The organism is Moraxella bovis, from assembly GCF_025985205.1.
Taxonomy (GTDB): Bacteria; Pseudomonadota; Gammaproteobacteria; order Pseudomonadales; family Moraxellaceae; genus Moraxella; species Moraxella bovis.
Genome location: NZ_CP087840.1, coordinates 2,647,672 through 2,705,342, shown reverse-complemented (window position 1 = coordinate 2,705,342; position 57,671 = coordinate 2,647,672). Strand labels below are relative to the sequence as shown.

Annotated in this window: 55 protein-coding genes, 1 pseudogene, 1 CRISPR repeat array and 1 riboswitch (2 of these 58 only partly in view); of the genes and pseudogenes, 37 read left to right on the top strand and 19 right to left on the bottom strand. The window is 44.3% G+C overall.

Annotation, left to right across the window (positions count from 1 at the left end):
• Nucleotides 1–64: the beginning of a bifunctional DNA-formamidopyrimidine glycosylase/DNA-(apurinic or apyrimidinic site) lyase gene (mutM, locus tag LP107_RS13820; protein WP_078274234.1), read on the bottom strand. 776 nt of this gene lie to the left of the window's left edge; only the first 64 of its 840 coding nucleotides appear in the window; the start codon lies at nucleotides 62–64; its stop codon lies off the left edge, out of view.
• Between the two features lie 254 nt (nucleotides 65–318).
• Here mutM and LP107_RS13815 point away from each other — a divergent pair, with 254 nt between their 5' ends.
• The 6 genes from LP107_RS13815 (at nucleotide 319) to def (ending at nucleotide 5,025) form a co-directional block, all read left to right on the top strand.
• Nucleotides 319–465 (top strand): hypothetical protein, encoded by a 147-nt coding sequence (locus LP107_RS13815; protein ID WP_158079655.1) that lies wholly within the window; start codon nucleotides 319–321, stop codon nucleotides 463–465.
• A gap of 5 nt (nucleotides 466–470) precedes the next feature.
• A complete protein-coding gene (locus tag LP107_RS13810) occupies nucleotides 471–740 on the top strand; it encodes a hypothetical protein (protein WP_147287300.1) in 270 nt (89 codons plus the stop codon).
• 149 nt (nucleotides 741–889) lie between these two features.
• Nucleotides 890–1,348, top strand: a complete 459-nt coding sequence (locus LP107_RS13805; RefSeq protein WP_115368856.1) for a hypothetical protein — start codon at nucleotides 890–892, stop codon at nucleotides 1,346–1,348.
• A 102-nt stretch (nucleotides 1,349–1,450) separates the two neighbouring features.
• A complete protein-coding gene (ettA, locus tag LP107_RS13800; RefSeq protein ID WP_078274237.1) occupies nucleotides 1,451–3,112 on the top strand; it encodes an energy-dependent translational throttle protein EttA in 1,662 nt (553 codons plus the stop codon).
• Between the two features lie 69 nt (nucleotides 3,113–3,181).
• Entirely contained in the window at nucleotides 3,182–4,333 is a 1,152-nt protein-coding gene (locus tag LP107_RS13795) for a hypothetical protein (RefSeq protein WP_078274238.1), read from the top strand.
• Between the two features lie 179 nt (nucleotides 4,334–4,512).
• Nucleotides 4,513–5,025, top strand: a complete 513-nt coding sequence (def, locus tag LP107_RS13790) for a peptide deformylase (protein WP_078274260.1) — start codon at nucleotides 4,513–4,515, stop codon at nucleotides 5,023–5,025.
• Nucleotides 5,026–5,107: 82 nt separating this feature from the next.
• Here def and ompR read toward each other — a convergent pair whose 3' ends face one another.
• On the bottom strand, nucleotides 5,108–5,854 hold the full coding sequence (gene ompR / locus LP107_RS13785; RefSeq protein ID WP_078274239.1) for an osmolarity response regulator transcription factor OmpR: 747 nt from the start codon (nucleotides 5,852–5,854) through the stop codon (nucleotides 5,108–5,110).
• Nucleotides 5,855–6,191: 337 nt separating this feature from the next.
• On the opposite strand from ompR, the gene LP107_RS13780 reads away from it, so the two are divergent.
• The 8 genes from LP107_RS13780 (at nucleotide 6,192) to LP107_RS13745 (ending at nucleotide 12,591) form a co-directional block, all read left to right on the top strand.
• On the top strand, nucleotides 6,192–6,467 hold the full coding sequence (locus tag LP107_RS13780) for a GNAT family N-acetyltransferase (RefSeq protein WP_078274240.1): 276 nt from the start codon (nucleotides 6,192–6,194) through the stop codon (nucleotides 6,465–6,467).
• Nucleotides 6,468–6,589: 122 nt separating this feature from the next.
• On the top strand, nucleotides 6,590–6,892 hold the full coding sequence (locus LP107_RS13775; protein WP_078274241.1) for a 4a-hydroxytetrahydrobiopterin dehydratase: 303 nt from the start codon (nucleotides 6,590–6,592) through the stop codon (nucleotides 6,890–6,892).
• Nucleotides 6,893–7,225: 333 nt separating this feature from the next.
• A complete protein-coding gene (locus tag LP107_RS13770) occupies nucleotides 7,226–8,335 on the top strand; it encodes an AOC03_06830 family ribosome hibernation factor (protein WP_078274242.1) in 1,110 nt (369 codons plus the stop codon).
• Between the two features lie 132 nt (nucleotides 8,336–8,467).
• Nucleotides 8,468–9,544: an endolytic transglycosylase MltG gene (mltG, locus tag LP107_RS13765; RefSeq protein WP_078274243.1), complete on the top strand. Its 1,077-nt coding sequence runs from the start codon at nucleotides 8,468–8,470 to the stop codon at nucleotides 9,542–9,544.
• Between the two features lie 2 nt (nucleotides 9,545–9,546).
• The gene (gene tmk / locus LP107_RS13760) at nucleotides 9,547–10,182 is read left to right on the top strand and encodes a dTMP kinase (RefSeq protein ID WP_078274244.1); all 636 of its coding nucleotides are present in this window, start codon (nucleotides 9,547–9,549) and stop codon (nucleotides 10,180–10,182) included.
• A gap of 76 nt (nucleotides 10,183–10,258) precedes the next feature.
• On the top strand, nucleotides 10,259–10,690 hold the full coding sequence (locus tag LP107_RS13755; RefSeq protein WP_078274245.1) for a hypothetical protein: 432 nt from the start codon (nucleotides 10,259–10,261) through the stop codon (nucleotides 10,688–10,690).
• 12 nt (nucleotides 10,691–10,702) lie between these two features.
• Complete coding sequence (locus LP107_RS13750) at nucleotides 10,703–11,077, top strand: hypothetical protein (RefSeq protein WP_143821687.1); 375 nt, start codon at nucleotides 10,703–10,705, stop codon at nucleotides 11,075–11,077.
• Between the two features lie 131 nt (nucleotides 11,078–11,208).
• Nucleotides 11,209–12,591, top strand: coding sequence for a Do family serine endopeptidase (locus LP107_RS13745; RefSeq protein WP_078274247.1), 1,383 nt, complete (start codon nucleotides 11,209–11,211; stop codon nucleotides 12,589–12,591).
• A gap of 39 nt (nucleotides 12,592–12,630) precedes the next feature.
• Here LP107_RS13745 and LP107_RS13740 read toward each other — a convergent pair whose 3' ends face one another.
• From LP107_RS13740 to LP107_RS13730, 3 genes are all read right to left on the bottom strand, one after another.
• Nucleotides 12,631–12,969, bottom strand: a complete 339-nt coding sequence (locus tag LP107_RS13740; RefSeq protein WP_078274248.1) for a hypothetical protein — start codon at nucleotides 12,967–12,969, stop codon at nucleotides 12,631–12,633.
• The gene (locus tag LP107_RS13735) at nucleotides 12,944–13,075 is read right to left on the bottom strand and encodes a hypothetical protein (protein ID WP_264676058.1); all 132 of its coding nucleotides are present in this window, start codon (nucleotides 13,073–13,075) and stop codon (nucleotides 12,944–12,946) included. The genes LP107_RS13740 and LP107_RS13735 overlap by 26 nt, the downstream gene beginning before the upstream one ends.
• Before the next feature lie 334 nt (nucleotides 13,076–13,409).
• Nucleotides 13,410–13,748 carry a hypothetical protein gene (locus LP107_RS13730; protein WP_078274249.1) on the bottom strand — a complete coding sequence of 113 codons (339 nt, stop codon included), beginning with the start codon at nucleotides 13,746–13,748 and terminating at the stop codon, nucleotides 13,410–13,412.
• Between the two features lie 646 nt (nucleotides 13,749–14,394).
• Between LP107_RS13730 and dapA the strand changes: the two genes are divergently transcribed.
• The 17 genes from dapA to dapE all read left to right on the top strand — a co-directional run bounded on the left by dapA (nucleotide 14,395) and on the right by dapE (nucleotide 36,660).
• Nucleotides 14,395–15,297 carry a 4-hydroxy-tetrahydrodipicolinate synthase gene (dapA, locus tag LP107_RS13725; RefSeq protein ID WP_078274250.1) on the top strand — a complete coding sequence of 301 codons (903 nt, stop codon included), beginning with the start codon at nucleotides 14,395–14,397 and terminating at the stop codon, nucleotides 15,295–15,297.
• Between the two features lie 23 nt (nucleotides 15,298–15,320).
• A complete protein-coding gene (locus LP107_RS13720) occupies nucleotides 15,321–15,605 on the top strand; it encodes a hypothetical protein (RefSeq protein ID WP_078274251.1) in 285 nt (94 codons plus the stop codon).
• A gap of 94 nt (nucleotides 15,606–15,699) precedes the next feature.
• The gene (gene purC / locus LP107_RS13715; RefSeq protein ID WP_078274252.1) at nucleotides 15,700–16,413 is read left to right on the top strand and encodes a phosphoribosylaminoimidazolesuccinocarboxamide synthase; all 714 of its coding nucleotides are present in this window, start codon (nucleotides 15,700–15,702) and stop codon (nucleotides 16,411–16,413) included.
• 369 nt (nucleotides 16,414–16,782) lie between these two features.
• Complete coding sequence (gene cas1f, locus LP107_RS13710) at nucleotides 16,783–17,733, top strand: type I-F CRISPR-associated endonuclease Cas1f (RefSeq protein ID WP_078274253.1); 951 nt, start codon at nucleotides 16,783–16,785, stop codon at nucleotides 17,731–17,733.
• Between the two features lie 13 nt (nucleotides 17,734–17,746).
• On the top strand, nucleotides 17,747–21,055 hold the full coding sequence (cas3f, locus tag LP107_RS13705) for a type I-F CRISPR-associated helicase Cas3f (RefSeq protein WP_078274254.1): 3,309 nt from the start codon (nucleotides 17,747–17,749) through the stop codon (nucleotides 21,053–21,055).
• 298 nt (nucleotides 21,056–21,353) lie between these two features.
• The gene (csy1, locus tag LP107_RS13700) at nucleotides 21,354–22,751 is read left to right on the top strand and encodes a type I-F CRISPR-associated protein Csy1 (RefSeq protein ID WP_078274255.1); all 1,398 of its coding nucleotides are present in this window, start codon (nucleotides 21,354–21,356) and stop codon (nucleotides 22,749–22,751) included.
• Nucleotides 22,748–23,683, top strand: coding sequence for a type I-F CRISPR-associated protein Csy2 (gene csy2 / locus LP107_RS13695; RefSeq protein ID WP_078274256.1), 936 nt, complete (start codon nucleotides 22,748–22,750; stop codon nucleotides 23,681–23,683). The genes csy1 and csy2 overlap by 4 nt, the downstream gene beginning before the upstream one ends.
• Before the next feature lie 42 nt (nucleotides 23,684–23,725).
• On the top strand, nucleotides 23,726–24,718 hold the full coding sequence (csy3, locus tag LP107_RS13690) for a type I-F CRISPR-associated protein Csy3 (protein ID WP_078274257.1): 993 nt from the start codon (nucleotides 23,726–23,728) through the stop codon (nucleotides 24,716–24,718).
• Between the two features lie 2 nt (nucleotides 24,719–24,720).
• Nucleotides 24,721–25,320, top strand: coding sequence for a type I-F CRISPR-associated endoribonuclease Cas6/Csy4 (gene cas6f, locus LP107_RS13685; RefSeq protein ID WP_228157729.1), 600 nt, complete (start codon nucleotides 24,721–24,723; stop codon nucleotides 25,318–25,320).
• Between the two features lie 177 nt (nucleotides 25,321–25,497).
• Nucleotides 25,498–27,318: direct repeats of the CRISPR family, unit length 28 nt; unit sequence ATTCCACATCGCATAGATGACTTAGAAA.
• A gap of 233 nt (nucleotides 27,319–27,551) precedes the next feature.
• Complete coding sequence (locus LP107_RS13680; protein ID WP_264676059.1) at nucleotides 27,552–28,526, top strand: IS30 family transposase; 975 nt, start codon at nucleotides 27,552–27,554, stop codon at nucleotides 28,524–28,526.
• Nucleotides 28,527–28,745: 219 nt separating this feature from the next.
• Nucleotides 28,746–29,396: a histidine phosphatase family protein gene (locus LP107_RS13675; RefSeq protein WP_078274903.1), complete on the top strand. Its 651-nt coding sequence runs from the start codon at nucleotides 28,746–28,748 to the stop codon at nucleotides 29,394–29,396.
• Between the two features lie 549 nt (nucleotides 29,397–29,945).
• On the top strand, nucleotides 29,946–32,381 hold the full coding sequence (gene gyrB / locus LP107_RS13670) for a DNA topoisomerase (ATP-hydrolyzing) subunit B (protein WP_078274901.1): 2,436 nt from the start codon (nucleotides 29,946–29,948) through the stop codon (nucleotides 32,379–32,381).
• 118 nt (nucleotides 32,382–32,499) lie between these two features.
• Nucleotides 32,500–33,060, top strand: coding sequence for a hypothetical protein (locus tag LP107_RS13665; protein WP_078274900.1), 561 nt, complete (start codon nucleotides 32,500–32,502; stop codon nucleotides 33,058–33,060).
• 100 nt (nucleotides 33,061–33,160) lie between these two features.
• Nucleotides 33,161–33,898, top strand: a complete 738-nt coding sequence (locus LP107_RS13660) for an IS1096 element passenger TnpR family protein (RefSeq protein WP_078274899.1) — start codon at nucleotides 33,161–33,163, stop codon at nucleotides 33,896–33,898.
• A gap of 40 nt (nucleotides 33,899–33,938) precedes the next feature.
• Nucleotides 33,939–34,544 carry a 2OG-Fe(II) oxygenase gene (locus LP107_RS13655; protein WP_078274898.1) on the top strand — a complete coding sequence of 202 codons (606 nt, stop codon included), beginning with the start codon at nucleotides 33,939–33,941 and terminating at the stop codon, nucleotides 34,542–34,544.
• A 31-nt stretch (nucleotides 34,545–34,575) separates the two neighbouring features.
• Nucleotides 34,576–35,445, top strand: coding sequence for a DMT family transporter (locus LP107_RS13650; RefSeq protein ID WP_078274897.1), 870 nt, complete (start codon nucleotides 34,576–34,578; stop codon nucleotides 35,443–35,445).
• A 36-nt stretch (nucleotides 35,446–35,481) separates the two neighbouring features.
• Complete coding sequence (gene dapE, locus LP107_RS13645; protein WP_078274896.1) at nucleotides 35,482–36,660, top strand: succinyl-diaminopimelate desuccinylase; 1,179 nt, start codon at nucleotides 35,482–35,484, stop codon at nucleotides 36,658–36,660.
• A gap of 71 nt (nucleotides 36,661–36,731) precedes the next feature.
• Here dapE and LP107_RS13640 read toward each other — a convergent pair whose 3' ends face one another.
• Entirely contained in the window at nucleotides 36,732–38,414 is a 1,683-nt protein-coding gene (locus LP107_RS13640) for a peptide ABC transporter substrate-binding protein (protein ID WP_078274895.1), read from the bottom strand.
• Nucleotides 38,415–38,547: 133 nt separating this feature from the next.
• Nucleotides 38,548–38,859 carry a YqfO family protein gene (locus LP107_RS13635; protein ID WP_078274894.1) on the bottom strand — a complete coding sequence of 104 codons (312 nt, stop codon included), beginning with the start codon at nucleotides 38,857–38,859 and terminating at the stop codon, nucleotides 38,548–38,550.
• 505 nt (nucleotides 38,860–39,364) lie between these two features.
• Here LP107_RS13635 and LP107_RS13630 point away from each other — a divergent pair.
• Nucleotides 39,365–40,384: an IS110 family transposase gene (locus LP107_RS13630; protein ID WP_228157728.1), complete on the top strand. Its 1,020-nt coding sequence runs from the start codon at nucleotides 39,365–39,367 to the stop codon at nucleotides 40,382–40,384.
• A 62-nt stretch (nucleotides 40,385–40,446) separates the two neighbouring features.
• On the opposite strand, the gene LP107_RS13625 is transcribed toward LP107_RS13630, so the two are convergent.
• Nucleotides 40,447–40,593, bottom strand: a complete 147-nt coding sequence (locus LP107_RS13625) for an MBL fold metallo-hydrolase (RefSeq protein WP_208624058.1) — start codon at nucleotides 40,591–40,593, stop codon at nucleotides 40,447–40,449.
• A 9-nt stretch (nucleotides 40,594–40,602) separates the two neighbouring features.
• Nucleotides 40,603–40,827 carry an MBL fold metallo-hydrolase gene (locus tag LP107_RS13620; RefSeq protein WP_208624057.1) on the bottom strand — a complete coding sequence of 75 codons (225 nt, stop codon included), beginning with the start codon at nucleotides 40,825–40,827 and terminating at the stop codon, nucleotides 40,603–40,605.
• Between the two features lie 144 nt (nucleotides 40,828–40,971).
• Here LP107_RS13620 and LP107_RS13615 point away from each other — a divergent pair, with 144 nt between their 5' ends.
• Genes LP107_RS13615 through LP107_RS13605 form a run of 3 tightly spaced genes read left to right on the top strand, consistent with a single transcriptional unit; the run spans nucleotide 40,972 to nucleotide 41,968 of the window.
• On the top strand, nucleotides 40,972–41,256 hold the full coding sequence (locus LP107_RS13615; protein ID WP_078274892.1) for a GIY-YIG nuclease family protein: 285 nt from the start codon (nucleotides 40,972–40,974) through the stop codon (nucleotides 41,254–41,256).
• Nucleotides 41,253–41,813, top strand: a complete 561-nt coding sequence (locus LP107_RS13610; RefSeq protein ID WP_078274891.1) for a hypothetical protein — start codon at nucleotides 41,253–41,255, stop codon at nucleotides 41,811–41,813. The genes LP107_RS13615 and LP107_RS13610 overlap by 4 nt, the downstream gene beginning before the upstream one ends.
• Nucleotides 41,814–41,827: 14 nt before the next feature.
• Nucleotides 41,828–41,968, top strand: coding sequence for a hypothetical protein (locus tag LP107_RS13605; protein ID WP_208624056.1), 141 nt, complete (start codon nucleotides 41,828–41,830; stop codon nucleotides 41,966–41,968).
• Nucleotides 41,969–41,972: 4 nt separating this feature from the next.
• On the opposite strand, the gene LP107_RS14530 is transcribed toward LP107_RS13605, so the two are convergent.
• From LP107_RS14530 to parC, 8 genes and pseudogenes are all read right to left on the bottom strand, one after another.
• The gene (locus LP107_RS14530; protein WP_420029492.1) at nucleotides 41,973–42,536 is read right to left on the bottom strand and encodes a helix-turn-helix domain-containing protein; all 564 of its coding nucleotides are present in this window, start codon (nucleotides 42,534–42,536) and stop codon (nucleotides 41,973–41,975) included.
• Nucleotides 42,537–42,641: 105 nt separating this feature from the next.
• Complete coding sequence (locus tag LP107_RS13595; protein ID WP_078274889.1) at nucleotides 42,642–43,091, bottom strand: thioredoxin domain-containing protein; 450 nt, start codon at nucleotides 43,089–43,091, stop codon at nucleotides 42,642–42,644.
• A 238-nt stretch (nucleotides 43,092–43,329) separates the two neighbouring features.
• Complete coding sequence (locus LP107_RS13590; protein ID WP_078274888.1) at nucleotides 43,330–46,155, bottom strand: lactoferrin/transferrin family TonB-dependent receptor; 2,826 nt, start codon at nucleotides 46,153–46,155, stop codon at nucleotides 43,330–43,332.
• Nucleotides 46,156–46,263: 108 nt separating this feature from the next.
• Entirely contained in the window at nucleotides 46,264–48,108 is a 1,845-nt protein-coding gene (locus LP107_RS13585; RefSeq protein WP_158079695.1) for a transferrin-binding protein-like solute binding protein, read from the bottom strand.
• Nucleotides 48,109–48,440: 332 nt separating this feature from the next.
• Nucleotides 48,441–48,779, bottom strand: a complete 339-nt coding sequence (locus LP107_RS13580) for a YqiA/YcfP family alpha/beta fold hydrolase (protein ID WP_264676060.1) — start codon at nucleotides 48,777–48,779, stop codon at nucleotides 48,441–48,443.
• 108 nt (nucleotides 48,780–48,887) lie between these two features.
• A riboswitch (TPP riboswitch) is annotated at nucleotides 48,888–48,996 on the top strand.
• Nucleotides 48,997–49,253: 257 nt separating this feature from the next.
• Nucleotides 49,254–50,429, bottom strand: a complete 1,176-nt coding sequence (locus tag LP107_RS13575) for an RNA-guided endonuclease InsQ/TnpB family protein (protein WP_078273673.1) — start codon at nucleotides 50,427–50,429, stop codon at nucleotides 49,254–49,256.
• Nucleotides 50,426–51,038: pseudogene (locus LP107_RS13570) on the bottom strand (IS607 family transposase). The gene LP107_RS13575 and the pseudogene LP107_RS13570 overlap by 4 nt, the downstream one beginning before the upstream one ends.
• 54 nt (nucleotides 51,039–51,092) lie before the next feature.
• Entirely contained in the window at nucleotides 51,093–53,327 is a 2,235-nt protein-coding gene (gene parC, locus LP107_RS13565; protein WP_112742747.1) for a DNA topoisomerase IV subunit A, read from the bottom strand.
• Nucleotides 53,328–53,475: 148 nt separating this feature from the next.
• On the opposite strand from parC, the gene LP107_RS13560 reads away from it, so the two are divergent.
• Nucleotides 53,476–53,802: a TraR/DksA family transcriptional regulator gene (locus LP107_RS13560; protein ID WP_112742746.1), complete on the top strand. Its 327-nt coding sequence runs from the start codon at nucleotides 53,476–53,478 to the stop codon at nucleotides 53,800–53,802.
• A gap of 64 nt (nucleotides 53,803–53,866) precedes the next feature.
• Here the strand turns inward: LP107_RS13560 and LP107_RS13555 are convergent, their stop codons facing one another.
• Nucleotides 53,867–56,233: a RelA/SpoT family protein gene (locus LP107_RS13555; RefSeq protein ID WP_112742745.1), complete on the bottom strand. Its 2,367-nt coding sequence runs from the start codon at nucleotides 56,231–56,233 to the stop codon at nucleotides 53,867–53,869.
• Between the two features lie 703 nt (nucleotides 56,234–56,936).
• The gene (locus tag LP107_RS13550; RefSeq protein WP_156892333.1) at nucleotides 56,937–57,095 is read right to left on the bottom strand and encodes a hypothetical protein; all 159 of its coding nucleotides are present in this window, start codon (nucleotides 57,093–57,095) and stop codon (nucleotides 56,937–56,939) included.
• 94 nt (nucleotides 57,096–57,189) lie between these two features.
• On the opposite strand from LP107_RS13550, the gene LP107_RS13545 reads away from it, so the two are divergent.
• On the top strand, nucleotides 57,190–57,671 hold the 5' portion of the coding sequence (locus tag LP107_RS13545) for a DEAD/DEAH box helicase (protein WP_228157727.1). The gene runs 1,180 nt beyond the window's last position; the window shows 482 of its 1,662 coding nt (coding positions 1–482); it begins with the start codon at nucleotides 57,190–57,192; its stop codon lies beyond the right edge, outside the window.

The following is a 57,671-nucleotide window of genomic DNA, read 5'->3' as shown; positions in this document are numbered from 1 at the left end:
CACGCTGACCGATGAGTGGGGCAAGGCTGGCTTTGGTGGTTTCAACTTCGGGTAATTCGGGCATGATTGTGATTCTAATAAGTCGGACAAGAGAAATAAATGGCTATTTTATCATAGTTTAGGTTTGTTGCAGGCTGTATTTGCCATAAGGCCATGCGGTCATAATGGTATTTGCTTTTGTGGCTAGGTTTGTTATTATAGCTAATTTTGAGAAAGAATGCCATTGATTGGGTTTGTGATGTTTTGTGTGGTTATTAAAGCATTTGTTTGTATTTATCAAATGGTAAAAAATGATAAAGATATTTTAAAAGGAAAAATATGACAAAGTATCCAACCCTAAAAATCATCATCGCTTATGCCTTATTTACAGGCTTATTAAGTGGTCTTCTAACCTTGCCATTTGTTAGCCTTTTTATGACAAGTCGTAATGGTTGGGGTTATTTGGCTATTTATTTTTATTGGTAGTTTTGGTGAGTTTAGTACCTACCTTGTTAAGCGGTATTGTGATTAGCTATTTTAAAATCATCATCAAAAGACCATTTGACTATTTGAAGCCTTTTGGTGTTGCATTTTTGGTATTTTTTATTTTGGGGTTGGTGTTTATTGGCGTTTTGGCACTTATGGAAATTGATTCAAGATTGTTGAAATCTGAAAGTGCTATCTATTTTATCATGCTAATAGATTTCCTGCAAAACCCCAAATTAAAGAAAACCGTTCGTGGTGAGCTTGTCGAACCATAATGGTTTTTCCGCTACCCTTCGACTTAGCTCAGGGCGAACGGAAAACTAGTTTTGCAGGAAGTTTAATATTTTGTATTGCATTGATAGGCGGAGTGTCACCAGCCGTTTTAGCTAAATTTATTTTGCCAAAATCTTAACAGGATAATTTTATGAATAACGATAATGAAAATAAATACCCAACTTTAAAAGTTATTTTAAGTTATACTTTAATGGGTTCATTAGGTGGCACATTGCCTATTATACCAGTATTGATTTATGCTATTGTTGCTGGCGATGATGTAGAGATGATTTTGTTTCTTTATGCAGTTATTTTAATGGTCGGAACAGCAATAGGATTTATCCCTGCATTGATAACTGGCTGTATGCTATCTTATTTTAAAGTAAGAATTTTAAAAGTTAAAGATTATTTAAAAGTCTTTTTCTTTGGTCTTTTAACTACTTTTTCTTTTTTGTTAATTATTCTAGCAACTGATTTTATGGCTGATGTTAATGCTCTGGTTGAGAGCATTGATGATTTTTTTAGTTCCATTTTCTTGTCTTTTTGGATTGCAATTATTGGCGGAATATCATCAACCATTTTAGCCAAATTTCTCCTACCCAAATCCTAAAACAAAACACCTTGCCCAAACCTGTAATTCGTGCGATAATGGCAAGTTAAATTCCCCCTTTTTTCAGTTTCCAATTTTTTGTTTTAAGTCAAAAGGATAGCTATGGCTCAATATATTTATACAATGAACAAAGTGTCCAAAATTATCCCGCCTAAGCGAGAGATTTTAAAGGACATTTCATTGTCATTTTTCCCAGGTGCCAAAATTGGCGTATTGGGGCTAAACGGTGCAGGCAAATCCACCTTGCTACGCATTATGGCAGGCGTGGACACCGAATACAATGGTGAAGCTCGCCCCCAAGCAGGCATTAAAGTTGGCTATTTACCCCAAGAACCCCAGCTAGACCCTGCCAAAGATGTGCGTGGCAATGTGGAAGACGGCGTACGAGAAGCCCTAGATGCCCTTGAACGCCTAAACCAAATCTACGCCGAATATGCCGAGCCTGATGCTGACTTTGACAAACTTGCCGTAGAACAAGGCAAAATGGAAGACATCATTCAAGCGTGGGACGCTCACAACCTAAATACCCAGCTTGAAAAAGCAGCGGACGCCCTGCGCCTACCGCCTTGGGACGCTGATGTTTCTAAGCTGTCTGGCGGTGAAAAACGCCGTGTTGCCTTGTGTAGGCTTTTACTTTCTAAGCCTGATATGCTACTTTTAGATGAGCCGACTAACCATTTGGACGCAGAGTCTGTGGCGTGGCTTGAACGCTTTTTAAAAGATTATTCTGGTACGATTGTGGCGATTACCCACGACCGCTACTTCCTTGATAATGTGGCTGAGTGGATTTTGGAGCTTGACCGTGGCTATGGTTATCCTTATGAAGGCAATTATACCGAATGGCTTGAGCAAAAAAATAAACGCCTAGAACAAGAGCAAAAGCAAGAAGAAGCCTTTGCCAAAGCCTTAAAACAAGAGCTTGAATGGGTGCGTAAAAACCAAAAAGGTCAACAAGCCAAATCTAAATCTCGCCTAGAACGCTTTGAAGAGATGAACTCTCGTGAATTTCAACAACGTAACGAAACAGCAGAAATTTATATCCCACCAGGGCCACGCTTAGGTAATAAAGTCATTGAGGTCAAGAACATCTCCAAATCCTTTGACGGTCGTTTGCTGTATGAAAACTTATCCTTTACCGTGCCACCAATGGCGATTGTGGGGATTGTTGGGCCGAATGGTGCAGGTAAAACCACCTTGTTTAATATGATTACCGGCAAAGACAAGCCCGATACTGGCACGGTAGAAGTGGGCGAGAGCGTGAAAGTCGCCTATGTGGGGCAGGTGCGTGATAATCTGGACGACAACAAAACCGTGTGGGAAGAGGTTTCTGATGGCTTGGATATGATTACCGTGGGCGAGTACACCACGCCAAGCCGTGCTTATATTGGGCGTTTTAACTTTAAAGGTCAAGACCAGCAAAAACTGGTGGGCAATCTGTCAGGCGGTGAACGCAATCGCTTGCAACTTGCCAAAACCTTAAAACAAGGGGCGAATGTCATCTTGCTTGACGAACCGTCCAACGACCTTGATGTGGAAACCTTGCGTGCCTTAGAAGATGCGGTGCAAGTGTTCCCTGGTACGGTAATGGTTGTCTCACACGACCGCTGGTTCTTGGATAGAATTTGTACGCACATTTTGTCATTTGAAAATGAAGAGCCTGAATTTTTTGACGGCAATTATTCAGAATATGAAAAATGGCGTAAAGAAAAACTCGGTGCCGACGCAACACCTAAGAGAATGAAATATAAGAAGATTGGGAGCTGATTTAGCTTTCAATGCTTTCAATGATAAAACAGCGACTTAAATGAGTCGCTGTTTTTGATAGGATAAAAAATGACAGAATATAAAAAGAATGATAAGGGCATCTGGTTGCCTACCAATCTAAACAAGCGACAAAGCAACCCAAGTAAAATACCTAATATTACCAAAACTATATCTAATTTTACAAGTCATATACCAAAAATTACAGCTTTATTTACTGTAATCGGTATCATTATTGGCAATTTGAATATTTATAACTATTTAAAACATATAAATTTTGACTTTTTATTTTCTGATATTATTGGAAATTCATCATCCGCTATCGCTATATTATTGATACATTTGCTATTTTTATTCCTACTTACTTTTGGATTTTTCTCTCCTTTTTTGATAAATATATTTGCCAAAGTCGTAAGTTTTGATAAAAATTTAGAAATAAATTATGAAAAACTTTATGGTGTTTGTCTATTAAATTCAATTTTTTATATAATTATAACAGTATTTTATTTAAAACTTAATTTTCAATTTGAATATTATGCATTTATGATATTCTTATCATCTTTTATTTTTCGCTTTGATAGATTTAATTTTATAACCCCAAAAGATAAAAGTCTATTTATTGCTATTTTTGTAGCAAACATTACTGTATTTCCATCTTTTATTTATTTTTCTTTCGTTTATTTCTCAATCCTACCAACAGTTGAAGATAATTTTATAACTTGGACTTTTTTCCTTGTAGGCACTTTATTGTTTTTATTTAATTTTTTAGTTTCTTATATATCAAAAACCAATACAAAATATTCTGAAATATTAGTAATTTCTTCGTTAATATTTATCGTAATATATAATTTTTTCTTATCTTCATTTCAAGATTATAGCATATCTTTACATAAACCAAAATTTATAGAAAAACCAAAAAACTCATCTTGGTATATCATCCATAATGGCAATACAAATTCAGAAAAAATTAACGGTTTATCTAAAACAGAAATTCAAAACCTAAAACTTGAATTTAAACCCCTAGATAAAGATGTCAAAGATATTGAAAGCCCCAACGCCCTATACGGCTATATGGCATGGAATTTGGGTAATACCAAAGTATTTTGCCCTGTATCAGTAGATTTTTTTGATGATAAGGGTAATAACAAAGAAAAATCCGCCAAATGTCTAGTGATTGACGGTAAATATTTGCAACCTGTTAGTGAGCATTATTTGGCTAAATGATGTTGTGTGAAAAATCCATAAAAACACATAAATTTAAAGTTTGGTGGCGGTTTTTTTTATCTTTTTTTCAGGCCATTTTGACCAACAACAAAGACCGTCAAACCACGATAATCCCAAATCCATTTTACCAAAGCCCAATTTTCCGATATAATACCCCAAAACCAACGACAAGAGACATTATGGCACTATTACCCATTTTACATTATCCTGACCCACGTTTGCGTACTGTGGCAAGCGAGGTTGGCGAGATTACTGATGAGATTAAGACCTTAATCAGCGACATGTTTGAGACCATGTATGATGCCAAGGGCATTGGGCTGGCAGCGACACAGGTGGACAGGCACGTGCAAGTGGTAACCATGGATCTCGCCAAAGAGGGCGAAGAGCCACAGCCCAAGGTGTACATTAACCCCAAAGTTACGCCACTGACCGATGAGCTTGTCCCTTATAAAGAGGGCTGTTTGTCCATTCCTGAGGTGTATGATGACATTAGTCGCCCTGCTCGTGTGCAGATTGATGCCTTAGATGCTGACGGTAAGCCATTTAGCGTTGAGGCGGATGGGCTGTTGGCAGTATGCATTCAGCATGAGCTTGACCACCTAAAAGGCATTGTATTTGTGGATTATCTATCCCGCCTAAAACAAGACCGTGCCAGAGAAAAGGTGCGTAAAGTGGTCGCCAAAAAAGGCTGATTCACAAGCGTTTATACAGATAGTCTAAGATGGATATCCAGTAAAAAACCAAACAACAAAGCGTTGTTTGGTTTTTGTGTTATCAGCTCTCTGCCCCATCAGGGACAAAGACATAACCCACACCCCACACCGTTTGGATATAGCGAGCCTGAGAGGGGTTGTCTTCGATGAGTCGTCTTAGGCGTGAGACCTGAACATCAATCGAACGCTCCATCGCTCCCCATTCACGCCCACGGGCTAGGTTCATGAGTTTGTCACGGGTCAGTGGCTCTCTGGGGTGCTGAACGAGTGCTTTTAGAACGCTAAACTCGCCCGTGGTTAGGGTGACGACATTGCCGTCTTTTTTTAGGGTGCGAGTGGACAAATCAAGCGTCCACAAACCAAACTCAACCACTTCCATCTGCTGAGATGGGGCTCCGGGCAGCTCTCGGTTATGACGGCGAAGCACCGCCTTGATACGAGCCAGTAGCTCTTTGGGGTTAAAGGGTTTGGGCAGATAGTCATCCGCCCCTGCTTCAAGCCCTGCGATGCGGTCGGTGTCCGAGCCTTTGGCGGTCAGCATGATGATGGGAATGTCGGCATTATCGGCACGCAGGCGTTTGCAAATGGCGATGCCGTCTTCGTCGGGCAACATCAAGTCAAGCACGATGAGCGAGAACATCTCACGTTGCATAAGTTTATCCATCTGCTTGCCATCATGGCATGCACGCACGGTAAAGCCATCATCTTCTAAAAATCGCTGTAATAAGGCACGCAGTCTGGCGTCATCATCAACGACTAAGATACGATGACTGGCGTTTGGGTTTGGATTGATATTGTCTTCGGTCATGTGTCACCCCTGATAATTATAGGCTATTAGTTTACAACATTACACAAAAAATTGTAACTGTTTTTGTTATTATAAATAATATTTTAAGGTTAAATCATATCGAATGATTAAAAATCTAAAAACTGAAGAATTATCATACCATGATAACTGCCAAAAGTCGGTAATATTTTGGTAAATGGGTTTGGTAAAATGATTCTGATTTGTCAATGCACCTTATGTGGCATGCCATGTACAGCGATAAGCGTATAAACGGGCTTTTATCCCAATAAAATTTGTGTTAGCATAAGAGCAGTGCCTTTAACTTTCAACCTTTAATATCAACCATTAAGGATGCCCCATGACTGACATTACCCACAACCCTGCCACACAGCGGTTTGAAGTAACCATTGATGGACATACTGGCTTTTTAAGCTATGAAGTCATCGATGATGATACCCTAAACTATAACCACACCATCGTCCCCAAAGAGCTGGGCGGACGCGGACTGGGTACGGCATTGGTCAAACATGCTTTGGATTATGCCCGTGATAACGGCAAAAAAGTCGTGCCAAACTGTTCCTTTGTGGCAAGCTACATCGACAGACGAGATGAATACCAATCGCTGTTGGCGTGAGTATGTTGCGATAATTGTTTACAAAAATGTTGGTAAATTGGCCAAAAATCTTGCCGAAATTTTGAAGATTTTGGTAAAATGACTTGGTGTATTTTTATATTTTACCTAACCAAAGGAACATCATGAGCAGTCTTACCGCAGACCAAGTTGCCTTACAATTAGAAAGATTGCAAGGCTGGGCATTAGATGGCAATAGCCTTGTCAAGACCTATGAATTTGCCAGTTTTGCTGACGTCATCGCCTTTACCACCCGTGTGGCGTTCTATTGTGAAGAGCTAGAACATTACCCCACGTGGGAGAACACCTATACTTTGCTCAAAGTACGCATTGGCGAGGCTGACCAATATGAAGTGCATGGGCGAGACATTCAGCTTGCCAAACGCATGGAAATGGCAAGGGGCGTGGTCTTTGATAAAAAAGATTAAAGCGAAATTAATTTGAAAAATGGGTGTCATTACCCATTTTTTGTGTTTTTAGATTTTAGAAATTGTTTTAAAACTCTGCCAACTCTCCATTATACATAAATTCCCCAATCAAAATAGGTCTTTTTACAAAGACTTACAAACCTTGCCATCAATCTCACACAGCTGATTTTTTGACTACATTTCAACCATAAAACCGCCCATTTTTTAACAGACAAATACCCAAAAAGTCGGTACAATCGGTATCAAGTTTAATCAATTGGATTTTTAAATCTTGTGGTTAAATCGTTTTAATCATTCACCGTTTGTTATTTTTACGCATTTTAAGGATTTATTATGAAAGCGACTTTAAAAGATCTAAAATCTGCCCGTGGCAATCCTGCCGTGAGTATCTTTGTCAAAACTCACCGCACTCACCCAGAAAATGAGCAAGACCATATTGCCCTAAAAAATCAGCTAAAAGTCGCCGAAGAGCGTATCACGAACGAGCATGACAAACGCACAAGCGATGCCATCATGGAGCTTATCCATGCCAAAACAGACGAGCTTGACCATAATTATAACCTAGATACGCTTGCTATTTTTGCCAACGAAAATGAAGCTCAAGTGTTGCGTTTGCCATTTGACGCCAAAGAGCGTGTGATTTTGGGCGAAAAATTTGCCACCAGAGACTTGGTGCGTGATATGTCCGAGGCGGTGCATTATTATGTGCTTGTGATTACAAGCGAATATGCTCGCCTGATTGAGGCGACCAACGACCGTGTGGTCAAGGAAATTGGTGGCGAAAGCGAACGTCAATCGCAAATGAGCGAGCTGACTTTCCCAATCAAAAACACAAGTCTACCTACAGGTTCAAAAGCCGACCGCACAGGCTCATCGGATGACGACAGCTATCTAAAAGAGTTTATGAACCGTGTGGACAAGAGCGTGCAGGAGTTTCGTAACATTGACCCGTTGCCTGTGATTTTGGTGGGCGATAGCCGTACTTTGGGCTTTTATGAGCAGGTAGTGGACAACGACAGCTTTATCATTGGCAAGGTTGACCATCTACCCAACCTAAAAGACGGACGTGCCGAAGAGATTGTGGCAGGCGTACAAGAATTGGTTGAGAACAAGCGTCTGACTCGCTACGAAACTGCTCAAGGCGAGCTTGAAAAAGCCCGTAACGAGAAGATGGTATGCACCGATTCGCAACAAATCTACCGCTCAGCGGTTGAAGGCAATGCCGTAAAACTTCTCGTGCGTCAAGGACACATCGTGCCTGCGACCATTGATGATACTGCTTTGACCTTGCTCGTGGCGGACGATGCGACAGCGGACGGCGTCACCGATGATGCGGTGAGTGAGATTATCGAGATAGTCAGCCACAATGGCGGTGAAGTGGTGTTTGTCCCACAGGACAAAATGGACGAAAAAGAGCCAATCGCCCTTATCACTCGCTACTAATTAACATGCAACAAAGCACAAAAACCTGCCTACGGGCGGGTTTTTGTTTTGACTTTTGGTGGTTACAATAATCTTAAAAATTTTTGTGGCAATTTGTTACAATAAGCATAACTTTTCTCATCCAATGTTGCCATGCCAAACAAAAAAACTTCAAAAAAATCGCCCTTAAAATGGCTCGCTCTGGTTGTCGTACTAGCCCTGATTGCCCTGTGGGGTGCCATCGTCTATGTAACCGCCTTTGCCAAGACCGACCGCCCCGCCCAGACCTTGACGGTGGATAAGGGCGACACTTATCATAGCCTGCTTGTCAAGGACAAATGGCAGACCAGTCCGTTTGCGTCCAGCACCGCCGCACGGCTGTATCTTAAATTCCACGCCAAAGGCAGCCTAGAAACAGGAATATACCAAATCCCACAAGGGGCGAGCCTTGCCGATGTGGTCAAGATTTTGGGGCAGGGGGGGCAAGTTGCCATGATAAAGGTGCAAATCATCGAAGGCAGGACGGTCAAAGACCTATACCACACCCTAAAAACGACCGATGGGGTCAAGCTTGAACTACTCACACCGCTTCTGTCGGATGCTGATGGGTATTCATGGGCGGACGTGGCACGAGACAATGCCAAAGTTGCCAAAGCTCTAAATATCAGCACGCCCAACGGTAACCTAGAAGGACAATTTGCCCCCAATACCTACTTTTTTAATCAAGGCACGAGTGATACCGTCATTTTAAAAAAACTGCACACCGACCAAATGGTGATATTGGATAAGGCATGGGCAGAGCGTGATAAAGATTTGCCCTACAAGACACCTTATGACGCCCTGATTATGGCAAGCATCATCGAAAAAGAAACGGGTATCACGTTCGAGCGTAATGACGTATCAGCCGTATTTGTCAATCGCCTGCGTCAAGGCATGAGACTACAAACCGACCCAACCATTATCTACGGACTGTTTGACCGTTATGATGGCAAGATTTACCGCTCCAACATTGACGAAAAAACCGACTACAACACCTATCAGATTGACGGCTTACCGCCCACGCCCATTACCCTGCCGTCTGCCGAAGCCATAGAAGCGACAATGCACCCGTCTGATGTGCCGTATATCTATTTTGTAGCGACAGGTAAGGGCGGTCATAAATTTAGCGTAACGCTTGATGAGCATAACAAAGCGGTGGCGGAATATCGTAAAGTGATGGCGGAGAAATAACAATGAACCAACCACCCAAATTCATCACCTTTGAAGGCACCGAAGGCGTGGGCAAAACCACTGCCATTGACCGTTTTTGCTATGAGCTTAACAGCCTTAGCATCGCCCACATTCGCACTCGTGAACCAGGGGGCAGTCCGCTTGCCGAAGATTTGCGTAAGATTTTGCTGGATAACAAAACCCACATCAATGACGACACCGAGCTTTTGCTTATGTTTGCCGCACGAGCCGACCATTTGCACCGCACCATTTTGCCAGCACTCTCGGACGGTAAATGGGTGATTTGTGACCGTTTTTTTGACAGCACCGTGGCGTATCAAGGCTTTGGACGGTTTGGGGGCGATGAGCGTGAACTTGCCAAGATTGAACGGCTGGTCGCTGATTTTATCCCAAGACAGCCTGATTTGACCTTTTGGCTTGATTTAGACCCTGCCATTGGCTTGGAGCGGGCAGGTAAGCGAAGTCAAGCCGACCGCTTTGAGGGTGCAGGGCAAGGATTTTTTGACAAAACTTATCAAGGCTTTTTGTATCAATATCAAAAACACCCTGAGCGTATCAAACGTATCAATGCCGACCAATGTCCTGATGACGTGGCAGGGGAGATTATGCAAGTTTTACAAGAATATTTGGCGGATTGATTTGTCGGTAAATCACATTTGCTCTGTAAACACATTGATTTTATAATGTATTTTATTTTTCAAACAAGGACATACCATGAAAAAGCTCCTACTCTCCCTAAGCGTTGCGATTGCCACATTATCTACCCCTGCATGGGCGACCACGCTTAGCGGGCTTGATTTTAAAAGTGTCATGCGTGGGCTATATGCTGGCAAAATGACAAACTGCGTGGTGGACGATGAAGATTTAGAGAGTTATCCTCACGTCTGCCTAGATGAAGTGTCTGACCCTGATATGCCAGAGTTTAGCACGTTGGCACTCATGCACCCTGTCATCAGTTTTGACAATCAAAACGGACAAAAACGCTACCTACTTATGATTGAAAAAGTCGCCCTAAACGATGAAGGCATGCCTACCTCTGGGCGTATAGGCAGTGCCAAGGCTGATTTGTACCTTTTTAAAAAGACCAATCAAGGCTATGAGCTTATCAACCGAAACGCCCAAGATGAAGAAATGGCAGGCAGTTGAGGGCGAGTGCATTTGGATTTAAATGACATCAAGTCGTCCATACAGCCTTTTGGCAAGGGGATTATGGGGGCAATGTTTGAGAGTGGTTACTGCTCCACAGGTTCTTGCGAGACCTATTGGTACGCCCTGATGCTCCCCGAACATGGCGACATCAAGACAGTATTTGTGGCGGACGCAGGGTCAAACAATGAAGGTATGTATGAAGAAACCCACCCGCTGTATTATAATTATGAAAGCACTTATAAAGTTATGCCGAGCGGTTCGTTGTATTATCCCATTCAAATTCATTACACAGGCGAAAAGCCTGATGATGATTATGAGCGTATCCATAAGGTCAATGAAAAGCATACCGTTCGCTTTAACCCTGCCACGGGTCAATACGAATAAATCGCTGTGCTAAACTTGCATTAAAGGGCGGGCTGTCAGATAAGCAAGACTTCATAACCTTTAGAAACACATTTTGCCTTGACGAATGGCGTGCTTTTTAGGATAATTTGACTATTTAAATAGGAATTATTATGAACATCAAACCTGCCGTCCTTGTCCTAAGCCTTGCCCTTGCCCCTATCGCTCTGCCTGTTGCCTTGCCTGCGTATGGGGCGGTGGCGATGGATTTTTCGCCCCTAGTGGAACAGGTGTCTAGTGGCGTGGTGCGTGTGAGTATTACCAAAAAGGTCAGCGAAGAAGAGCTGGCATTGGCTCAGCAGGTGCAAGCCTTACAGCAGTTCTTTGGGGGGCGGGTCGCCGTGCCAAACCTGCCAACGGTAGAATACGGCTACGGCACGGGCTTTTTTATTACCCAAGATGGCTATATTCTTACCAATCATCACGTCGTCGAAGGGGCGGATAAAATCACCGTAACCCTGCATGACCGCACCGAGCTAGACGCACGTCTTATCGGCTCGGACGAAGCGTCCGATGTGGCGGTGTTAAAGGTGGCGGGGCAAAACTTCCCTGCCCTAAGTGTTGCCAAAGGCGATACCCTAAAAGTGGGCGAGCCTGTGCTTGCCATCGGTTCGCCCTTTGGTTTTGACTACTCAGCGTCATCGGGCATTGTCTCTGCCAAGAGTCGCAACATGAGCCGTGAAGCGGTCGTGCCGTTCATTCAGACGGACGTAGCACTAAACCAAGGCAACTCGGGCGGGCCTTTATTTAACCAAAAAGGCGAAGTGGTTGGCATTAACTCGCTGATTTTTAGTCGCACTGGCGGACACATGGGGCTGTCTTTTTCTATTCCCATTGACACCGCCATGGACATCTATGAGCAGATTCGCACGACAGGGCGTGTCTCTCGGGTCTATCTGGGCGTGGTGTTGCAGGACATTGACCGCAATCTGGCGGAAGCTTATCGCCTTGACAGACCGCAAGGGGCCCTGATTACTCGCACCAGTCCTGACTCCCCTGCCGATAAGGTGGGGCTAAAAGCAGGCGATGTGGTGCTTGATTTTAATGGGCAAAGTATCGGGCGAGCGTCTGATTTGTTAAATCTCATCAACCGTGCCAAGGTGGGTGATAAATTTGAGCTGACCTACCTACGAGCAGGCAAACAGCACCGTGCCAGTGGGCAGTTTGCCGAGACGAGCGATGTCTCTACCAGTCAAAACGCCAGTGATGGTGTCAGATTGGGCTTACGCCTAAAAGAGCTGTCAGGGCGTGAAGCTCGCATGATTCAGGAGTTTGGCGTGGCAGGTGGCGTGGTCATCAGCTCGGTGGATGTCACAGGACTGGCAGGGCAGGCGGGGCTCATGGCAGGGGACATCATCGTCAATCTCAATCATCTGCCAACCGCAGGCATTGGCGAGTTTGAAAAGGCGTTAAAGAGCCTGCCAAAAAAAGGCGTGGTTACCATTGGTATCATTCGTGATGGCAACCCTGCGATTTTGGGGCTTAGGGTTGAATAGGGCTAAATAAGGGTGTGTTTGTCGCACCCTTTTTGGTGGTTAAGATTTGCAGTATTTGGTGCGAAGTTTTTGATAAAGCTCATAAGGTGGAGACTCGCCAGCCAAAGGTTCAAAATCGCCCATTTGCCACGCTTTAAAGTCTTTTGAATGGACGGTGGTTTTTTCAAGTTGGCTGTCATCGCCAAACTCGCCCCAACCATACAAATCTAGTTGCACACTAGCTTTTGGGTTGCCACAGTCAAATGTGATAAAGCCTTTATTGACGTATTTTTCCCACGTCTCAATGTATACGGTGCGTTTTTTGCCCTGTCTTTTTTCTAATTTGGCAAACCAACGGGTGCTATATGGCTCATCAAGCTCTTGGTTGTAAATAAACACAACTTTGGTGTTGGGTCTGTATTTGACTGTCTTCGGTTTGGGCGTTGGCAATACTGGGCAAAAGCAGGGCAAACGATGTGGCAAGTAACAAGGCTTTTGTTTTCATAAATGTCCTTAACATGAAATGATTCAAAATAACAACATCCACAGGGTTGTGTTTTATTATAAACTGACAAAAATAATTAAATCAATCATTATCCATCAGTGTCATGCCCATTGCTTTTTATTTATTTTTTTATTGATTTTTTAAAAATAATTTTAAAAAATCAATAAAAAAATAATTTATCCAAGATGGTTCAAAGATCACGGTGAAAGTGCTAAACTAAGCCATTTGATACAAAATGACAAATTAGATGTTTTATGGCAACTTATGATGAGATGAAGGCAAGACTACAAGGCTCGATGATGGTAGGTATATCCATTCTGTTTTTTATCAAAACCTAGCAAATGCTTTTTATAGAGCTTGCTTTATCATACTTTTCCATATGGCCAAAACCACGATATTCATTGTGGTATTTGTGCAAAACATCACCTGTAATACATAGTGTTTCACTGATGAAAAATTTATCATCTTTTAGTCTTTTTGTTTGGATTTTATCATTTAATAATTTTTTAGAGTCAATTAAATAATATTTTTCGTTTTGATGAATAAACTCTATTTCTTCAAAAGAAACTACCAGTTTTCCTGACATTTTTTGAGCATCATCAAGAGCATGGTTTTTCTGATTGTTGTAACTTTTCTTATTAAAATCTGTCGGCGACTGAGAGCAGCCAACCATAGAAAATAAGAATATAAAAACAGTTAAAATTTTGGTAGTAGTCTAAAAAGTATGCCAAACTAGGTTTTCCGTTCGCCCTGAGCCTGCCTACGGGTAGAAAAACCGTTAGGTTTCCCAAGCTCGCCACGAACTGTTTTCTTTGTAGCATACTTTTTGAACCAGAGCCAAAATTTTCAAGATTTTCTCCATGTACAGCCAGCAAAATTGAATTTTGCTACGGAAACCGTCGTACTTTTTCATTTTGTAGAGTGTATAAAGTCATCAATAGGTACACCCAACCAACTTGATATTTACCACGCCCCTACGTCCACACATCATTGTGTTTGTAGTAATTTTAAAGTTTCTTGAGTGTAGCTTAATCAACATTCTTGATAAACGCATTTTATCAAGAATTACAAATTAAGTGAACAGTTATTCTTTTAATTTGTAATTTTCATTATATCATAATAACTTTAAAAAAGAACAATGCCATCCATTGCTAAAAGTAACCCATTCATCACAAATTTATTGATTTATTATTTTAATTTATATTTAAAAAATACTTTAAAATTCCAATAAATACAATAATTTTAATTTAAGCATTTTAAAACACCCAGTAAAATGTTAAACTAAGCCATTTGATGCAAAATGACAAATCAGGTGTTTTATGGCAACTTATGATGAGATGAAGGCAAGACTACAAGGCTCGATGACGGCACTGATCACGCCCATGACGGCAGACGGTACGGTGGATTATGATGCATTGACTCGCCTGATTGAGTGGCAGATTGAGTCTGGCACGCACGCTTTGGTGGCGGTGGGGACGACTGGCGAATCAGCCACCCTATCAATGAAAGAGCATGGCGATGTCATTGAATTTTTTGTCAAACAAGTGGCAGGTCGCATTCCTGTGATTGCAGGAACAGGGGCGAACAACACCGCCGAAGCCATCGAGCTTACCGCCCACGCTAAGGCAGTGGGGGCGGATTTTGCCTTGCTTGTCGTGCCATATTACAATAAGCCCACCCAAGAGGGCATGTATCAGCATTATAAGACCATTGCCGAGGCGGTGGACATTCCCCAAATTCTCTATAACGTCCCAGGGCGGACGGTCGTAGATATGGCGGAGGATACCGTAGCACGCCTTGCCGATATTCCCAATATTGTCGCCATCAAAGATGCCACGGGCGATTTGGAGCGTGGTAAGTTGCTCATCGAGCGTGTGGGCGAGCGTCTTGTGGTCTTATCAGGCGATGACCCAACCGCCATTGAGCTTGTCAAATTGGGGGCAAAGGGCAACATTTCTGTTACGTCCAACATCGCTCCAAAAGCCATGAGCGAGATTTTTAGCTTAGCTTTGGCAGGTAAGTTTGATGAAGCAAGTACCATCAACCAAGGCATTGAGCATTTGCACAAAGAGCTGTTTTGTGAATCTAGCCCCCAACCTGCCAAATATGCCCTGCACAAGATGGGCATGATTGACACGGGCATTCGCTTGCCTTTGGTGTGGCTGTCAGCAGACAATCAACCCATCATTGACCAGGCACTACAAAAAGCCAAATTGATTTAACAGTAAGAATAAGTGAGAATAACATGACAGTGCTAAAAACAACGCTAAAATTAACCGCCCTTGCCATGATGAGTTTGGTGCTACTGACGGGCTGTCAAAGCATCAAAGGTGTGCTGGGCAAGCGTGATAACGGCAGTCTGGACTATGTCCACGCCACCAAGCTAGACCCCATCCGCCTGCCCGCCAACCAAGCGTCCGCCCCATTTATCCCCCTATATGATGTGCCAGAGGTGGCAGGCGAGATTGCTCCATCGACCAACGAGTCGGGCAAGCAGTACGAGCTACCTAGACCACCACAGGTGAGATGATGGTTTGGCACGAGCGTTGTTGTTCGTGTCTTTTTGTTTTATAAATCTTATCATGTAAATTTATTGTGTAAACCGCCACAAAACGGAGAGACCCATGCAAAAGCAAGCCCTAATTTATACTGGCAAAGCCAAATCTGTCTATGAAACGGACAATCCTGATTATCTGATTTTGCATTTTCGTAACGATGCATCCGCCTTTAATGGCGAGAAAATCGCTCAGCTTGACCGCAAAGGCAGAGTGAACAACCGCTTTAATAGCTTTATCATGAGCAAACTGGCAGACGCTGGCATCGAGACGCATTTTGAGCGTGAACTGTCAGATGATGAAGTACTGGTCAAACGCCTAAAAATGATACCCGTAGAATGCGTGGTGCGTAACTATGCAGCTGGCGGTATTGCCAAGCGTTTGGGGCTTGCTGAGGGCTTGCCACTTATGCCACCGACCTTTGAGCTGTTTTATAAAGATGACAAATTGGGCGACCCCATGCTCGCCCCAAGCACCGCCATTGCCTTAGGTTATGCCACCGCAGACGAGTTGGAGCAGATGAGTGTGCTGACTCACAAGGTCAATGACGTGCTAAGTCAGATTTTTGATGAAGCGGGTCTTATGCTGGTGGATTTTAAATTAGAATTTGGACTGTTTCATGGGCGTGTGGTGTTAGGCGATGAGTTCTCGCCAGATGGCTGTCGCTTGTGGGATAAAGAAACCAAGAAAAAACTCGACAAAGACCGTTTCCGTCAAGGCTTGGGCGATGTCGTTGAAGGTTATGAAGAAGTGGCAAGACGTATTGGTGTACCGCTTGATTGATGGGTGTGAGCAAGGGCGGTTATCGCCCTTGTTTTTTATGATATTTACCCCAATTTGCACCAATACTAAATTTTAAAGAAATTCATTTGTGGGGGCGTGCTTTCTACGTCCCTTTAATATTGATGTTTATGGGTGTGTCCAGCATGCCCAAAGCCTGTGATGACATTGAGCTTGTTAGGTATGATTGGGTGGATTTGGCTTTTATGCGCTTTATTTCTTGTATTCAAAACGTGGCATGAGTCCATCATGCCCCTACACGCCTACTCAAAATACCACCATCCAAATCCTGCCCAATCTACCCCAATCTACCCCAACGATTGACGATGCAGTACACATCTGTTAATATCCATGTTATTTGTAAGGAAAAACATGGACACCCTACGCCCCACCGACCTAAAAACCATTTTGCATTCCAAACGTGCCAATCTGTACTATTTAGAGCATTGCCGAGTCATGCAAAAAGACGGGCGAGTGCTGTATCTCACCGAAAGCAAAAAAGAAAATCTCTACTACAATATCCCCATTGCCAACACCACCGTGATACTGCTTGGCACAGGCACGTCCATTACCCAGTCTGCGGTAAGGCTACTGGCAAGTGCAGGTGTGCTGATCGGCTTTTGTGGGGGCGGTGGCACGCCTTTGTTTATGGGAAGCGAGATTGAGTGGCTGACCCCACAATCAGAATACCGCCCCACCGAATACATTCAAGGCTGGCTGTCGTGGTGGTGGGACGATGACAAACGTCTGGCTATGGCAAAACGCTTGCAAATGGCTCGGCTTGATTTTATGAATGACGTGTGGGGGCGTGATAAGGAGTTGCGTGGGGCAGGCTTTGATAGTAAATCTGATGAAATCATCAGCTTACAAAATCATTACCGCACCCAAATTTTAGGGCAAAATAGTGTATCAGACTTGCTTACCCTAGAGGGGCGTATGACCAAAGAGTTGTATAAATTTGCCGTCAAACACACAGGCTATAAGGGATTTAGCCGTGATTATGACGGCGTGGACAAAGCCAATCAGTTTTTAAATCACGGCAACTATTTGGCATACGGCTTGGGAGCGACCACCGCTTGGGTGCTCGGCATTGCCCACGGATTTGCCGTCATGCATGGCAAAACTCGGCGTGGGGCGTTGGTGTTTGATATTGCTGATATTGTCAAAGATACAATCATCTTACCGCTTGCCTTTATGTGTGCGTCTGATAATGCTCGTGAGCAGGAATTTCGTGAACTGTGCTTGTCTTATTTTACCGATTATCACGCCCTTGATGTGATGTTTGAAACGGTAAAGGGGCTTGCTCTAAACAAGGAATTTTAAATAAGGATTTTGCATGATTGTTACCTTTATTTCCCAGTGCCAGAAAAAAGCCATAAAACGCACTCGCAAGATTTTGGACGCTTTTGCGGGTCGCATTGGCGATAACGTTTGGCAAACCAACATCACCGAGATTGGTCTAAAAACGGTGTACGAGCTATTAAAATCCACCGCCAGCAAATCAACCGCAGTCGCTTGCCACCGTATTGCCACTCGCCACCGCACCGAGCTTGTGTGGGTGGTGGGGAATAAATCCAAATTTAACACCGCAGGGGGCGTAGCCGCGAATCGTACCAGACGTTCTATTTTGCACCATGATTGGGAGAATAACTGGCAGTTTTTGGACGGCATTGGCATCATCGCCACATTGGCAGGGCTGCTCCATGACATCGGCAAATCCACGATAGGCTTTCAAAATAAACTCTTTGCCACCACCAATATCTCCGACCTCTACCGTCACGAATGGGTGTCGTTAAAACTCATCGTCTGGCTGGTGGGCGACTGCACTACCGACCAAGCAGTATTTGAACGCCTTGCTCATGTTGATGAGTATCTGGCAGATAAGGCATTGCCGACTTTGTCCGATTTTGGCACGCCAGATAAAGCAGATATGGGCAAGCTCCCCCCTTTAACCAAATGGATTATTTGGCTTGTGGTAACACATCATCGCCTGCCACCCGCACACGCTTATTATTTTAAAAAGCCCGAGGCGTATAGCACGCCAGAGTGTTTATCAAGAGATGTACAAAGTTATTTGGCAAGTCTAGAAGCCATGGAGCGTTGGGTGTTTAATAAGGGCAATAAGGCGGACGACTTTTTTAACTTTAAACAGTTTATTTTGCACAACAAACTGTGGCAAAAACAGCTCAAACGCTACGCCACAAAAGCCCAAAATTCGCCCTATCTGCAAACCCTTATCAAGCAATATCCCCAAGCGGTATCCGACCCATTTTTACTGCATTTATCACGGCTATCACTCATGATGGCTGACCATAATTATTCTGGTTTAAAAAAAGATGATAAAAAACGGCATCAAGGAAAATTTGACCCAAGCCTTATTGCCAATACCATTAAAATTAATGACAAAAACCAAACCAAACAAACACAAATCAAACAAACATTAGACGAGCATTTATTGGGCGTGGCACAATTTAGTGCTCAATTTGTGCGGATTTTGCCAACGTTGCATGAAAATTTGCCAGCCCTACAAAACCACAATCCTTTATTGCAAAATACCGATACGGACGGATTTTTGTGGCAAAATACCGCCTTTAAAACCGCTTTAAAACACCGTGAAGCGACCGATACACACGGCTTTTTTGGGATAAATATGGCAAGCACAGGCAAAGGCAAAACACTTGCCAATGCTCGTATCATGTACGCCTTGACCGACCCTAATAAGGGGGCAAGGCTTACTGTGGCGTTAGGCCTTCGTGTTTTGACCTTACAAACAGGGCAAAGCCTACGCCAAAAACTGGCTTTGACGGATAAAGAGCTTGCCGTATTGGTGGGTGGTCTTGCCCAAAAACAGCTTTTTGAGTTGCAAAACAGCGACAATGACACCGAGATAGGCTCGGATACAGGCAGTGAGTCCGTCCAAAGATTGCTGGATGAATTTGTGGATAGCGACATTCACACGGATTTGGGCGAGCTAAATCTTGGCACGCTCGTAGAGAGCGACCACGCCAAGCGCCTGATAGCCTCCCCTGTGGCAGTCTGCACCATAGACCACCTAATGCAAGCCAGCGAGTGCAAGCGTGGTGGGCGGTATATCGTACCGATGTTACGGCTGTTTAGTAGTGATGTGATTTTTGATGAGCCTGATGATTTTGACCAAAACGACCTGCCTGCCTTGTCTCGCCTTGTGCATTTGGCAGGAATGTTTGGCTCTCGGGTGATGTTGTCGTCTGCGACATTACCCCCTGATTTGGTGGCAGGGCTGTTTAAGGCGTATCAGAGCGGACGTATGATTTATAACGCTAATTTTGGCAAACCTGCCCCAAAAGTGGTGTGTGCGTGGTTTGATGAAAATGTGAGCAAAGCGGTACAAGTGGCAGATGATTTTGATGCTCATCATGAGCAGTTTATCAGGGGGCGTGTCAAGCATTTAAATGACAATGCTGTGCGTCATTGGGGCGAGATTTTGCTGATTGATGAGATGGATAATGAAGACGATGACAAGCTTTATAAAGACATGGCAAGCGTGCTGTTTGACAAAGCCCAAGCCTTGCACGACTTACATCACACCCAAATTCATGGTAAGACGGTAAGTATTGGGCTTATTCGCATGGCAAACATCAATCCACTCATCGGTATCGCCAAAGCCATGCACGAGACGGGCGACATGGCAGGGTTTGACGGTTGTCAATTTTATTTGGCGTGCTATCATGCCAGACAAGTGTTTATTTTGCGAAATCAGCTGGAAGTGCGACTTGATAAACTCCTAAATCGCCATGACCCAAAGGCTCTTGCCAACAATCCTGATATTATAGACAACCTTGCCAAGCACCCCGACAAAACGCACCATATCTTTATGGTACTTGCCACGCCTGTGGCGGAAGTGGGGCGAGACCATGATTATGATTGGGCGATGATTGAGCCAAGCTCCATGCGGTCTATCATACAAACAGCAGGGCGAGTGTGGCGACATCGTACTGACAAGGTGGCTTTCGCTCCTAATATTGCCATTTGGGATAAGAATATCAGAACATTAAAGGATAAAGACATCGCCTTTTGCCACCCTGGATTTGAAAGCCAAGCCTTCCCCCTTGCCACGCACCAAGTGAGCAAACTTATCAAACAGGCAGATTATGAACGCATTTCATCGGTCGCTCGGATTAGCAAATCCGCTACGCCAGAACCCAAAAAGAATCTGGCGGATTTAGAACACGCCGTCATGCAGGATTTGATGAACAATGATGACATCAATGTGGTCAATGCTTATTATGAGCCAGATACCGCCAACCGTCTGCACGTTCATTTGTCTTGTCTGACACCATTTCGCCAAAGTCAAAAGCAGACAGATTTTATCGTCAATCCGCTTGATAACACCCTAAACATCTCGTCCTATGACAGCGTAGAGATGCACGGTGTGGCGAACGCCAAAACAACCCATGAGATTATCCCAAAGGCGATAACGTGCCAAAATCCCAATCTTGATACATGGCTGACCGCCAATCTATCGGACGAGCTTGCCAAACTTAGGGAACATTATCCAGACACGTCTGTCAATATGCTCATCATTCGCTTTTGCGTGCTGACCATTCGTGATGATTATCATGACGGCTATTATTTTGATGAGCGGTTTGGGGTGTATGAGCGGTAACGTGGTAAATACAGCTAACAAAATTGAATTTTGCCACGGAAACCGTTCGCCACAAGCTTGCCTGCGGGTCGGTTTCCGTTATGGTTCGACAAGCTCACCACGAACGAAAAACCGTAGCACTTTTCATTTTGTAGAGTGTAAGTCATCTATGCGATGTGGAATGTGTATTTAACATACATAATTTTCTAAGTCATCTTTGTGATGAACTTTATATTATACTTCATTTATTTTACAAATATAATGGTTGAAATCAATTTTTAAATATGCTTTAATACCCTAAAAATAACAAGGAAATCCCATGACAGCACCGACCCCAAACACCAATTTGACAACCGATGATATCAAGCGAGCGATTGATGAGTTTTTGCTCGCTCAATTTCACAAAAAAGCCGACAAAGAGCTAAAACAGCTTGCCAAAGCCACAGAAGCAGGCGAACCCACCAGAATCGCCCAAGCCCAAGAAGCACTTGCCCCCATACAAGCCAAATACCAAAAACAAACATGGCTTAGCGATGCCAAAAAAATGGCAACTCAGCTAAAATTTGGCACGCACATCTCAAAAGGCGTACACCCCGATGCCAAAGGCGACAACATCACCGCCAACGCCACGCCCTGCCCATTTGTCGGCACGCACACCCTTGATACACCAAGTCTTGATGCCAACGGCAACGCTGCTGCCCTGCCACTGGCGAGCTTTTTTGATTGGCAAGTGGGTGACATCAAAATCAGACAGCTTATCACCGACAAACACCCTGCCTTGGTGGGGGCATTTCATGATGACGTGGCGGTTTGTGATGACTATCGGCAGATTTTTTATGACACGCTCACAGGCAAAAAGGACGTACCAACCACGCACGAACGCAACAAACAGCTTTTTTGGGCGTTGCCTGATGATGAATATCATCTTATCATACCGCTGTTTGCGTCTGCTCTTAGTCATGATGTTTTTCATAAAATCAATCACTTACGCTATTCAGACACCAACAAACAAGCCCGAGACAACCGTTTTAAGGGCAAAGAGACAACCGCTTATGTGTCGGTTGTGGATTTGGCAACGATACAGCTTGGTGGTACAAAGCCCCAAAACATCTCTCAACTTGTCAGCCGTCAAGGGGGCAAAACCTATCTTTTACCGTCCTACCCACCCACCTTTACAGGCAGTAGCGATTTGTCTTTTGCTAAGACAGCCAAGACGATTTTTGGCAAGTCGCTAGCCTATGTGGTCAAAGATGATATGGACGAGCTTTTTAAACTGCTTGTTCGTGTTAATAAAAACCACAAAAACACCATAGACGTTCGCACCGCTCGTGATGACATTTTGCAAAATATTATCTTAAGCGTACTACAAGTCGCCCATGCTATCCGTCAGAAAGAAGCAGGCTGGTCAAAGGTTTATAAACTTGCCTTGCACCAAAAATACTGGCTAGACCCAAAGCGTGGCGAGCTTGATGGCGAAGACAAATTTAAAAGAAATCATGAGAGCAAAAACTGGCAAAACGATGTACAAAAAGATTTTGCTCATTGGATTCAAAACGAGCTTGAAAAACGCTTGGCTTATTATCAGCAAGAGCAAAAAAAGAAAAATAAGCAAGCGGTAGAGCTAGAATTTGGACGGGCGGAGTTTGAGCATTGGCAAAAAGAATTTAAAGACACCTTTAACGCAAATTTGCGTTTGGGGCAAGGAGTATTGACATGAGTTTTATTTATCCACAGCATTCGCTGGTCGGCTATGTTCGCCTTGACCGTCTCAAAATCATCAATGCAAATGCCGTCTCCGCCCCCTTGACTTATGGCTTTCCTGCCTTGACAGGATTTGTTGCGGCAACGCACAGCCTAAGCCGTAAAGTATCAAGCCTTATGGGTTTTGAAAATATTCGCTTGGACGGTGTGCTGGTGGCGTGTTTTGATTGCCAAGTTCAAACTTACCAAGAAGGCTACAAAGACAAAACCTTCGCCCAAACTCGCAACCCCATTTTAAAATCAGGCAAAACCGCCCCAATCATCGAAGAAGGGCGTTGTCATCTCACCATCTCTTTACTCATCGGTGTGTATAAAGACAGCGTTCAGGATTTGACCGAAGATGAAGCAAATCAGCTCACCCAAAACGTGCAAGAATTTGCCCTATCCCAACGCTGGGCAGGCGGCAGTCTAACAGGCATGAGTGGCGTGCATTTTGTCAAAAAAGACGACATCGATGAGCAAAAATCTCGCCTATGTCCTGCCTTTATCATCACGTCCGCCCATGATGAGCTTGATGAGATTACCCAAGAATTACAAGAAAAAAATCCCAATGCCACCGCCCTAGATGCACTCATTGAGACGGCGGTGTTGCACCACACACCGCCCACGGATAGCCAGTCTGAGTGGACGACTCATTCGGTCAAAAAACAACGTGGCTGGCTTGTGCCTATGCCTGTGGGTTTTGTTGGTATCTCGGACAAATACAACAAGGGGCAGATGAGCCACGCTCGCTCGGACGAGTACCCTGCTCAGTTTGTGGAAGCGGTATATTCGCTTGGCAAGTGGCGATTTGCCAATCGCATAGATGACTTAGATTCTGCGTTGTGGTATGGCGATTATGATAACACTTGTGATTTATATGTGATTAAGCATTCTAAATATTTGTAATTTTAACCTTTAACCAACTTTAACCCAATAAAGGAAATTGTCATGACCCTAAAAACCCCTTCCGTGCTTGCTTTTGAACGCAAACTTGACATCTCGGACGCAACCTTTTGGCAAACCAATGGTAAAGACAAAATGCCTGTACTTGTCCAAGAAAAGTCCGTGCGTGGCACAATCAGCAATCGTCTAAAAAACGCCATTGCCAGCGACCCTGCCAAGCTGGACTCCGAAATCCAAAAGGCAAATTTGCAAACCGTGGATGCAAGTTTTTTGGACGAATCGTGCGACACGCTCATCACTCGCTTTACGGTCAAGGTACTGCCCTTTGACGGCAAAGCCAACGTCTGCAACGAACAAGCCTACCAAAACGCCCTGCTTGATGTGGTGCAAGCCTACAAAGACGAACACGGATTTGATGAGCTTGCCAGACGCTATGCCTACAACATCGCCAACGCTCGCTTTTTGTGGCGAAACCGCATGGGGGCAGAATCGGTGTCAGTGGTGGTAACGCTTGGCGATGAGTCGGTGAAATTTGCCAACGCTCGTGAATTGTCGCTCAACAATTTTGATTATCAAGATGACAAATTGGCTCGTTTGGCAAGCTGGATAAAAGGCGGACTCATGGGCGATAAATTCACCATTTTGACGGTGGAAGCTTATGCCAAAGTCGGATTTGGACAAGAAGTGTATCCGTCCCAAGAGCTGATTTTGGATACAGGCAGTAAAAAAAGCAAGGTGCTTTATCGTGTGGGCGACACGAGCCAAAACCGTGCTGGTATGCACTCACAAAAGGTCAGTAACGCCATTCGTACGATTGATGATTGGTATCCAAATGCCGAGTTTCCTGTGGCGACCGAGCCTTATGGAGCGGTTACCACCCTTGGCACGGCATTTCGTCAGCCCAAAGAAAAGCAGGACTTTTATAGCTTGTTTGACGGTTGGATTAAAGACGGCAAAATCCCAAGCGACAACGAGCAACACTACGTCATGGGCGTATTAATTCGTGGTGGCGTGTTTGGCGAAAGCGGTAAGGAATGAGCATGGTTTATCAAGAAATTACCCTAATCCCAAACGATGACATACCGCCCTATGCGATATGGAGTAAGCTCTACAACCAGCTTCATATCGCTCTTGCGGACGTGGCAAATGGGCATGGCATCAATACCATTGGCGTAGCATTCCCTGATTATCGCTACAGCGAGCAGCACGACAAAGGCATGCTCGGCAGTCGCTTGCGGATGTTTGCCCCAAGTCGTGATGAGCTTGATAAGCTCGATTTACCCCTACGCCTCTCTCGCCTGTCTGATTATGTGCATATCAAAGCGATAGCGGACGTTGGCGAGCGAGCGACAGGCTATGTGGTGGTGGAGCGTTATCGCCATTATGACTTGGGCAAGCAGGTGGAGCGGTTTGCTGATTTTAAAAATTTGACAGTGGAGCAGGCGCTGGAGCATTGCCTTGCCCACAAGAAAAAAGCCAAAAATTACCCCTTTGTCCGCCTAAAAAGTGAGACCAACCAACGGCAGTATCATCTGCATATCCGCCAATATACGGTCGCCAAGCCACAAACGGGGGTGTTTAACACCTATGGCATTACCAACATTAATGACGAGACCAAGGCAAGCGTTCCGCATTGGTGATTGGGGTTGGTTGTGCTAAAATAAAGGGCATGATACAGGTTTACACCCTTTATTTTTTGACTATTTAAAAACTTGATAAAAATCAAACATTTATAAACAGGCGAAAAAACATTGGGTAAACGCCCAAAATATGGCTGTAAGCCTTGATATAAGTGGGTTTTATGTTGTATAATTCTTATTCCACATCGCATAGATGACTTAGAAATTCGTCCATGACCCAGCCGATGCCTTCAAGAAATTCCACATCGCATAGATGACTTAGAAATCTAAATAAGTGCCGTCTGGTCGTCTCGTCTTATTCCACATCGCATAGATGACTTAGAAAGCTTTAATAATTCTAATTCAAGAATTAATTCATATTCCACATCGCATAGATGACTTAGAAAGTCTGGTCGTCTTGATTTTTTAAGTTTATTTTATTCCACATCGCATAGATGACTTAGAAAATTTGGGGCGATATATGCCCCAAATTTGTTTGATTCCACATCGCATAGATGACTTAGAAAACTCTCATAAAGTTGTAACGTTTGTTTCTCAAATTCCACATCGCATAGATGACTTAGAAATTAGACCCCGACATATTCCCGCTTTATAAGTCATTCCACATCGCATAGATGACTTAGAAAAATCTTTGGGTCTGCCATAACTGCCACTCTCATATTCCACATCGCATAGATGACTTAGAAAATTCTACCACTCCACGAGTAGTGAGAACCGCAATTCCACATCGCATAGATGACTTAGAAAAATGACAGCTAGGGGCGAACAATTTACCCCAAATTCCACATCGCATAGATGACTTAGAAAAAAACCCGTCCCCGACGACCAACCATTACCCGATTCCACATCGCATAGATGACTTAGAAAAGAAAATGCGTACTGACAAGCACTTTCTGCTGATTCCACATCGCATAGATGACTTAGAAAGAACCATCATTGCCAGTAGTTGCCCCAGTTAAATTCCACATCGCATAGATGACTTAGAAACAACTTAACAAATAGAGATTTACATTTATTATTATTCCACATCGCATAGATGACTTAGAAAGTCTGTGGTTAGTTTTTGGCATACGAACATTTATTCCACATCGCATAGATGACTTAGAAAATTAGACGGATTAGGGCTAGGCACAGGCTTTGATTCCACATCGCATAGATGACTTAGAAAAACGGAGTTCATACCCGCTTTGTTACCGCTAAATTCCACATCGCATAGATGACTTAGAAAACTTAAAGACCTTAGCAGTGGCATAAACTGTAATTCCACATCGCATAGATGACTTAGAAATGTAGGACTGCTAGGAGATGATTCCACATCGCATAGATGACTTAGAAATAGTGATAATCCTGCACCCAGTGACAACCCTAATTCCACATCGCATAGATGACTTAGAAAATTAAAGGATCAGATATTATGCTTAAAAATTAATTCCACATCGCATAGATGACTTAGAAATAGTGATAATCCTGCACCCAGTGACAACCCTAATTCCACATCGCATAGATGACTTAGAAATGTAGGACTGCTAGGAGATGGGCTAGGAGATGATTCCACATCGCATAGATGACTTAGAAACAAGCCCCGAAACACAGCCAAAGCCTGTGCCTATTCCACATCGCATAGATGACTTAGAAATAGCACAAATGCAAATTAACCGCCTAAAAAACATTCCACATCGCATAGATGACTTAGAAAAAAAAGCCCCCTACATCGTTACAATGCCAACCATTCCACATCGCATAGATGACTTAGAAATTGAACGCTTTGCAGAACAAGAAAACAGAAGCATTCCACATCGCATAGATGACTTAGAAAATTTGCACAGGGCTTGGCGGTGGTTTTAAAAAATTCCACATCGCATAGATGACTTAGAAAACCTGAGGTTAATCCCATTGGGACAGAGAATCATTCCACATCGCATAGATGACTTAGAAACAAAACCCGTACCCGACGACCAACCATTACCAGAATTCCACATCGCATAGATAACTTAGAAATTTGGTAGTAGCCTAAAAAGTATGCCAAACTAGTTTTCCGTTCGCCCTGAGCCTGCCTGCGGGTAGGAAAACCGTTAGGTTTCCCAAGATCGCCACGAACTGTTTTCTTTGTAGCATACTTTTTGAACCAGAGCCTTATTTTTTACCTCTTAAACATACAATCCAACCGCAACAAATGAAAAGATGTTCATCATTACTGATAATATTGTTACCACACAAATAAAAAAGTAACCATGAACACCTACAAACATCTTAGCATAAATGAACGAGAAAAGATAATGTTAATGCTTGCACAAGGCATAAAGCCCAGTAAAATCGCAAGCATGTTAGGACGTTCTTGCTCAACAATTTCAAGAGAAATATCAAGAAATTGTAAGTTAAACCAAGCGTATAGCGCTAACACGGCTCAGATAAACTATGATAAAAAACGTCAAGCATGCAAACTTAAGTTTAAATTAGATGACAAAGAGTTATATCAGTTGGTGCATGATAAGTTTATGAGTCACAGGTGGTCTCCAGAGCAAATCAGCAATCGTCTTAGGCTTGAGAATACAAAACACCAAATAAGTGCCAATACAATTTATCGAGCCATTTATCATGGATGGTTTGATGAAGGTGGCAGATTGGCACGTCGTAAGCTACGCCATAAAGGTAAGACAAGACATGCTAAGACTCATGATGAAAAGCGTGGTAAAATTAAGATCAGTCATGAATTATCAGAACGTCCAAAGATGGCTGATTTAAGAGAGCGGACAGGTGACATAGAGGCGGATACTGTCTTAGGTATCTCTGGTGGTCATTGTCTACTCACCTTAGTAGATAGAAAAAGCCGTTATCTGTGGTGCAGAAGATTACCTGCCAAGAGGGCAGAACATGTACAAACTGCAATGATTGATTTATTAAAGGATGTAAAAGTCCATACAATTACCCCTGATAGAGGCAAAGAGTTTGCTTATCATGAAAAAATCAGTCAGCAGTTAAATGTAGAGTTTTACTTTCCCCCACCAAGACACCCTTGGGATAGGGGAAGCAATGAAAATACCAATGGACTGCTTAGAGAATATTTCCCTAAGCATCAAGATTTAAGCAAGTGGCATGAAAGCGATATTATCAGTAAAGTAAATGAACCCAATCATAGACCCAAAAAGTGTTTAAACTGGAAAACACCTTATGAGGTTTATTTTGATGAAGTGTTGCAGTTGGTTTGATAATTCAAGATGAAAAATGACTATCCGACCACTTAATTTTAAAAAATTACACCCAACAAACTCGATGTTTACCACGAGTTTGTAAAGGTATGCTAGCCTTGTAGGGTGCATACCACACCGCCCAAACCCACGCCCATTCATTGCATTTTTCAGATAATCACGCTACAATCATCATACTGCCAGTCCCAAAATCAAGCATAAGTCCAAACCCAAACCGCCATGAAAAAATTCTACCTAATCCGCCACGCCCAATCCGAATCCAACGCAGGACACGCCATTCGTCCAAACCATAAGATTGCCATTACCAAGCTCGGGCAAAACCAAGCGACAGACGTGGCGGACTGGCTCATCACGCATATCCCCACGCCTGATAAGGTTTTTGTGTCGTCCTATATCCGCACACACCAGACGGCACAGCCTTATTTGGATAGGACGGGCATGACCCCTATACAGATTGATGATTTAAGAGAGTTTAATTACCTAGATTATGAGCATATCAAGGATTTGACATTGCCCCAAATCGTCAAAATGGCGGACGACTACTGGGCAAATAATGACAAAACCCACACCGACAGCCCCACAACCGATAATTTTGCGAACCTTGCAGAGCGTGTCAAGGCGGTGCGTGATGCGTTTGATGCCTTGCCAGACGGCACTTATGTAGTCTTTACGCATGGTATGTGGCTAGGTATGCTCATGTGGCAATTGATGCTTGGCTATCATGGGGGCGAGTGTCCACGCCTGTTTAATATGATAAAATTTAGAGAATTTGAGCTTGCCGTCCGCCCCAAAAACTGTGAAGTTTATCTGATGATAAGCGATGACGGACACAGCACAATAAGCAAGGTGAGAGTTAGGGGTGATGATTGATGTTGAATTTGTAAGAAAATACTGACAAAACTTTGCGATTTTTGCGTATTTTCTTATGGTTGCCGTTTTGGCATAATACACTCATCAGCAAGGAGAGGGTACACGGACATACCAACACGGATGAACGCTGATATTATGGATAGAAGTTATGGACACACGGAGTAACATCTCCTATACAGCAAAACCGCAAATGTTTATTTGCGGTTTTGCTGTTTTTTGGCTAAAAGTTATTTGGTTGGGTTGTCTTGGGGTTATCACCATGGCTTGTCTTGATAAATGGACTGATGATACACTCTACAAAATGAAAAAGTGCTACGGTTTTTCGTTCGTGGTGAGCTAAGTCGAACCATAACGGAAACTGACCCGCAGGCAAGCTTGTGGCAAAAGTTTTTCGTAGTAAAATTCAATTTTGTTAGCTTTACATATATAAATAGCGTTTCACGTGAAACATCATCGCCAAGCCAAACCTTTTAGCTGTGCTTTTTTGGGCAAAAAATGCTATAATAACCCACATTTTTCAAAGAATTAGGCGTATGCCAAAGGATTTTTATGAGCGAGCAACTTCCTACCAACAACTACAATGCCAGTAGTGTGCGAGTTTTGCGTGGACTAGAAGCGGTGCGAGTCCGCCCTGGTATGTACATTGGCGACACCGATGACGGCTCAGGGCTACATCACATGGTGTTTGAGGTGGTGGATAACGCCATTGACGAGGCACTCGCTGGGCATTGCGATGAAGTGCTGGTTACCATTCATGCCGATGAGTCGGTGTCGGTGTCGGACAACGGACGAGGCATTCCTGTGGACATTCATCCCGAGGAGGGCGTGTCGGCAGCCGAGGTCATCATGACGGTGCTACACGCTGGCGGTAAATTTGACGACAACAACTACAAAGTCTCAGGCGGTCTGCATGGCGTGGGCGTGTCGGTGGTCAATGCGTTGTCTAAGAAACTTACGCTTACCATCTGGCGAGACGGCTATGCCCACACCCAAGACTACACGGATGGTGTGCCTGATTTTCCCCTAAAACGCCTTGACAAAACTGACAAAAAAGGCACCGAAGTTCGCTTTTATCCAAGCGATGAGATTTTTACGGGGACGATTTTTGATTATGACATTCTTGCCAAACGCTTGCGTGAACTCTCCTTTTTAAACTCAGGCGTGCGTATCGTCTTAACCGATGAGCGAGACGGCACACAACATATTTTTGAGCATAAAGGCGGACTTGGCGAATTTGTCGGCTACATCAATGACGGCAAACAAACCCTAAACGACATTTTTCATTTTACTGCCCAAAGTACCGACGGCATTGGCGTGGAAGTCGCCTTGCAGTGGTCGGACAGTTATAACGAAAAGGTGCTTTGCTTTACCAACAACATTCCCCAACGAGACGGTGGCACGCACTTATCAGGCTTTCGCTCGGCTCTGACTCGTTGTCTAAACGCCTATATGGACAGCGAAAACATCGGCAAAAAAGAAAAAGTGGCGGTAACGGGCGATGACGCTCGTGAGGGGCTTGTGGCGATTGTGTCGGTCAAAGTGCCAGACCCCAAATTTAGCTCACAGACCAAAGACAAGCTCGTATCCAGCGAAGTCAAATCCGCCGTTGAAACGGTCATGCACGAAAAGCTGTCCGAATTTTTATTAGAAAATCCAGCGTCTGCCAAATCAATCGCAGGTAAAATCCTAGACGCTGCCCGAGCAAGAGAAGCTGCCCGCAAAGCCCGTGAAATGACCCGCCGTAAGACCACGCTAGACATCGCAGGACTACCGGGTAAATTGGCGGACTGCCAAGAAAAAGACCCTGCCTTATCCGAGCTGTACCTTGTGGAAGGGGACAGTGCAGGCGGGTCTGCCAAGCAAGGACGTAGCCGAAAAACTCAAGCCATTTTGCCATTAAAGGGTAAAATCCTAAACGTGGAGCGAGCCCGTTTTGATAAAATGCTGTCATCTGCTGAAGTTGGCACGCTCATCACGGCACTCGGCACAGGCATTGGCAAGGATGAGTACAACCCCGACAAACTTCGCTATCACAAAATCATCATCATGACGGACGCTGACGTGGACGGCTCGCACATTCGCACGCTACTGCTCACGTTTTTTTTCCGTCAAACGCCAGAGCTTATCGAGCGTGGGCATATCTACATCGCCCAGCCCCCACTTTATAAGGTCAAAAAGGGTAAGCAGGAGCTGTATCTAAAAGACAATGACGCTCTAAAATCTTATCTACTCTCGTCCACGATTGACGACAATCAACTGTTTTTGAGCAAAGATACCCCCGCCATTCGTGGCGAGGCGTTGGAGAGTCTATTAAATGATTATAGCCTTGCTCAAAACACCAAAAACCGCCTAAGCCAAAAATATCCAGAGAGCCTGATTGACGCCCTAACCTTTGTGCCAAAGCTAGAAAATGAGATGCTAAAAGACAAAGTGGCGTTGCAGGCATGGGCGGACAAATTGCTAAACGTGCTAAATGACAAAGCAAGCGAGCTTTTGCCACAGGTGAGCCTAGAGGCTGTGGGCGGTGCGGACAATGAAACTACCCAAACATTTTTGCCAAAGATCACAATTTTTGTGCATAAACTGCCCCAGCATTATACGCTTGACCCCTTATTTGTCAATTCGGGCGAATATGCCAAATTATTAAAATTATCAGGTACTTGGAACACGCTACTGACCGATGAGAGCTTTATCAGACGGGGTGATAAAGATTTTGCGGTCAAAGATTTTGACCATTTGTGGGAGCAGTTTATGGCGGAGGCTCGCCGTGGACTTGCCATTCAGCGTTATAAGGGTTTGGGCGAGATGAATGCCGACCAGCTTTGGGAGACGACCATGGACCCCGAAAACCGCAATATGCTCAAAATCACAATAGAAGATGCCATTGAAGCTGACCGCCTGTTTAACTGCTTAATGGGCGATGAGGTTGAGCCAAGACGGGTGTTTATTGAAGAAAATGCGTTGAATGCGGATATTGATACGTGATAAAGATTATTAAAATTTGCTTGTTTTGATGTTTTTTAACAGTTGTTATTTTCAAAAACCGTAGGGGCGAATCACATTCGCCCTTTTGTAAAATCAGATTAAAAAAACAGGAGTTGTTATGAGAGTTTACTCTACATATGTTTCTAATGATGGCGGTGATTGGCTGTTTCATTATCATGATTCTGCCAACAATCATGAGCCAAAACCCCAAACCATGGCAAGATTTCAAAACGAATTGCCTGAGGTGCTTGCGTTATTGGACAAAGAAGACATCAAGTCCGAAGAAAAAGCCTTTGAATTATTCATGGAAAAAATGCTGACCGACAAGGATTTTTTGGACGATATTAGCATGGACATGCCCCAAGCAGACATTGACATGGATAACGCCTTAGAAGAGCTATTCAACAGCCACAACACCAAAACCGAAGACAAAGCCTACCAAAAGATAGACAAACTTTGTGATAAATACCCCCAAAGAATTGACTTTTTGTATAACGCCTACGAATTTGCCCCAGATTGGTTTGTAGACAAAGGATTTATGCGACTAAACATGGCGGTACTCATTGGGCTTAACGCCTTAGCACAGGCAGGATTTGATTGGCAAAAAGATGCGTTGGACTGGCTAAAACACCGCACAAGCGAGCAGGACAAAAAACCAAAATCACTCAACAAAAAATAAATGGTACTATGGGGCGGGCGTGCCTTTGGGCAATGTGATTCGCCCCGACACGCCTAAATTTTAAAATCATCTTAAATCCACAACATCAAAGGAAGCCCCCATGAACACCTACCGCCTAAAAATATCCTTAGTAGAACCGCATTATCCCATTAACGAGTTGCACCGCATTGTCGAAGTGTCGGGCAATATCCGTTTTGATGAATTACACCAAGAGATATTTCGCCTGTTTGAACGCCATGATGAACATCTTTGGCAGTTTTTTATCGCTCGGGGCAAAATGGACAGTTTTAATAAGCTGTTTAATGATTGCCATGAACACGTTCTACTGAACGGCAGTTGGCAGTTGGATGATGACTTATTTGTCAGCGAAAACAAAATCTACCCCACATCAACCATGCTAGATGAGCTAAATTTAGCCGAAAAAGAATACATTTATTATTGGTTTGATTTTGGTGATGATTGGCTGCATCGCATTCGCATTGAAAAAATCACCCAAAGCGATGACGCTGACAGCTACCGCTTTACCGTCATCAAAGCCGTGGGCGAGATGCCACCCCAATATGCCGATGAGTCTGACGAGTTTGCAGATACACCCTTTGACCCAAATAACATCAGCCCCGAGCTGGATTTTGAGCTGTCCTTGTTGTCCGCCATGATGCTTATCGTGGGCGACCCGACCAATCCCACCCGCTTTGGTGATTTGGTGGAAGCAGGCATTGCCGATGAGATGCTAAAAAGAGAGCTTATCAAGCCTTGTGTGAGTCTCACGCACAGAGTACAACTGACCGCCAAGGGCGAGAGCGAGCTTGTGCGGGCGATGGAGATGCTTGGGATTTGATTTTGGTTTTGATATTTGGTATTTCACATAGGAATACACCATGACAACCACACCGTTTGCCATCGACTGGCACACCCTGATAGACCCCAAACTTGACGACTTTATCGCCACAGGCACCATGGTGCTTGATGATGTCTTTCATGCCACCGACTTGACTGCCTTACAAGCTGAGAGCGGATTTATAGATTACAGGCAAGCTCATCTGACCCACGGCGAGCGAGAGAGTGCCATTCGTGGCGACAGCATTCGCTGGATTGATGAGTCCTGCCCTGTGGGGTCGGCGTACCTTGGGGCGATTGACGAGCTTGGGCGGTATTTTAACGCCACGCTGTACACAGGCATTCGCTCATCAGAAGCCCACTATGCTTGCTATCCGTCAGGCTTTGGCTACAAATGGCACTCGGATAACCCCAAAGGGCGAGACGAGCGGGTCATCTCTGCGGTGTTTTATTTAAATGATAACTGGACGGCGGACAATGGCGGTGCGATAACGGTGGTGGATAAAACGGGCGAGACTACCGGGCTTTTACCACAACTTAACCGCCTTGTGGTGTTTGATAGTAATTTGTTACACCAAGTGGAAATCACTCATCGTAGGCGGTTTTCGATTGCCACTTGGCTTCGGTGTGATGAGAGGTTGATATAATCACTTTGTAATTATTTGAAAAGATTTTACCATGATTTATATAATCATCGCTTTATTAATTTGGTCAAGTTCATTTACCGCAGGCAAATATGCCTATTCCATGTTTGACCCTGCAATGGCGATTGAACTTCGATTTATCATCGCAAGTTTGATTGTCTTACCTTTTTTTATCAAAACATATCCTTTGATAGAAAAACGCATTCGCACAAAACTGTGGGGCGTGTCTTTTTTGATGTTTCCTATTGGTATTTTTATGCAGTTTATGGGATTGTTTTACACTTCGGCAAGCAGTGCGGTAGTTGTGATTGGGACAGAGCCAATATTGGTATTATTATTGGGATTTTTATTATTTAAACAAAAAGTAGCGATTTATGATTGGCTGTTAAGTTTGATCGCTTTTATCGGCATTGGCTTATTGGTATTGGGTTCGCAAAATGACGGAGCGGTCAATTTGTTTGGACTTATATTGGTATTTTTAGCAGGGACTGGATTTGCATTAAGTTTGTATGTTGCTAAAGACATTATGAAACAACTAGATAATAAAGTCTATACTTCGGCAATATTGGTACAAGGAATGATTTTATGCTTGCCTTTATCATTATTTTTAATCAAAGATTGGCAAGTGAATTTTAATTGGCTTGGTTTATTTTCTATTATTTATCTGGGGCTGGGGTGTAGTTGGTTTGCCTATAAACTTTGGAATATTGGACTTAATAAAACGCCCGCCCACATTAGTGGCATGCTCATTAGTTTAGAACCTGTATTTGGGGTATTATTTGCTTTTTTATTTTTGGGCGAGCGAATGAGTTCAATGACCGCCTTGGGGAGCATGCTGGTGATTGGCTCAGCAATGCTTTCTACAGTGATTCCGATTTTAAAAGAAAGGAAAAACCACTCCTAAATTCATATTTTCATTTGTTAATTTTAAGAAACCCTCATGACACCCACCCTATCCCTTTCTACCGCCCTTTTAAAAGAGCCGTCCATTACCCCCCATGATTTTGACTGCCAAAATATCTTGGCAGAGTTTTTGGGCAAATTGGGCTTTGACTGTGAATTTTTGTATTTTGGCGACCCAAATGACAACGGCAGAAACGCCCAAATTAAAAACCTATACGCCAAGAAAAAAGGAAGCGACCCCACCGCCCCCCACCTATGCTTTGCAGGGCATACGGACGTTGTGCCTGTGGGCGATGAGAGCCTATGGACGTATTCGCCTTTTTCGGCGACTGTGGCTGACGGCTATCTGTGGGGGCGTGGGGCATCTGACATGAAAACCGCCATTGCCTGCTTTTGTGTGGCGTGCGATGAGTTTGTGAAGACCTGCCCCGACCACAAGGGCGATATTTCGCTACTTATCACCGCAGACGAAGAAGGCGTGGCGATTAACGGCACGCACAAGGTGGTATTGGAGCTTGCCAAACGGGGTGAGCGTATGGATTTTTGTCTGGTGGGCGAGCCGTCTAGCACGGCAACACTTGGCGATGTCATCAAAAACGGCAGACGTGGCTCACTAAACGCACGCCTGACCGTAACGGGCAAACAAGGACACATCGCCTATCCACATCTGGCGGTCAATCCCATGCACGAGCTTGCCCCCGCCCTTGCCGAGCTTGTGTCGTGTGAGTGGGACACGGGCAACGACTATTTTCCTGCCACCAGTATGCAAATCTCCAACATAAACGGCGGTACAGGGGCGACCAACGTCATACCCAATAGCGTGGAGGTGCTGTTTAACTTTCGCTTTTGCACCGAGAACACCGCCGAGAGCTTACAGGCAAAAACTCACGCCATTTTGGATAAGCATTTTGGGAGTTCAAAAGCAAATTATACGATTGAGTGGAATTTATCAGGCGAGCCGTTTTTGACCCCAAAAGGCGAGTTTGTGGATGCCGTGGTGTCCGCCATCAAGGACGTTACAGGCACGGACAGCAAGCTGTCCACCTCGGGGGGAACATCGGACGGGCGGTTTATCGCTCCGATTATGAATGCCCAAGTGGTAGAGCTTGGCGTATTAAATGACACCATTCATCAGATAGATGAAAAAGTGGCGGTCGATGATTTGGAGAAATTAACGCAAATTTATGGGAAAGTTTTGGAAAGGCTGATTGCGTAAGAAACCCATATAAAAAGGGCGAGTGATTCGCCCTTTTTGTTGTACTAATTTTCCCAATTTAAAAACCCACATCACTCAAATGACCAATGGCGGGCTTGCCAGTTGCCAAGAGCGTCTTTGGTTGAGTAGCCTTTGACATATGGCTTTACCGCACGCACGTTCACTTGATAATACACCCACACATTTGGCACATCTTTGTCCAAAATCGCTTCAAGCTCATGATACACCTTGGCGCGCTCTTCGGGGCTGTTGGCGGTGTAGGCGGTTTTTAGTAGGTTGTCATATTCGGCACTAGAATACGCCCCATAGTTGCCCGAGCCTTTGGTTTTCATGACGTTTAGGAACGTAGCAGGGTCGTTGTAGTCGCCACACCATGCCGCACGAGCCATTTGGTGTTCGTGGTTACGGCGAGTGGCAAGGTAGGATTTCCACTCTTGGTTGTGTAGCTCAATCTTGATGGTGTCACCAAGGGCTTCTTGCCATAAGGACTGAGCCGCTACCGCCACTTTTTTGTGGTTTTCGCTGGTGTTGTAGAGTAGCTCAAACTTCAACGGGTTTTGCTCGTTGTAGCCTGCTTCTGCCAGCAGTTTTTTGGCTTCGGCAATGCGAGCGGTTTTGTCAAGTTTTTGCCAATCTGGGGTGTAGTTGGGGTTGTTGGCGGTAACTTTTGGGGTCATCTGATAGGCAGGGGTCTCGCCACGAGCCGCCACTTTTTCGGCAATCAGCTCTCTATCTAAAGTCAAGGTCATCGCGCGGCGAACACGCACGTCATCAAAGGGCGGTTTATTGACGTTCATTTCATAATAATATGAGCAAAACGATGGCGATGTTTTGACTTCATTTTTGTCAGCTTTAGCAAGAATGTCGCTTGGAATGTCGGTATAAGTCACATCAATCTCTCCTGCCTGATAACGAGTGTAGTCCGTCTGTCCAGAATCAATCGGCAGTAGCACAAGGTTTGGGATAGCGACTTTGTCGGCATCATAATAATGGGGGTTTTTGGCAAGGACGATTTTTTCGCCCATGACACGCTCTTTGATGATGTATGGACCGTTTACCACGATGTTTTCGATTTTTGACCAGTTATCGCCCAATTTCTCTACCACATTTTTGGGAACAGGTCGCATGGCGGTGTAGGTGAGCATGTCAGGCAAAAACGCCACAGGCTCGGATAGGGTAATCTCAACGGTCTTATCATCAATGGCTTTCACGCCAAGCTCGGTGGGGCTTTTTTTGCCTTCGATGATGTCGTTTGCATTCAAAAACTTAGCATCCGCCACATAGTTGGCAAAGTTGGCAGCCGTCTTTGGGTCAACCATACGCTGAAAACTAAACACAAAGTCATGAGCGGTAATCGGCTCGCCATTTGACCATTTGGCATCACGCAACTTGAACGTCCACACCTTGTTGTCGGCACTCTCCCAGCTTTCGGCAATGGCAGGCTCAAGATTGCCATCAGCATCTGTACTCACTAGCCCCACAAACTGCTGACGGGCAAGTCCAGACTCAGGCACGCCCCCTGTTTTGTGCGGGTCAAGCGAACCGACTTCGGCACCGTTATTGATAACCAGCGTATCACGGTCGGATTTTGTCGTGTCTGTCTTGGTCTCGCTTGTCTTGTCGGCGGTGTCGCCTGTTTGAGCTTGGTTTTGAGGCTGACTGCACGCCCCAAAAAACAGCGGTAAGCACACAGGCAGGGCAAGGGCTAGGGATTTTTTGGAAAACTTTTTAAAAAATAAAGATTGAGTTGTCATAAAAACTCCATATTTCATAGCGACAATAAACCATAATACTCACCATTATCGGTGTTTTTTTGACTTTCCCAAATGCCAATATTGTCTATGGTTGTTCTATTTTGGCATAAGTCGGCACGCTTGGCAAGCCCCACTAAATCGCCGCCATCTGATAGACATCGTAAGCAGGCACTTCATAAGGGTGAGCGGACTTGTAAGCACGCACCACATCCATGAGCCTGTGATCAGGGACGATGGTCTCAACCCGCCACTCAGGAACGTGTTCTATTTTGTCAATCTGACCGATGGCAGGGTTTGCCCCTTTTAAAGGTTTAAATTGTCCCACGCCAAGCACTTGCCAAGAACAATGACTGTATCCGTCAAATTGCCCTGCCCCTGCATTAAATAGGGCGGTTTTGACGTTTTCTAGGTCGGATTCGGGGATATAGGCGATGAATTTGTGCATGGTTTGTCCTAAAATGGGTTGTTGGTGATGCTAAAGCATGGATGATGTTTTTGGCATGATACTTAAGTACTCTATCACAAAAGAGTGTATTAGGGCAAATCACTTGTGCCTTTTGTGGCAGTCAAGCCATCAAGCAAAATTGGGGTGTAGCTGATGTCTTACGGCAAATAAGAGAGCGAACTTATCCAAGTAAATGAGAATAAATAATAATTGATAATGGAGTGTGTTTTTGTTATGTTGTCATTTAACATCAAAAGACACCAATTACAGTAGGTGCGTATGACGCACCAATAAGATTTTCTATTTAAAGGTGCGTCATACACACCTTGTATACCCCCTTTTAAGGTATAATAAGCAAAAACCCGTTATCCACATCTTGTACGCACCTTAGAACCATAAGGGCAACCACCAAGACAAGTTCGTGTCGTAGCTTTAAGAGTGGATAACCTTTCATCAATCAAAACCGTACAGTTGATAGACTCTAAACCGAATACAAGGCAGGTTAATGATGAATAATGCTAAACAAACCAAAACCAATGTGGTAAACAAGCCCAATGACCCCATTTACTGTGGCATTGATGTGGGCAAAAAGGTCTTTGTGGTGTCACTTTCTTGTAAGGATAAAACCAAAACCTTTTCAAACACTGGAGGCGACATCAAACAAGCGATGGCTTATCTTAACACTTATGCAGGCACAAACCTAGCTTTGGTGGTGCTTGAAAGTACAGGTGGATTAGAAATCCCCCTTGCCAAAGCCCTGCATCAATCAGGCTTTAATGTGGTGATTGCCAATCCTAATAAAACCAGCCAGTTTGCTAAATCTTGTTCTAATGCCAAGACAGACAATCAGGATGCCAAAATGCTTGCCTTTGATGCTAAGTTTTTAAGTCTTGATGAGGACAAACTTAGTCATTTGCTCTATGTCCCGCCAAGCGAAGAACAAGAACGCTTAGAGGCTTTGGTAGTACGCCGTCATCAGCTTGTGGCAATGCGTGTACAAGAAAAGAACCGTATTTGGCAAATTCAAGACAGCCAAAAGTTAAGTGTAGAACGCATCATTGCTTATCTTGATAAGGAAATCAAAGACCTTGAACAAGATATCGACACCCTAAGCAAACATTTTGATGACACCACAAAAAAGTTCAAAGACATCAAGGGGATTGGTGGTGTTACGGTTGCTACCTTGATGTCAATGTTACTAAAACTTGGCACATTAAGCAATAAAGAAATCGCCTCCTTGGTTGGCGTTGCCCCACACCCCAAAGAAAGTGGTACACTTAAATACAAGAGCCATTGCAAAGGGGGTAGGCAATCGGTTCGTAATGTCTTATACAATGCCACTAATGTGGCAAGACAATATGAACCCAAATTTAAACAGTTTTATGAGCGTTTGATAGGCAAAGGCAAACCCTTTAAAGTTGCCATCAACGCTTGTATGCGTAAACTCCTAACCGTCATTAACGCCATTGTTAGAAATGACAGTGTTTGGCAAGCGGATTATCATCTTAATCTTAATGTTAAGTAACATCCACAAGCCAACAAAGTTAATGAGGGTTGGCGGTACTGTATTCTTTAGGGATACAGTTGCTACAAATTGGGTAATCCGCCTGCGTGGTCGCCGTGCATATGGGTTATTACCACCGTGTCTATTTTTAAGGGGTCAAAGCCTTTTGCTTTTAACACTTCGCCCACTTCTTCGCTAGGCTTAACACCACGGCGTTCGCAAAACTGCATAAATGGGTGCTACCACGGCTGATAGCCCTTGTCATTGGCACGGCTACTCTCGCCCGTATCCACCAAAATCAAGCCCTCATCGTGTTCAATCAGCCAGCACCCAATCGGCAGTTTGGGCGATTTCATATTGGTCAGCACATCAAGTACACGAAGAGGACGGGCAAAAAAGCGTGCCAGTTGATGATGAATTTTGATTTGTACCCAACCTATCGTTAGGCAATGCACTTTAATCATTTTTTCAATTTCCAAATGGTTGATGTGGGTATTTTATAAATTTTGAGTTCCCTACACAAACATCAAAATCCTTGTATTTAACAGGATAAGCCTATAAAATAGTAAAAATGTATGTTTATTTTTAATTTTTGAGGATTTTAGCTGATGACAATTACTGACAAGTCGGGTTATGTCTATATTTTGACATCAAAAAATTGCGAAAGCATTAAAATTGGCGGTACAGATTATCCACCAATGAAACGCATTAAAGAAATTAACAATTCTTTCCCGTATAAACAATATGGTATATGGCATCTACAAGATTTTAGACAAGTCAATGATTGGAGATTGGTTGAATACCATTTACACTATCAATTTAGAAGTTTTTTAAATAAAGATATTCCCAATCAAAAAAATAGTTTCAGATTGCTTGGCAAACAGCATCTATGAGTTTAAATCAAATTGATGAAACGCTTATTATAAAAAAACCAAAAGTAGATAGAATGTTTCAGGATAATAATTTTAGAGAATTTTTAAATGATTTATTTGAGTGGTCAGGCTTAATTCATTGGCTGGATTATCAAGGAGCTTGGTCGCTTGTCTTATTTCCTTCCACAGGACGGGGGCGATATTTTACATTAAATATAGGTCGCCATGAAGTTGCATACAGCACACTTCCCAAAAAAGATGAACCAAGTGTGCATATGATACTGCTAGATGATTTGATTTTAGAATATGATGATGTTAAAAACTTCTTGGGATGTCATCAAGGAGGTTTTTATGAAACGCCTTACACTTCAGCAATGGAACGGTCTGTCTGTGCTATTTTTGAAGGAGATTTTAAAGTTGCATCAGAATTTTTATCTTTATATGGTGTGCGAAGAGCTTTAATTGCATATTGGCATGAAGCACTTTTTAGATTAAAAGCTAATAATGCAATGAGTGTTTATTCTCGTTTTCATGATTATAATGCTGTCGCTAAATTACTTAATGACATTAATAGATAAAATGAGTTAAAAATATGGATTTACGCACCATTAAAACCCACAATGCGATTGCCAATGCCTTAATTGAGTTGTTGAACGAAAAACCATTTGAAAAAATTGGGGCCCAAGAAATCATTGAAAAAGCCTTGATTAACCGCACGACTTTTTACCCCTGAATCATCAAACTAACTGCAACACCTTTTGATAATAGACCTCATAAGGTGTTCGCCAATTTAAACATTTTCTAGGTCGCAGATTGAGTTTGGCGACCTTTGTTTGTATGTATTGATTGTCCCACTGGTTAATATCAGACCCTTTGGGGAAATATTCTGTTAATAACCCATTGGTGTTTTCATTGCTTCCTCTTTGCCAGGGCTGTCTTGGTGGTGGAAAGTAGATGATTGCATAACTCACCGTTATTTGGCTACCTTCAAGGGCTAAGCGATGCTGTATTTGCTCAAGCGACCATTGATGGTTAAATAGCTTGTCTTGTACCAAGTTAAATACATACGGATTGGTGAGCTTTAAGCTCGGGCGACAGGCTTGTCTTCTTGTTTGGTAAAGACAAGTTGCTTTGATTGCCAAATAATTGTCAACACCGCCATTTCTCTTGATTTCACGGCAAATGGTGGACTTGGCTCTGTTTAATTGTTTGGCAATTATACCCATAGATTTACCCAAAGATAACAAAACCATTATCTTTTCACGCTCATCTATGCTAAGATGTTTGTAAGAAGTGTTCATGCTCTTTAATGCTTTATTTTGTGTGGTGACTTAATAATACATTAAATTGATGAACGCTTCTTTATGTTATTTGGTGTTGCGGTTGGGTTGTGAATTCAAGTGGAATTACAAATCCCCCACCCGACTCGGCTGATTTTCAAGCACATTAGTATTGAGTTTTTGCATGAGTGGGCTTTGGTGGAAGTCATGAGCTGCTTGCTTGTTGGTGTCGCTCAGCGTCTCAAACACATGGGGCAATCGTACACCAATCCAAATGAGTGCCGACATCAGCACCCTGTCTCCCCAAGCGGTGCTGTCAGCCGACAAGGCAGGCAGGTTTGGCAAAGTGGTCTGTAACAGTTCGGTGGATCGTGCCACAAAAGGGTGCAACTCTTGTCCTTTTGGGGTAAATCTTTCGGTAGAAAACGCACGCACGCCCTGTGTCAAAATCCCAAAGGCTTTGGCGATGTTTGGCAAATCGGTGGTGGTGTTGGCATAGACCTGTGGGGCGATGGCTTGAATGATGAGCGGTGTCTCGGTGATGACTTCGCCCGTATCAAGCAGGAGGGCTGGCACTTGACTGAACGAATTGACGGCGGTCAGCTCGGCAAGATTTTCCTAAGGTAGGACAAATTTTAATGCCAAATCCACTTGCTCAAGCTTAGCAATCATGAGCAAAATGCGAGTGTAAGGCGAAGTGGTGCTGAGATATAAAGTGTGCGTAACATACTCCTAGTATTGGCAAAAACCCAACGTCACGCTGGGTTTTTGGTGTGCGATGTTTGATTGTGGCACTTTTTTGGGTCATTACCAATCAAAACTTCATCTCCACCGCCACCTTGTAGTTGCGACCTGTCGCCCCATAGCGAGCGTGGCTTGTGCCTGTATCTTGGTTGACGGCATTGATGGATGACTGACGAACGCTCTCCCACGTGCTGTATTTATAATCCATGAGATTATAAACCCCTGCTCGTACGGTGATGTTTTTGTGGGGCATAAAGTACCCTGTCAAATCATGTGTGTACCAGCTTTTGGGGCTTTTAGAGTCTATTGTCACTGCAATGTCTTTGCCATAATATGTGCTACCTGTCAGCTCATCGGGATTTTTGGCTTTGGAATAGGTCAAACTGTGGTTAAAGCCCCACTTGCCACTGGGAGCATCATAACCAATCCCTGCCACCACACGAGCAGGCTGAATGGCATCTAAAATGGGGTCGGTGGTTAGCGTAAAGCCGTCATAGACGTGGCGGTCTTTGACTTTGACTTCGTTATAAGCGATGTTTGAATACAGACCGTCTGGCAGTTTGTCATAAACCCCATACCAGTCGATTTTGCCAAGTACGTTCACGCCATTTAGGGTGATGTCTTGGATGTTATAAAAATCGCTGTGCGTATGGATGCCTTTGACATCGGCTTTGGCAATCAAATCCTTATAACGGTTTTGAAAATAACTGACTTCCAGCACGCCAAACTGACCTTGCACGCCCACCCCAAATTCGTGGTTGGTGGATTTTTCGGGGCGTGGGGCGGTGCGATTGGCAAAAGTGTCATTAGATAATGCACCGCTTGACCCTGTACGTACGCCATACATTTCATAAAACGCTGGTACTCTAAAACCGTTTGAGTAGCGATAAGACAACGCCAAATAGTCAGTCGGACGTACGGTCAGACCTGCGTTATACGACCAGTTTTTATAATCATCCACCGCCGTCCAGTCATCATTGCTGTCAAAACGATGATTGTCATAACGCACACCCAAGCCCAAATCAACTTTATCGCCAAAATAAATATGGTCTTTTAGGGCGATAAAGGCGTGTTTGCCTGTGATGTTGCGTGGTTGACAACTGTTGTTGTCGGTACGGCTGTCATCGCACGCTGTGCCGTGTTGCATGGTTACTGGCACACGCTCATAGATGTGTGGTTTATCATAAGAACCATTATGCCCTTGTGTATAAACGTGGTTGTAACCTCCTGAGGCATACGAAAATGCCAATGCCCCTCGTTCGAGGATGGATTTGACGTTGCTAAATCCAACGAGTGTATTAAGACGGTGCTGGGCTTTGGCGGTGCTGATGACTTTATCAAAGCTAAGCTGTCCAAGCGTCAAACGCTCTTTATAATGGTTGTTTTCCGTACCTGACCACGACCATGGTTTATCGATACTGGCTTGGCAACGCCCCATGTTGGGATAATCTTGGCAACGCATGCGGTGCATTTGGCTATCCAAACCAAGCGATTGGTGGTCTAGGCTGACTTTGGCTTTATCAATCCAACCATTGCGATTGGGGTTTTTATATTGATAAAACAAGCCCACTCGGTCTTTTTTGTGTAATTCATCAAAAAAGCGGGTATTGCTATATCTTGCTCCCCAGTTACCATTCAAGCCACCATTAAACACCAGACCACTCAAAGGGTTGCCCATCACATCAGCAATGCCTGCGTTACCTACCGCAAGCCCTGTTTCGGCATTGATACTGCCTTGGGTGAGAGATTGTTTGCCAATACTGTCTTTGGTGTAGTAAGCAGGCAGGGTCATGTCCTGGATGTTGTACCGCTGTTTGGTGTGTTCAAGCACCGCCCCAATGCGATGACGGTCGCTTAGGTCATAGCCTGCTTTATAAAAGATGGACTGGCTTTTATAATCCATTGGGTTGGCGTGGATACGGTCAACCCCTGTATAATCTTTGGTGCTAATGGTGTGGGTTTGGTATGCCATTGCTTGTGTTTGGGCTTTTTCGTCAGCGGTTAGGGCGGGTGAGGTACGTGTGATAATCCGCTCACGATTGATGTTGGCTCGTGGCAAAGCGGGACAATCTAGGGTGGGGCAGTCATCTTTGATGAGATAGTAGGTATGGCCACGCTCATCGGGCTGACCTGTGAGTGCATAACGGTCAAAATATCCTGTGAGTGGCTGATAACTGTGCTGATAACTCTCGAGGGCTTTGTGGCCTTTAGTTTCTTGTCCTTCTTTGTGGGTGTAGATGAGTAGGTTGTCAAAACTACCTGTCTTAAATGCCCCTGCCAAGGACTGCATCCATTGGTTGTTTTTGCTACTGTATGCCGTCTTGCTGTCAAAGCCCCACTGCTTTCCATCTTTGATGATGTCGCTACTGTCCTTACTGACAAAACCGACTGCACCACCCAACGCCCCAGAGCCGTACTCTGCCGAACTTGCTCCTTTGCTAAGCTCAATGCTTTTGATGTTTTCGTATTCGATTTCGTTGATAGCACCACCGTTTGCCTCAGTTTTTAGGGCGAGGTAGGATTGGGCTTGGTTTAAGCCATCCACCATGATGGCAACACGGTTTTTGTCCACGCCACGCATGGCGTAGCCTGAGGTTGCTCCTCGTCCTTGTTCTACCACGCTGATACCGGGGTCGTAGCGCGTCAAATCACGAATGTCTAGCACTAACTCCTTATCGATGTCATTGGGGCGTTTAACGACTTTACCCAGCCCTGTAATTTCGTTGCTTTTACGGGTGGCTTGGGGCTTGATGGTGATTGTCATGCCTTCAAGCTCTACCTGTGGCTCAGCGGTGTTGGCAAAGGTCGGCATGCCAAACAACACCATGCCGATGGCAACACATAACAAAGTGGGTTTATTGTGTTGAGTGAATGAGTTTTTGACTAAATGGCTCATGCGATGTCCCTGTGATGTTTTGATAAAAATCAAGAATGCTCAAAAGAACATTCTTGGTTGATAAATTAAAAAGCAAATAAAATCAGACAAACCGACAAAGGTTGATGATTAAGGCGTGTTGGTTTGGCGTTTGCCACCAAAGACCACCCCGATTTTGTCCTCACCTACCTTGTCATGATGAATGACGCCACCAAGCTCTGAGGCGTTTACTCCATAAAAACCACCATGAAAATCAGCATTGATGTGGGCGATGGCACTAGCACCTGTGCTGTTTGGGTCAAGATTAAAACCATTTACTCCCGTTTTGGCGGTACCACTAAAACCATTGCCTGTGATTGTGCCATTGAGGGTTAGCACAGGATTATCCTCCAAGCCGTTATCGGCGATGAGTTTGCCAATCAGGCTTTTTGAACCAAAATCCACATCAAAGCGACTTCTTGTACCTGTGGTGAGGTTGCTTGCGGAGCTTGCCCAGCGTCTACCATCTTTACTGTCGATATAGCCTTCCCACGTGCCACGATAGTGAGCGGTGCCTGAGGTGGGAATGGCGGATGTGTCTGTTCTTTCGCCCACCAAAAACAATTTGCCATCACTTAATACGGGCGTATCTGCTGTACCACCCACCGTGCCATAACCGCCAAATTTTACATAGTCTAAGTTATTGCAACATACGGTGATGGATAGTTTTTTATCGCCATGTGCTATTTGATGGGTGTTGATGAATTTCATGTCGGCAAAACTAGACACACCCTCTGGTAAAAGCGACACAAGTTTACCATCAATCACCAGATGGCTAGCTTGTCCGAAGGTATCCATGTTGGTTTTGGTGAGTGTTTTGCTGTCGATGGCGGTGGCATCAAATTGAGTTTGTACTTTATCAACCACACCACGTTTGCCTGCAAATACCCCAAATAGTGAGCCATCTGGTGTCAAAAATTTACCCGCCAGCTCCTCAGCATTGCTACCAAAAAACCCCCCTTCTAATGCCCCATCTTTGCCAAAAATAGCATGTTCTTTGTTGTTGGCGGTGGCAGTTCCCACAAAGCGGTTGCCTTTTAATTTGCCATCAAGGCGATAACGCTCGCTGACGGTTTGGTTGGCACTTTGGTTGATGATGTTGTGGTTTTGAGTGAGTTTGCCCGTGAGGGTTTTGTTAGCAAAGTTCACTTCAAGCACACTGTGTAGTCCCACAGGTTTGTCATTATCACGCCCACGATTGATGTCAGCATCTAGGCTGGTTGCCCCAACGGTATTGCCTTTTACTCCATAACTCATTAAATCATCCGTAAAACCCTCTGGCAACTCTTTGCGAGTGCTGATGGCATTACTCACAAAATCCCAAGTACCGTTATAGATGGCGGTGACAGTAGGAAAAGCGGTCGCTGGGCTGACCCCTTGATAAAACACGTAGCCGTATTGTCCTGCAGGGTTTTGGCGAAACGCACCACCCGTTCTATCAAACTCGATACGCTTTTCGGCAATCACATAGCCTGACCGCACAAAGTCAAGCTCTCTGGTGGTGGCTTTGGAGCTTTTGTCGTGAGAATAATAAATACCGTTGTCTAAGACGTATTTGGGATTTTTTTCCAGTTCATCACCAAACGCATTCGGCAATGCGTCCAAACCATGATTGATGGGCTTGACTTTGTCAGCGGTGATGTTGACAGTCAGCTCCTCAGGGGTGGGATTTCGCATGTCAAATACACGGCGAGGAATCTCTACCGCATAGCCCAATGCAGGCTCTTGATTGTCGATGTCGAGCTTGCGTCTGGTGTTTTGCTCATCCTGATAAGTAGGGGCGTTGGGCGGGGTGGGGGAAGCGTGTTGGTTGGCGCCTTGCGTGTTTAGGCTGTTGACGTTGCCAAGCTCAAATGTACCTTTGCCACTGGCACAGGCATTGAGTAAAATCGCACCTACTAAAACGCTAAGTGTTGTTTTAAGATGTACTCTCATCATTATCACCATTTTCATTTACAATATTAAATAAAAATTAATGCTATTCGCAAATTATTGTTATTGTAAATAATTTTAACGCTTATGTCAAGATTTGTAACAAGGTGGTGAAAAGTTTGGGAAAGTTTGAGCAGGATTGAGGGGTGTATTATACCAACCGAACTTCAAAATTTTTATGGTTTCCGTTCGTGGTGAGCTTGTCGAACCATAACGGAAACTCACCCTTAGACAAGCTTAGGGTGAACGGTTTTTATATCAGAAATATGGTTCGGTTGGTATAAATACAAAATCCCCCAACCATACAATCAGGAGATTTTGCAAACAGGGTTTGATTAGGATAGGGCTTGCACCCAAGCTACCACCTGCCCGACTTGGTCATCATAGTCGCTGATGCGGTGGTCGCCCCTGTCTTGGGCAAGGACATCTGCCCCTGCCTGTTCATAAAAGGCACGGCTGGCATGAGCGTCTAATAGCTCATCACCCATTTTGAGTAGGACTTTGATTTTTTGGGGATTTTTGGCGGTCAAATGGTGCTTTTCAAACCACGCCAAATCACCATAGCAAATCTGCCAGCCCCCTGTTGTGGTGTAGATGACGGTGTCGTCCGTGAGCGTTTGTCCGTCAAAATTATCTGTTAAAAATCTCTGAAAGCTGACATGAGTTTGATACAATCGAAGAAGGTTTGAAGTGTTATTTTGGGGTTTGGTGGGTGTATTTTACATGGATTGCAATTAGCCCATTAACTCATTTTAAAACCGCCCAATCTTTGTTATAAGGTTACCAACTTGACGGAGTGCAACCCAAAGCTACCAAGATTGTGATTATCCACAAAATCCGTTGAATCTGATGCGGTTCGTACCGCCGTAGGAAATCAAGTTTTCAAAATCTTAAAAATTCTGTATATTATTGATTTATATCAATAATTATTTTTCATCATAAGATTTTTGATGGTTGGATTGTGTATTCAAGATTTAAAAGTGCGTGATACATTCCGTTCCAAAAAACCTACCCAAATCTACCCAAAGGCAAATTTAGCGTTTTCTTCCTACTTCATCGCTTGTTGCCCTTGCCATTTGGCGTAGGTCTTACATAAGCTCCATAGGCATTTTAAAATTGGGGATAGAACTCACCCGCCAAGGTTTTTGTTAAGATAAGATTAAAACCTTATCCGCTTTGTTTAAAATGTTGATACTGGCGTTGATGTCCCTATCGTGGTTTTTGTTGCAGTTGGGGCAAGTCCAGTTTCTAACAGATAAAGGTAATTCATCTAACTTAACACCACAACAAGAGCAGGTTTTGCTTGATGGATAAAATCTGTCCAATTCTTTGAGTGTCTTGCCCCATTGATTTGCTTTGTAGATGAGTTGCCTTTTAAGTTCGTAAAACCCTAAATCATTGATAGCACGGCTTAGTTTGCGATTTTTTACCATACCTTTGATATTTAGGTTTTCAAGACAAATCACATCAAACTTTTTAACCAAGTTGGTACTAAGTTTGTGTAAAAAGTCTTTTCTGATACAGCTGATTTGATAATGCAACCGTGAGAGCTTGGTTTTCGCCTTTTCACGATTGTTAGAGCCTTTTTGTTTACGGCTAAGTTGTTTTGATAATCTTTGAAGTTTTTTAAGTTTATTCTTTAAAGGTTTTGGTGCTTGTATCTTTTCTCCTGTTGAAAGTGTGGCAAGGTCTGTAATGCCTAAATCAATGCCAACAGATTTATTTGTTTTTTCTTTGGGTAAAAGATGATTGGGTAAATCTTGTAATTCCACCGCAATGGATACAAACCATTTACCACCTTTGGTAAAGACTTTGGCGGATAGGATTTTGCCATCAAAGCGTAAGTTTTCACGCATTTTAACAAGTCCCAAATTGGGAATTTGAATGAAAGGTTTGTCTTTTTTAAGTTTTAATTTAAATTGGTCGTTGGAAAGACTAAAACGGTCATTTATGCCTTTCTTTCTAAACTGTGGATAACCACTTTCACCCTTAAAAAAGCGTTTGAATGCGTCTCCTAGTTGCATAATGGCAAGTTGGGGAGAGCATTTGGTAACTTCTAGCATAAAGGGGAATTGGGTGCGTTTGATGGCATTAAGCTGTTTTCTTAATTTGCCTTGTGTGGGTTTGTTGAGTTTGCTTTCGTCAATAGGTAGGTTCTTTGCTAAACAGTCATCACGATATTGTTTATCTTGTTCGTATTGCTTTTTCCACGCCGCCAATCCCCAATTATAAGCAAATCTGGCAACACCGCAAGCTTTTTTAAAATATGTCGCTTGTTTGTGATTGGGTTTTAGTTCAATGATGTGTCCACGAATGGCGGTCATTCTAACACCGCCTTAACAGCTTCTAACACTTTTTTATTTTTCTTACTGCGTGAATCATACAGACGAGCGGAAAATACGGTGATGATTTCTAACACATCTTGAGCCAACTCTTCTTCAAAGGATAGGTTTTCGCCTTGATTGATAATGACAACTTCCACATTCTTTCTTTCGCATAGAGCGAAGATAAGTTCCGAACCAAAGCGTAATAGGCGGTCTTTGTGGGTTAAAACCAAACGCCCAATTTCATCATTTAAGATGCCGTCAAGCAGTTGTTTTAAGCCTTTTTTGTGGTAGTTCATACCAGAGCCTAAATCATTCACGATTTCAAATGTTCAGCCTTGACTGGCACAGTATAGTTCAAGCACACCTATCTGACGGTCTAAATCATCTTTTTGGTCGTGGCTGGATACTCGTGCGTAGCGAACCGTTTTGCGGTTTGGCATTGGTAGATTATGGTAAAAATTAGGGTGTAGCTTATTAGTATCGTACCTGCGATGACCTTTGGGTGCGTTCTGCGACAAGCACGCCAGTTTCGTCCCACCTCCGCAAAGTGGAAATAGATACGCCAAGTCGTTTTGAAGCTTCGTTAATACCAATCAATCTATTCATAATTACACATTATAGAGTAGATTTCAATTAGCTGTTTTTTGCCCTACAAAACACCTAATTCTCCGCCTTTTCCGTTTTTTCCACACGCTCCACGCCTATCCCCACCACGCTCAAAAACCCTTTTGGCAATGCTCTGCCACGCCCTGCACGTTTGCCCCGATAGCTTGCCCAGTCGGCAGGTTTTAGGGTGAGCGTACGCTTGGCAGTGCGAATGATAAGATTGTCCGTATCGGCTAAGGCACACACCGCCACCAGAGTTTCGTTGTCTTTTAGGCTTATGAGTTTGTTGCCTTTACCCTTTGCCAGTACGGGCAATTCATCACGGTTAAAGATGAGCAGATTTCCGCCACTACTTACCACCGCAATGTGCGTGGCGTTGCCCACAGGGGCAAATGGCAACAGGGTCGCATCCCCCAGATTGACCACCGCTTTACCTGCTTTTTGGGCGGTGTCTAGCCCTTTGGTGTCGGTGATAAAGCCATAGCCTTGACTGCTGGCTAGGATAATGGGGTAACTGCCAAATAGGGCTTGCTCAATTTTTACGCCATTTGCCAAGTTGAGCATACTGCTAATCGGCTCGCCCTGCCCACGAGCGGACGGCAGACTTGCCGTGTCTAGCCCATAGCTACGCCCCATGTTATCAAGGACGATAAGTCGCTCGCCCGTCTTGCCAAGGGCGTGCGTGGCGTACTCATCGCCTGTGCGAAAGTTTAGGGTGACAGGGTCAATCTCATGTCCTTTTGCCATGCGAATCCAGCCTGCTTTTGAGATGATGACGGTTACGCTCTCGCTCGGGGTCAGCTCGGATGCTTTGACGGCGACAGATTCTTCACGCTCCACGACAGGCGATTTGCGTTTATCGCCATGCGTTTTCATGTCAAAGGTTAGCTCGTCTATCAAAAGGTTTGTTAGGCTGTTGGGGTTATTTATTTGCTCGGCGATGATGGCTCGCTCTTTTTGTAGCTCGTCTCGCTCGGCATTTAGCTCAATCTCTTCTAGTTTGGCTAATTGGCGAAGTTTGATGTCAAGAATGGCGTCCGCTTGGGTGTCGGACAGCCCATAACGGCTCATCAAGACCGCCTTGGGGTCGTCTTCGGTGCGAATGATGGCAATGACTTCATCAATGTGCAAATAAGCAATGAGCAAACCTGCCAAGATGTGCAAGCGTTTGTCAATCTTATCAAGACGGTTCTGCAAACGTCTTAGCACCACACTACGGCGTGATGAGAGCCATTCGGATAGGATTTGTTTTAAATTTTTGACTTCGGGTTTGCCATTTAGCCCAATCATGTTCATATTGACCCGATAGGACGTTTCTAGGTCGGTCGTGGCAAACAGATGAGCCATGATTTTGTCAATCTCAACCTTACCCCGCTTAAATTCAATGACAATACGGCAAGCGTTCTCGTGGTCGGATTCGTCTGTGATGTCATTGACCCACGGTAGTTTTTTATCGGTCATGAGTTTGGCAATCTGCTCAATGATTTTTGAGCCTGAAACTTGATAGGGCAAAGCGTCTATGATGACGGTGTTTTTGTCTTGTTTATCAATATGATAAGTCGCTCGCATTTTGTAATTGCCACGCCCTGTCTCGTACATTTTGACAAGCTCATCTTTTGGTGTGATAATCTCGGCAGATGTCGGCAAATCAGGAGCAAGCACCGTTTTGCATAGCTCGGCTGTGCTGATGTTAGGGTTTTTTAGGAGTTTGATACACGCCTTGACGGTCTCGGTGAGGTTGTGGGGTGGAATGTCGGTCGCCATGCCCACGGCAATGCCTGTGGTGCCGTTTAGCAAGATGTTTGGCAAGCGGGCAGGGAGCGTGGCAGGCTCGCTCATCGTGCCGTCAAAGTTGGGGATAAAATCCACCGTACCTTCACCAAGTTCGGACAATAGGGTGCTGGCGTAATTGCTCATCTTGGCTTCGGTATATCGCATGGCGGCAAAGGATTTGGGGTCGTCAGGACTGCCCCAGTTGCCTTGCCCCATAACAAGCGGATAGCGATAACTAAACGGCTGTGCCATAAGTACCATGGCTTCATAGCACGCTGTATCGCCATGCGGGTGGTATTTGCCCAGCACGTCGCCCACGGTGCGGGCGGACTTTTTGGGCTTGGCGGTGTGGCGAAGCCCTAGCTCATTCATGGCGTAGATGATACGGCGTTGGACGGGCTTTAAGCCGTCAGCGATGTGCGGTAAGGCTCTGTCCATGATGACGTACATGGCGTAGTTTAGGTAGGCAGATTCGGTAAATTCGGCAATGGAGCGGGTGTCAAAATCGGTTTTCATGGTGTGGTGTCAATAAAAAATTTGGGGTATTGTAGCAAACTTAATAAAAAATGGCTATTTGTCAGGGGGCTAAAAATACCGCTACCCAATACCCTAAATTTGTGCTAATCTATACTTAAATCCTTTATTTTATTAGCCATTAGGAGTTATCATGGACATCAATAAACACAAAGCCGATTTGCTCGCCCTAAAAGCAGAGTATGAATACCGCATTGATAAAATCACCAATCACCTAGAACACCCCCAAGATGAGCTAGGACAACATTGGGACGACCAAGCTGTCGCCGCCCAAGAAAACGACATGCGTAAAAATCTGCTCATCGAAGCCCAAGAAAACCTTGCCAAAGCCAATGTCGCTTTATCTTGCATTGAAAACGACTTGTATGGCGAATGCAGTGAGTGCGGTGAAGAGATAGAAGAAGGGCGACTCGACGCGGTGCCGTATGCCACAGAGTGTATCAAGCACGCCAAATAGACAGCCTGACAACCATAAAAAGCGGTTCACTCTGAACCGTTTTTTGTTTTGGCGTTTTTAAATCCTAACCCACACTTCGCCTTGCTTTGACCACGCTTGGCTGTTGCTCGATTTTGGCAAGCAGGCGAGATAAATGCTCAATGCCTGCCACTTCCACAAAGAATTTCATCTGGGCGTCCATGCCATCATCAAAGACTGTCTCGGCACGTTGGATATTGACTTTCTCACGGTCGATGACATTAAACAAATCCCGCAACAGTCCGCTTGTGGCGTGAGCGTCCACGACCACACAGACAGGCTGATACCGCCCAAACTCCGCTTGCCACTCGGCACAGACGACCCGCTCTGGCTCTTTTTGGGCGAGCCGTGACAGCTCCACGCAGTCGCTACTGTGGATACTGACTCCATTCATGAGCGTAATAAAGCCTGTGATGGGTTCGCCATGCACGGGGTTACAGCATTTGGCAAGGTGCATCTCGACATTGTCAAGCCCATGCACGTCAATCTTGTATTTGTTGGGGCGAGTTTGGGGTTTGGATTCGATGTGCGTTTCGCTGACATTGGGCGTACTTAGGTTCAAATCCTTGATGATTTTGCCTGAGATTTGGCTAACTCCAATCTCGCCCATGGTGATGGCAAGATACAGCTCATCTTCGCCCTTGTAGTCTAGCTCTCGGCACAGCGCACCAAAGTCCACCCCCGACACCGCCACGCTCAGTCGCTCTAACTCACGCAGTAGCAGGGCTTTGCCCGTTTCGATGTTTTTGTCACGGTCTTGTTTGTTAAACCATTGGCGTAGTTTGGCTTTGGCACGAGCGGTGTAGATGTAACCCAGCGAGGATACCAGCCAGTCACGATTCGGCTCACGACTTGATTTGGTGATAATCTCCACTTGGTCGCCTGTTTTGGGCTGATGAGTCAGTGGCACATAACGCCCGTTTACCCTTGCCCCTTGGGCACGATTGCCAACTTCGGTATGCACATGGTAGGCAAAGTCAAGCACGGTCGCCCCTTTGGGCAGTTCGGTGATGTCCCCGTCTCGGCTAAACACGTAGATTTGTTGGACGTTATCAAGGTTGTCAAGCTCTATCTCGTCGCTCTCGCTTTTGTCTCCGCCTAAGAGCTGTCTTAGTGAGCTGATTTTGGCGGTGAGATAGTCGTCTGTTTTATTGCCTTTTAAGCCCTCTTTATAATTGACGTGCGACGCTTTGCCAAGCTCCGCCTCAAAGTGCATGTCAAAGGTGCGAATCTGCACTTCTAGGGTGCGATTTTGGGCGATGACGACCGTGTGTAGCGACTTGTAGCCGTTGGGTTTGGGGTTGGTGATGTAGTCATCAAATTGCTCGGGGACGTGTCGCCACATTCCATGCACCACGCCTAGGGTGTGATAGCACTCGGCGTTGGTGTTTACCAGTACCCGTAAGGCTCTGATGTCATAGAGCTGGTCAAAGGATAGGTTTTTCTTTATCATCTTGCGATAGATGGAGTAGATGTGCTTGACACGCCCTGAGACTTCGCATTTGATACCGACCCGATTTAGCTCATCGGTGAGTGTTTGCTTGACTTCTTCGATGTAACGTTCACGCTCGCTACGTTTTTGGGCGAGCAGACTGGCAATGCGTTTGTACTCATCAGGGGCAAGATAGCGAAAAGCTAGGTCTTCTAGCTCCCATTTCAGCTGAGCAATGGATAAGCGGTGAGCTAATGGAGCATAGATGGTCATGACCTCACGAGCCACCCGTTTTTGGCGGTCGGGCGTGGCAAAGGACAACTCACGCATGGCAAAGGTACGCTCGGCAAGTTTGATGAGTACCGCCCGCACGTCATTGGTGGTGCTAATGAGCATGCTGTATATGGTCGATAGCTGTTCACGGTTGTTATTTTCAAAATAATCTTCAAGCCGTTTGTTGCCCTCTATCGCCTCAGACAGTCGTCCCATGGCAAGCGTGTCTTCGATGAGATGGGCGATGTCTGCCCCGAACTCATAAGCGATGGAGTCCATGCTAATTAGCTCACGCCGTACCGAGCGATAGAGCATGGCAGCGACCAGAGCGTTTTCATCTTGGAACAGATACGCTAAAATGTCCGCCATGCCAATGCCTGTCACATACGCTCCTGAGCGAGAGTGGTGGGGTTTGGATGATTGTACTTGTACAAATTGGCAGGCTTTTTTGAGCAGGGGCAACTCATCTTTGCCGATACGCTGGGCGACATTGGATAGCCATTTGTCAATGTCAATGTCGCTCTCGCTAATCTTGGCAGGCGTGTCGGTGGCGTGGCTGTGGTCGTGGGTAGTAGTGAGTTTTTGACTGTGAAGCTGTGCCTGAAAATCGGGGTGTAATTGGTCTGCCACAAGGCTTGCTGCTAGGCTTGCACTGTCGCCTGAGTTTTTGCCTGTTAGCAAGGGCAAGCTGTCTCGAATCTGTACCACGTCATGTCCTTTAATCTAAACTTTCAATCACTGTTTGATAAAATATGTAGGCATTGCTATCAATCATGTCTTTGGGTGGATTTGTTGGGGTGGATTGTGATTTACCCTATCAACGCATTTATTTGAGCGTTGTGTTTATCCCATGACATCCATGTTTTAAAAACATTTTGCATTGGGGCGTGCCTACCCTTGATAACATTTTAAATCAATTTTTGCATGAAAAATGGCTAAATCTTGTTTTTCTATGTCAAAATCCTTGTTAATATTTTAATATCAACTGCGGACTTTTCCTTGAAAAACGTACGATTTTTCACATTTTTCATTGCAAATACCAACGGTAGGCACGCCCTAAACAATACCAATAATAAAAACACTATTATTGCATTTTCGGGGCATTTTTAAAAGCCAAAAACCCCTAAAATTTACCAAAATTCCCTGCCTACTTTGCCAAAAACTGTGGTATAATGGCTCTCTTTGGTAAAATAATTTGCCAAATCATCGCTGAACCTGCTTATTTTCTATTGATATTAGGGTACGCCCTAGAATAAGCCACATCGTAAGCTAGGACAGTCTTGCCATCAAATGTGTTTAAGAACGAGTTAAGTTCGTTTTATACTTCTGGGCGTTTGGATATTTCATCATTGATTTTAATGATAAATATATCAGAAAAATGCAAATTGCCATTGTTTATTTTTTAATACAATTAAAATGGCATGTCTAAAATGACTTCTGTGTACTTCTTATCATCATGATTGCTGATTTTGTCAAGGTTGCTTTTATTGATAAAAGTAAAACCAATGGCAAACTGTTGGCAGTATGAATTGTCTTCGGTGTTTTTGTAAAACATGATTGGGTCTGGCAAGGGCTATCCTTTGCCATTTAGATGATTTTTTTAAAACCCAACCACGTTCGCCAAGCCAGCGATTATTATCAACATCATGACATCAAGGTTATTTATGACAACCCAACACCAACAAGATTTTGCCCCACAAAAAGAGCAAACAGGCGAGCAACCCACCGAGCAAAAAGAGCAAAACAGCTTAACTTTTGAGCAGTTAAACCTTGCCAAACCCATTTTAAAAGCCCTGACCAAATCAGGCTATACCACGCCCACGCCCATTCAGGCAGGGGCAATCCCCCATGCCATAGATGGACGTGATTTGCTACTATCCGCCCAAACAGGCTCGGGCAAAACGGCGGCGTTTGTCCTGCCGATTTTGCACCAATTAGCCCAGCCAAAACCTGCCGAAAAATCCAGCGAGTTTAGCCAAAAATCACACAACCGCCACCAAAAGACCGCCATTAAAGCCCTGATACTGACCCCCACCCGAGAGCTTGCCATGCAGGTGCAGGACAACGTGCGTAAATACAGCAGTGAAATGCGTGGGATTTTTAGTGTGCCATTGGTCGGCGGGGCTCCGTATGGCGGACAGATTCG

What these genes read in the sequence shown, in the direction of transcription:
- LP107_RS13780 (WP_078274240.1), top strand. Translation starts at nt 6,192, where the DNA reads ATGACTGACATTACCCACAACCCTGCCACACAGCGGTTTGAAGTAACC.
- LP107_RS13660 (WP_078274899.1), top strand. Translation starts at nt 33,161, where the DNA reads ATGAACACCTACCGCCTAAAAATATCCTTAGTAGAACCGCATTATCCC.
- LP107_RS13615 (WP_078274892.1), top strand. Translation starts at nt 40,972, where the DNA reads ATGACAATTACTGACAAGTCGGGTTATGTCTATATTTTGACATCAAAA.
- LP107_RS13620 (WP_208624057.1), bottom strand. Translation starts at nt 40,827, where the DNA reads ATGATTAAAGTGCATTGCCTAACGATAGGTTGGGTACAAATCAAAATT.
- LP107_RS13770 (WP_078274242.1), top strand. Translation starts at nt 7,226, where the DNA reads ATGAAAGCGACTTTAAAAGATCTAAAATCTGCCCGTGGCAATCCTGCC.
- parC (WP_112742747.1), bottom strand. Translation starts at nt 53,327, where the DNA reads ATGAAAACCGATTTTGACACCCGCTCCATTGCCGAATTTACCGAATCT.
- LP107_RS13590 (WP_078274888.1), bottom strand. Translation starts at nt 46,155, where the DNA reads ATGAGCCATTTAGTCAAAAACTCATTCACTCAACACAATAAACCCACT.
- LP107_RS13745 (WP_078274247.1), top strand. Translation starts at nt 11,209, where the DNA reads ATGAACATCAAACCTGCCGTCCTTGTCCTAAGCCTTGCCCTTGCCCCT.
- cas3f (WP_078274254.1), top strand. Translation starts at nt 17,747, where the DNA reads ATGATTGTTACCTTTATTTCCCAGTGCCAGAAAAAAGCCATAAAACGC.
- csy3 (WP_078274257.1), top strand. Translation starts at nt 23,726, where the DNA reads ATGACCCTAAAAACCCCTTCCGTGCTTGCTTTTGAACGCAAACTTGAC.
- LP107_RS13610 (WP_078274891.1), top strand. Translation starts at nt 41,253, where the DNA reads ATGAGTTTAAATCAAATTGATGAAACGCTTATTATAAAAAAACCAAAA.
- LP107_RS13775 (WP_078274241.1), top strand. Translation starts at nt 6,590, where the DNA reads ATGAGCAGTCTTACCGCAGACCAAGTTGCCTTACAATTAGAAAGATTG.
- ettA (WP_078274237.1), top strand. Translation starts at nt 1,451, where the DNA reads ATGGCTCAATATATTTATACAATGAACAAAGTGTCCAAAATTATCCCG.
- LP107_RS13585 (WP_158079695.1), bottom strand. Translation starts at nt 48,108, where the DNA reads ATGAGAGTACATCTTAAAACAACACTTAGCGTTTTAGTAGGTGCGATT.
- LP107_RS13605 (WP_208624056.1), top strand. Translation starts at nt 41,828, where the DNA reads ATGGATTTACGCACCATTAAAACCCACAATGCGATTGCCAATGCCTTA.
- LP107_RS13815 (WP_158079655.1), top strand. Translation starts at nt 319, where the DNA reads ATGACAAAGTATCCAACCCTAAAAATCATCATCGCTTATGCCTTATTT.
- dapA (WP_078274250.1), top strand. Translation starts at nt 14,395, where the DNA reads ATGGCAACTTATGATGAGATGAAGGCAAGACTACAAGGCTCGATGACG.
- LP107_RS13675 (WP_078274903.1), top strand. Translation starts at nt 28,746, where the DNA reads ATGAAAAAATTCTACCTAATCCGCCACGCCCAATCCGAATCCAACGCA.
- cas6f (WP_228157729.1), top strand. Translation starts at nt 24,721, where the DNA reads ATGGTTTATCAAGAAATTACCCTAATCCCAAACGATGACATACCGCCC.
- LP107_RS13635 (WP_078274894.1), bottom strand. Translation starts at nt 38,859, where the DNA reads ATGCACAAATTCATCGCCTATATCCCCGAATCCGACCTAGAAAACGTC.
- LP107_RS13650 (WP_078274897.1), top strand. Translation starts at nt 34,576, where the DNA reads ATGATTTATATAATCATCGCTTTATTAATTTGGTCAAGTTCATTTACC.
- LP107_RS13795 (WP_078274238.1), top strand. Translation starts at nt 3,182, where the DNA reads ATGACAGAATATAAAAAGAATGATAAGGGCATCTGGTTGCCTACCAAT.
- tmk (WP_078274244.1), top strand. Translation starts at nt 9,547, where the DNA reads ATGAACCAACCACCCAAATTCATCACCTTTGAAGGCACCGAAGGCGTG.
- LP107_RS14530 (WP_420029492.1), bottom strand. Translation starts at nt 42,536, where the DNA reads ATGAACACTTCTTACAAACATCTTAGCATAGATGAGCGTGAAAAGATA.
- LP107_RS13665 (WP_078274900.1), top strand. Translation starts at nt 32,500, where the DNA reads ATGAGAGTTTACTCTACATATGTTTCTAATGATGGCGGTGATTGGCTG.
- purC (WP_078274252.1), top strand. Translation starts at nt 15,700, where the DNA reads ATGCAAAAGCAAGCCCTAATTTATACTGGCAAAGCCAAATCTGTCTAT.
- def (WP_078274260.1), top strand. Translation starts at nt 4,513, where the DNA reads ATGGCACTATTACCCATTTTACATTATCCTGACCCACGTTTGCGTACT.
- LP107_RS13680 (WP_264676059.1), top strand. Translation starts at nt 27,552, where the DNA reads ATGAACACCTACAAACATCTTAGCATAAATGAACGAGAAAAGATAATG.
- dapE (WP_078274896.1), top strand. Translation starts at nt 35,482, where the DNA reads ATGACACCCACCCTATCCCTTTCTACCGCCCTTTTAAAAGAGCCGTCC.
- LP107_RS13730 (WP_078274249.1), bottom strand. Translation starts at nt 13,748, where the DNA reads ATGGTTGGCTGCTCTCAGTCGCCGACAGATTTTAATAAGAAAAGTTAC.
- LP107_RS13720 (WP_078274251.1), top strand. Translation starts at nt 15,321, where the DNA reads ATGACAGTGCTAAAAACAACGCTAAAATTAACCGCCCTTGCCATGATG.
- csy1 (WP_078274255.1), top strand. Translation starts at nt 21,354, where the DNA reads ATGACAGCACCGACCCCAAACACCAATTTGACAACCGATGATATCAAG.
- mltG (WP_078274243.1), top strand. Translation starts at nt 8,468, where the DNA reads ATGCCAAACAAAAAAACTTCAAAAAAATCGCCCTTAAAATGGCTCGCT.
- cas1f (WP_078274253.1), top strand. Translation starts at nt 16,783, where the DNA reads ATGGACACCCTACGCCCCACCGACCTAAAAACCATTTTGCATTCCAAA.
- LP107_RS13630 (WP_228157728.1), top strand. Translation starts at nt 39,365, where the DNA reads ATGATGAATAATGCTAAACAAACCAAAACCAATGTGGTAAACAAGCCC.
- csy2 (WP_078274256.1), top strand. Translation starts at nt 22,748, where the DNA reads ATGAGTTTTATTTATCCACAGCATTCGCTGGTCGGCTATGTTCGCCTT.
- gyrB (WP_078274901.1), top strand. Translation starts at nt 29,946, where the DNA reads ATGAGCGAGCAACTTCCTACCAACAACTACAATGCCAGTAGTGTGCGA.
- LP107_RS13640 (WP_078274895.1), bottom strand. Translation starts at nt 38,414, where the DNA reads ATGACAACTCAATCTTTATTTTTTAAAAAGTTTTCCAAAAAATCCCTA.
- LP107_RS13735 (WP_264676058.1), bottom strand. Translation starts at nt 13,075, where the DNA reads ATGAAAACAAAAGCCTTGTTACTTGCCACATCGTTTGCCCTGCTTTTG.
- LP107_RS13625 (WP_208624058.1), bottom strand. Translation starts at nt 40,593, where the DNA reads ATGCAGTTTTGCGAACGCCGTGGTGTTAAGCCTAGCGAAGAAGTGGGC.
- LP107_RS13575 (WP_078273673.1), bottom strand. Translation starts at nt 50,429, where the DNA reads ATGACCGCCATTCGTGGACACATCATTGAACTAAAACCCAATCACAAA.
- ompR (WP_078274239.1), bottom strand. Translation starts at nt 5,854, where the DNA reads ATGACCGAAGACAATATCAATCCAAACCCAAACGCCAGTCATCGTATC.
- LP107_RS13755 (WP_078274245.1), top strand. Translation starts at nt 10,259, where the DNA reads ATGAAAAAGCTCCTACTCTCCCTAAGCGTTGCGATTGCCACATTATCT.
- LP107_RS13805 (WP_115368856.1), top strand. Translation starts at nt 890, where the DNA reads ATGAATAACGATAATGAAAATAAATACCCAACTTTAAAAGTTATTTTA.
- LP107_RS13655 (WP_078274898.1), top strand. Translation starts at nt 33,939, where the DNA reads ATGACAACCACACCGTTTGCCATCGACTGGCACACCCTGATAGACCCC.